The organism is Amycolatopsis sp. NBRC 101858 (assembly GCF_030269325.1).
In the GTDB taxonomy this organism is placed as follows: domain Bacteria; phylum Actinomycetota; class Actinomycetes; order Mycobacteriales; family Pseudonocardiaceae; genus Amycolatopsis; species Amycolatopsis ponsaeliensis.
This window is the reverse complement of record NZ_BSTD01000001.1, coordinates 2,373,401-2,431,071: the sequence shown is the minus strand read 5'-3', so window position 1 is coordinate 2,431,071 and position 57,671 is coordinate 2,373,401. Positions and strand designations below refer to the sequence as shown.

The window sequence follows — 57,671 nt, the reverse complement described above, 5'->3', positions numbered from 1 at the left end:
TCAACGCCGGATAAGTTACAAAAACCTTCACTTTCCTCTTCCTCACCCTTCCCGACCTGGTCGGACGGCTTTCGTGGCACAGTGCGGGGATGAACTCCGACGTCCTCGTTGTGGGATCCGCCAACGCCGACCTCGTCGTCGCGGTGGACCGGCGGCCGGCAGGTGGCGAGACGGTGCTGGGCGGCGACACCGTGCTTTCGCCGGGCGGCAAGGGTGCCAACACCGCGGTCGCGGCCGGCCGGCTCGGGGCGGACGTCGCGCTCCTCAGTGCCGTCGGCGACGATCCCTACGGCCGGTTGCTGCTCGACTCGCTGCGCGCCGCCGGGGTCGACACCGGGTTGGTCCGGACCAGCGACCGGCCGACCGGCATCGCCTACATCACCGTCACCCCGGACGGCGAGAACGCCATCCTCGTCTCCCCCGGCGCCAACTCGAGCCTCGAGCCCGCCGACGTCGACGCCGTGTTCGACGGGGTCGAGATCATGGTCGCCTCGCTCGAGGTGCCGCTGCCGACCATCGAGCACGCCGTCGCGCGGGCCGCCGAAAAGGGCGTCAAGGTGCTGCTGAACCTGTCGCCGGCGGCGAAGCTGTCCGCGGAGACGCTGGCCAAGCTCGACGTCCTGCTCGTCAACGAACACGAAGCCGCGTGGCTGGCCGGGCCCGGCGCGGACTTCCGGAAGCTCCTGGAGCTCGGACCGCGGGCCGCCGTCGTCACGCTCGGCGCGGCGGGTGCGGTCGTCGTGGAGCGGGACGGCGTGACCGAGGTGGGGTCGCCGGCGGTCGAGGCCGTCGACACCACCGGCGCCGGGGACGCCTTCGCGGGCGCGCTCGCGGCCTCGCTCGCCGACGGCGCCGACCTCGTCTCCGCGGCGAAGCACGCGGTGCGCGTCGCGGCCTTCAGCGTGACGCGGCACGGTGCGCAGCCGTCCTACCCGACCGCCGCCGACCTGGGGGAATGATCATCCGAAGGCCCGTGTTGCACCTCACATGGGCGACTCGTTCGGTTCGGCCTGGTGGCGCGGCTACGCAGCTCAGCTGAGGGCGATCGCGGAGGCACGCCGCCCCGACCACCTCGCGATCATGCCGCTCGATGAAACCCTGAAGGCGCTGGGCAAGCAGACCGAGGTCGACGAAGGCGTCTACGACGTCCCGCTGGAGGGCATCGTCGGCACGGTCGCCCGCGCCGGCGACTTCGACCGTGAGTTCCGGCCGCGCAACCGGGCGCTGCGCGATCGCTGGGAACGGCTGACGCGGACGTCGGCCGACCTCCCGCCGGTGCGGCTCGTGCGGCTGTCCGACATGTTCTTCGTCGACGACGGACACCACCGCGTCGCCATCGAACGCGCCCGCGGCGCCCGGACGATCCGCGCGCGGGTCCGCTGGATCAGCACGGTCGCCTGCGCGCTGCGCTGCCTGACGCTCGCGGACCTGCCGTCGAAGACCGCCGAGCGGATGTTCCTCGAGCGCGTCCCGCTGCCGGACGACGTCCGCCTCGGGCTGTGGCTCGACGACCCGGCCGACTGGTTCCGGCTCGCCGACTCGGCCGAAGCCTGGGGTTTCCGCCGTATGCTGGCCGGACGGCCGGTGCGCAGCCGCGGCGAACTGGCCGAAGCCTGGTGGCACGAGGAGGTCCGGCCGGTGCTCGAACAGGTGCGTCAGCGAGGGTTGTGCCCGCCACCACGAGATATCCAGACCTACTTGAGCTATGGTCTAGACCATGTCTGAGCTTCTGTCCGGGGTCGCCGTCAGCCCCGGCCGCGCGAGTGGTCCCGTCGTCCGCGTCGCGGAGCCGCTTGGCGAGCCCGCCGCCACCCCGGCCCCGGCCGATCCCGCCGCCGAAGCCGCGCGCATCGCGCCCGCCGCGGCGATCGTCGCCGGCCGGCTGGAGAAGCAGGCCGAGACCGCCACCGGCGAGGCCGCGACGATCCTCATCACCACCGCCGCGATGGCGGCCGACCCGGCGCTCGCTTCGCAGGCCGAGCAGCTGGTCAAGACGCAGGGGCTGCCCGCCGCGCGAGCCGTCCACCAGGCCGCCGAGGGCTTCGCCGAAGCGCTGGCCGCCGCGGGCGGGTACATGGCCGAACGCGTCCGCGACGTGCGCGACGTGCGCGATCGGCTGGTCGCCGAGCTGCTCGGCATCGCGCCGCCCGGGGTGCCGGAGCTGGCGTCGCCGAGCGTGCTGGTCGCCCGCGACCTCGCCCCGGCCGACACCGCGGGGCTCGACCCGGCGAAGGTGCTCGCCCTGGTCACCGAAGAGGGCGGCCCCACCAGTCACACCGCGATCCTGGCGCGGGCGCTGGGCATCCCGGCCGTCGTGGCCGTGCGCGGCCTGCTGAGCTTGGACGCGCAAGCGCTTGCGGTCGACGGCGACGCGGGCACGGTCGAGGTCGCGGACCCGTCGGCGCCGGTCGTCACGGCGACCAAGGCGCAGCTGGCCGACTGGAACGGCACGGGCGCGACGTCCGACGGCCACCGCGTGAAGGTCTACGGCAACGTCGGCTCCCCGGCCGACGCGCAGGCCGCGGCCGACGCGGGCGCGGAAGGCGTCGGCCTGTTCCGCACCGAGTTCTGCTACCTGGACGCCTCGGACGAGCCGTCGGTGGCCGAGCAGCGCGCGGCGTACACGGCGGTGCTCTCGCCGTTCCGCGGCAAGCCGGTGATCGTGCGGACCCTGGACGCGGGCGCCGACAAGCCGCTGGCGTTCCTCTCCCCGGAGGTCGAGCCGAACCCGGCGCTCGGCGTCCGCGGGCTGCGCGTGGCGTTCGACCGCCCCGAGGTGCTGGACCGCCAGCTCGAGGCGATCGCCGGCGCGGCGGAGGATTCGGGCGCCGAGGTCTCGGTGATGGCCCCGATGGTCGCGACGGTCGAGGAAGCGGCGTGGTTCGCCGCCCGCGTCCGCGCGGCGGGCATCGCCCGGGCGGGCGTGATGATCGAGATCCCGGCGGCGGCGCTGAGCGCCCGCGAAATCCTCGAAGCGGTGGACTTCGTCTCGGTGGGCACGAACGACCTGGCCCAGTACACGTTCGCGGCGGACCGCCAGCTGGGCGCGGTGGCGAAGCTCAACGACCCGTGGCAGCCGGGCCTCCTGCGCCTGCTGAAACTGATCGGCGACGCGGCCAAGGCCACGGGCAAGCCGGCGGGCGTGTGCGGCGAAGCGGCGGCGGACCCGAGGCTGGCACTGGTCTTGGCGGGCTTGGGCTTGACGAGCCTGTCGATGAACGCCCCGGCAGTCCGCACGGTGGGCGCAAGCCTGGCGACGTCGACGCTCGCGGAGTGCGAGACGCTGGCCGAGGCAGCGTTGGCAACGTCGAACCCGGCGGAAGCAAGGGCGGCAGCTCGCCCCTGACGAAACCCGGCCGGCTTCGTGAGGGCCGGTGAGCGCTGGCTCGAAGCAGGCGGCCGCGGCTGGGCTGGGAATCTCGGAGCCAGTGCCCGCAAGGGCGCCTCCCCATCGAGGCGGCCTTCACGGCTTTTCTCGACAAACCTCGACCGAGCTGTCGATTCCGGCCCGGCCCGCTCGACGAAGTGGTGAAAGCACCACCGAGCCGAGAGGAAGCAGCCATGACCATCACCGCCGAAGCGCAGGCCGGGGTTCCGGCCGGGACGGAGACGGCGAGGGCCGGGCGCCGGGAGTGGATCGGCCTTGCCGTGCTGGCGCTGCCCACCCTGCTCGTCTCGCTGGACGTCTTCGTTCTCGTCCTCGCGCTGCCGAAGATCGCGACCAGTCTTCACGCCGATGGCACCGGTCAACTCTGGATCATGGACACCTACGGCTTCATGGTCGCCGGGTTCATGGTCACCATGGGGACCCTCGGCGACCGGATCGGGCGGCGGAAACTGCTGCTCATCGGGGCCGCCGCCTTCGGGATCGCCTCCGTGGGGGCCGCCTTCGCCACGACTCCCGGCATGCTCATCGCCGCGCGGGCCGTGCTCGGGGTTGCCGGGGCGACGCTCGCTCCCTCGACCCTCTCCCTCATCGGGACCCTCTTCAAGAACCCGCAGCAACGCGCCCAGGCCATCGGGATCTGGGCCGGCTGCTTCACCGTCGGCGCCATCATCGGCCCGATGGTCGGTGGTGTCCTGCTCGAGCACTTCTGGTGGGGTGCGGTCTTCCTGCTCGGCGTTCCCGCCATGGTCCTGTTGCTCGTCATCGGCCCGAAGCTGCTGCCCGAATACCGCGACGAGCAGGCCGGCCGTCTCGATCTGCCCAGTGTCGGCCTCTCGCTCGGCGCCATCCTGCCCGCCGTCTACGGGATCAAGGAGCTCGCTCGCGACGGCGTCCACCCCGTTCCGGTGGCCGCCCTCGTGGCCGGCCTGGCCGTCGGGTACGTCTTCTACAAGCGGCAACGCGCCCTGAAGGACCCGCTCGTCGACTTCAGCCTCTTCGCCGCGAAGGCCTTCCGCACCACGCTCGGCGGGATGCTCCTGTTCAGCATGCTCGGGGGCACCACGATGCTGTTCACCGCGCAGTTCCTGCAGGTCGCGCAGCACCTCTCGCCGGTCGGGGCCGCTCTGGGTCTCCTGCCCGGGATGGCCGCCTCCACCGTCAGCTTCCTCGCCGCGCCCGCCCTCGCGCGCCGGGTGAAGCCGAACGTCCTGATCGCCGGTGGGGTTGCCCTCGCCGCGGCCGGCATGGTGATCCTCGCCCTCGTCGACCCCGCCGCCGGGCCGGCGTGGCCCGCGCTCGGGTTCGCCGTGACGTCGCTGGGCGTCGGCCCGATGGTCGCGCTCGGGACCGATCTCGTCGTCGGCTCGGTGCCGCAGCGCAAGGCCGGTGCCGCCGCGTCGCTGGCCCAGACCGTCAACGAGTTCGGCTACGCCCTCGGCATCGCGACCGTCGGGACCCTGGGCAACGCCGTCGTCCGCGCGCACGGCCTGCCCAGCGGGTTGCACGTCGTCGCCGGGCTCGCCGCCGTCGCCTTCGCCGTTCTCATCGGCTTCGTCGCGAAGAACCTCCGGGCCGCCTGAACAGCGCGAAGGCCTCCCCACCCGATGCCTGGGTGGGGAGGCCTTCTTGACGCCGGGGGCAGAGGGACCCCGGCTAGCCGAACAGCCCGCGCCGCGGGTGCCGGATGACCAGCGAACCGCCGTGGACCCGCCCGCTCAGCACGAAGCGCGGGTTCCCCATGTGCCCGTTGCTGCGCGTCTTGTCCTCCAGCGAGCCGAACTTGACGTCGGTGATCGAGTTGACGTCGACCGCCGCGTGCTCCGGGATGATCACCTCGACCGAGCCCCACTTGGCGTCCAGCTCGATGTGCACCACCGGCGACTGCACCTGGGCCTCGGTGAAGTCGAGCTTCGTCGAGCCGTACTTGTTGCGCACGACCATCTCGGGCGGCACCACCCACGGCCCGCTGCGGACCAGTGACGAGTACTTCGCGTTGAGCTCGAACCGCCGTCCGGACGGGTAGCCGCCGCTGTAGCCCACCGGAGCCGCGTACGACGGCGCGGCGGCGGACGCGGCCGCCGGGTGGTACAGCCCGGCGAGGTCGGCCAGCACGGCGTTCAGCTCGCCGCGGGTCCGCGACGCCAGCGCACGGTCGGTGCGCTCGGTGAACTCGTCGAGGTCGATCATCCCGCGGCCGATCGCCTTCTGCAGCACCCCGACGACGTGCTCGCGCTCGTCGTCGGACACCCGGAGATCCCGCTCGCCCAACGGCTTGGTTTCGGTCACCGGTTCCGCCGCCGCGTTCTCTTCCTCGCCCATGCCCATGATGGTAGAACCGGATTCCACCAGGGAGATCGGGGGAAAACCCTGAACGGACCCGTAGTCCGCGCCGCCGCCCTCTGCGCGGCGCTGGTCGTCCTGTCCGGGTGCACGGGCGAAGCACCACCGCCACCGAGCCCGAGCACCACGAGCGCGGCGCCGAGCACCCCGCCCACCCTGCCGGAGAGACTCACCGGCGTGCCGACGACCGGGGGCATCGACATCACCGCCCTCATCCCCACCACCGGCCCGACCCTGTTCGACGCCGACGGCGGGCCCGTCGCCACCCCGCCCGGCTATCCCGGCGGCGACCTGGGGCTGAGCGTCATCCGGGTCGGGAAGTCCGCCGTCCTGACGGCCTACCCGGCGGGCGCCGGCAGCGACGACCCGTTCGAGGTCCTCGTCTACACCGGACCCTCAAGCCCGCCGCGCTCCCTCGGCCGCGCCTGGTCGGTGGCCCCCGCCGCCGACGGCGACAGCGTCTGGGTCATCCGGCAGGACGCGCCCGACACCTGCCGGCTGCAGCGCGTCTCCCTCGCCGGCAGCGAGTCCGGCCACGGCCAGCCCGCCAGCTGCCGCACCCAGGTCCGCACCGGGACCACGCGCGGCTTGCTGATCACCATCAACGGCGGCGCCGCCGAGTCGACGGACGCGCTGATCGACCCGGAGACCGGCCGCACCATCCAGCAGGCGCCGCGCATCTTCGGCGTCGCCGGTGACCGGATGCTCCTCGACGGCCTCACCGAGCTCACCCTCGTCGACCTGCGGGACAACAGCCGCAAGCAGCTCAGCCGGCCGGTGATCGCGCGGACGCCGACCGTCGTCCCCTCGCGCGACGGCAGTGTCTGGGCCGTCGACTTCGCCAACCCCGCCTACCGCGGCACCAGCACGCAGACCCGGGACCTCTGGCTGCTGCACCCGGACACGCTGACCTGGGAACACGTCGCCGCGATGCCGTTCATCACCGAGCACCTCAAGCGCGGCGGCGGCTTCGACTGGTCCGAAGACGGTGACCTCGTGCTCGCCGACGGCGTCCTCGCGGCCTGGCACCCGGGCGAGCCGGCGTGGCGGCTGGGCAAGGCGGCGCTGCCGACCACGGTGTGGTCGGGGTTCGCCGTGCTGCCCTAGGGGGCTACTCCTCGTCGAGGCCGTGTTCGATCGCGTACCGGGCCAGCTCGACGCGGTTGTGCAGCTGCAGCTTCCGCAGCGTCGACTGCACGTGGTTCTCCACCGTGCGGTGCGACAGCACGAGCCGCTCGGCGATCTGCCGTGCGGTCAGCCCCTTCGCGACCAGGCGCAGGACGTCGGTCTCGCGCTCGGTCAGCCGGGGTGGCTCGGCGCCCGCAGTGCCTTCGACGGACGCGTCGGCCATCCGCCGGTACTCGCCGAGCACCAGCCCGGCCAGGCCCGCGGTGAACACGGGGTCGCCGGCCGCGGTCCGGTGCACCGCGTCCACCAGCTCCGCCGCGGACGCCGACTTGACCAGGTAACCGGACGCGCCGGCCTTCACCGCCTCCAGGACGTCCTTGTGCTCGCCGCTCGCGGACAGCACCAGCACTCGGGTCGACGGCAGCGCCGACGTGATCTCGCGGGTGGCGTCCACCCCGGACGTGCCGCCGAGGTTGAGGTCCATCAGCACGACGTCCGGCCGGACGGTGCGCGCGATGCGCAGCGCCGCGTCGGCGTCCGGGGCGGTCGCCCGCACGTCGAAGCCGTGCTCGGTCAGGTCGCGGGCCACGCCGTCGCGCCAGATCGGGTGGTCGTCGACCACCATCACCGAGATCCGCTCCTCGCTCACTTCGCACCCCTCGTGCTCGGCACCTTGACCTCCCACTCGGTGCCCCGGCCGGGCCCGGTGTCGAGGGCCGCGCTCCCGCCGAGGTCGCGCACCCTCCCCCGGATGGATTCCACCACACCGAGGTGCCCGTCGGCGGCCGCTTGCTCGAGAACTCCGTCCGAAATGCCCGGTCCGTCGTCGCGGATGCTCACCACCACCTCGCTGCCGAGGTCCTCCAGCAGCACCCACGCCTGCGCGCCGGGGGCGTGCTTCTCCACGTTCGAGAGCGCTTCGCGGGTGACGGCGACCAGCTCGTCGGTGACGTGGGCGGGCAGCTCGACGTCGTCCGCCGGGGTCGAGACCTGCACCGACGACGTCGCGAGCAGCTGCAGGGCGGCCCGCAGGCTGGACGTGCCGCTGTCGTTCGGCGTCAGCGGTTCGGTCGTCACCAGCGACCGCAGCGCGATCTCCTGTTCGCCGGCCAGCTTCGCCAGCTCGGCCGCTTCGCCGCCGACCTCGTTGCCGCGCTTGCGGACCCGGGCCAGCACCTGCAGCACGCTGTCGTGGATCGACCGGGCCAGCCGTTCCCGCTCGGCCGTCGCCGCTTCCTTCCGCAGCGCCTGCTCGAGCCGCGCCGCGGACCGGCGGCCCATCGTCGCGGCCATGCCGACCAGCAGCCCGGCCGCGGCGAGCAGGACGCCGTCGCGGGCGACGTCGATGTCGAACTTGTCCCGCGCCAGCCCGGTCGCGACGCCGAGGACCAGCCCGGCCAGCACTCCGCCGCTCGCTCCGAAGCGCGCGCCGGCGGCGACCGGGGGCACGGCCGCCCACACCGTCGTGATCAACGGGACGTTCAAGGCGAACTGCTCGTCGCTGAGCACCCAGTGCGAGGTCAGCAGCAGCGCGGTGGTGAGCACGAGGTCGAAGACCACCAGCGCCGGCGGCCGCGTCCGCTCACGCAGGTAGAAGAAGCTGCTGACGACCGACCACAGGGCCATCACGCCGAGGACCGTCCAAGCCAGCCACTCCCGCTGGTAGTGCCCGCTCTGGACGATCACGGTGCCGCCCGCGAACGCCCAGGTGAGCAGGCGGAACGCGAGCACGCCACGCCACATCGGCGTGATCGGGTCCGGGGACCGCCGGGTGGTCACGGCTTGCCGGGGCGCTTCGGCGGCTCGGCCGGTGACGCGTCGGCTTCCTTCTCGGCGACCGTCGCGATTTCGGCTTTCGGCCCGCCGGGTTCGGCGTCGTTCGGCTGCGCGGCCTGGTCCTTCAGGACGTCCACCTCGGCCGGGTCCGGGTTGGTCTCGTGCAGCAGCGACCGGACGCCGGCGTTGAGCACCGCCAGCAGCGGCACGGCCAGCAGCGCGCCGGCGATCCCGCCCGCGACCAGGCCGGCCGTGATGGCCAGGACCACGGCCAGCGGGTGCAGCTTCACCGCCCGCCCGAGCAGCAGCGGCTGCAGGATGTGGCTCTCCAGCTGCATCACGCCGATCACGATGGCCAGCACGATCACCGCGCCGATGAACCCGTTCGTCACCAGCGCGATCAGCACCGCGACGCCGCCGGTGATGACGGCGCCGATGATCGGGATGAACGCGCCGATGAAGACCAGCGTCGCCAGCGGGATCACCAGCGGCACGCCCACGATCCACAGGCCGACACCGATGCCGACGGCGTCGACCACGGCGACCGCGGCCGTCGCCCGGACGTAGCTGACCAGCGAGGCGAACCCGCGGCGCCCGGCGACGTCGACCCGGTTGCGGACCCGGCGCGGCACCCCGCGGCACAGGAACGTCCAGATGCCGTCGCCGCCGCTGAGGAAGAAGATCGTGATGAACAACGTCAGCAGGAAGCCGGTGAGGATCTCGCCGACGGTGCTCGCCGTGGTCAGCGCGGTCGTCGTGATGGACGCCTGGTTGTTCTGGATGAACCCGATCGCCTGGTTGATGAAGTCCTGGATCTGCTCCTGGCGCAGGTGCGGCGGGCCGTTCAGCAGCCAGTTCTTGATCTGGTCGAGGCTCGCGTTCACCTGCTGCTGCAGCTGCGGCAGGCCGGATGAGAACTGCGTGACGACGAACGTCAGCAGCCCGCCCAGCACGGCCAGCCCGGCGATCAGGACGATCGCCGTCGCCAGGCCGCGCGGGAACCGCACCGCCACCAGCTTCTGCACCGCCGGCGCGAGCAGCGCGGACACCAGCAGGGCGATGGACAGCGGGATGATGACGACGGACAGGTAGCCGATCACCCACACCACGGCGTACAGCGCGGCGGCGATCACGATGAACCGCCAGGCGAGCGCCGCACTGATGCGCAGCCCCCGGGGGATCAGCCCGGTGATGTCCTCGTGCTCCGGCAGGAACTGGTCTTCGCGTCGCGCGTGGCTCACTGGCACACCGTACTGGCAAGACCGCCCGATTCGGCCGCTTTCCCGCGGCCACGTCCGGCACCGATCACTGCCAGGCGTGATCACCCGCCGTCAGACCGGGCTACACAGTGTGTCGTTCACACGATGGGGGCATCAAGTCGCGTCAAAGGTGCGCGGCCCGCCGTGGATTTGGTTAGGTCGCTTCCGCAACGCAATGTTGCCGATTGATCACAGACCCAGCACGACTCAGCACGAGGAGACGACGAGTGGCGAAGGACGCGACGAACGAGGGGCAGGGCGCCCAGCGCACCCGCCGTCTCGTGTCGCGTGCGCTGCTCGTCCTCGGGGGCGCCGTGGCCGGCACCGCCGCCGCGTGGCTCGTCTCCGGTGCGACCGCTTCCGCGGACACCGTCGAGGTGGGCACCGCCCCGGTCACCGAGGCCGCGACCGGCAGCCTCGGCGACGTGAACACCGGTGCGGCCACCGCGGCCGGCGACGTCGCCGCCTCGAGCTGCCACCAGGACGCCACCGCGTGGAGCGAGCCGTGCGCCCGCGTCCTCGGGCACGAGGTCTCCGACCGCGTCAGCGACTCGGTCTCGGACCTCGCCGAAGACGCCGTCGTGAGCCCGGCGCACCGCACCCTCGGCGCGGTCGAGCACATCGTCCGCAAGCCGCAGGACACCCGCGAGGTCCTCGAGCAGACCTTCACCCCCGAGCCGGCGCACGACGTGCTGCAGCTGCTCGACCCGGCCGGTCACGGTGACCTGGTTCCGTCGCTCCCGGGGCTCGCCCCGGTCGAGCAGGAGCCGGTCACCACGGGCCTCGGCCAGACCACGGACACGGTCGCCGTCTCGACCGTCCAGCTCCCCGCCGCGCTGCGAGCCGTGCTCGCGTCGCCGCAGGGTTTCCAGCACGAAGACGGCACCGGTGCCGCGGGCGAGTCCCGCGACGGGCACCGTGACCTGCCGTCCCCGCTGGCCCCGGTGCAGCTTCCGGTTGCGCCGTCCGTCCCCACCGCCCCGGGTGGCAGCACTGCCCCCGGTGGTCACCTCGACGGCCTCAACTTCGGTGTCCCGTTCTGGACGACCGAAGCCGTCGATTCCGCCGTCGCGGCCATGAGCCGCGCCGGCCTGCGCACCGCGATGCGCACCCCGGGCGAGCAGCCCGGTGTCACTCCTGACTGAACACCTCCCTTCACGGGTCGCTGACGCGCCCAAGCCCGTCTTCCTCTGACGGCGCCTGCGTCCGCGAGATTCCCGTGACACGGCGGTGCGCTTTTGTGCGCCCGCATGAAGTTCCTTCCCCCTCGGTGCGGCTCGGACTCCGTTTCGACTTCGACGAGCGCACCCCCATAAGCCCGCAAGGGAACCCGAAATAAAGGAGAAAACCCCATGCAGACGTGGGCAAAGCGCGGACTCCAGACCGCACTTGTCACCGGTGGGTTGCTGATGCTGGGTACCGGCATCGCTTCGGCCGACGAGAACGTCAACCCGGACGCCCCGGCGTCCCCGCTCGACCTGAACGTCACGGCTCCCATCCAGGAAGCCAACAACGCGGTCGGCACCCCCTTCGGCCAGCTGGACCTGCCCGCCGGGCAGACGGAGCTGAGCACCAAGCCGGTCACCAACGCCGCGAACGAGGCTGCCAAGCAGCTCGACGAGGCCAGCCCGATCAGCCAGAGCACCCTCGGCGGTGCCACCAAGGCCGACGGCGCGGGCGCCTTCACCCCGGGGCACAACAACCTCAAGGGCAACAAGGTCACCGGCGACGTCGTCGTCCCGATCCAGATCGTGGACAACGCGGTCGGCGTGATCGGCGACGCGAACGTCGAGGGTGGCGACCACACCCAGACCTGGGACCACAACCAGGACATCGCGACGACGGGTGAGAACTCCGGCCTCGCGGGCAACGCGGTCGCCCTCGACTGGGCGCTCCCCGTGCAGATCGCCGGGAACGGCGGCGGCGTCGCCGGCGGCACCGGCCGCGTGACCGGTGGGTCGGCCAGCCAGAGCACCACCGAGACCGGGAACGTCGACACCAACGGCGACGGCTCCTCGCTCTCCGGCAACGTGGTCGCGGGCCAGCTCGCCACCCCGGTGCAGGTGACCGGCAACGCCGCTTCGTACCTGCTCGGCAACGGGCAGAGCCACGGCTACTCCGCCGACACCGTCGCGACCTCGGGCGGCTCGCTGTTCAGCTCCGGCGACCAGGCGAGCGGCTCGGGCAACGTGGTCGGCGCGCCGATCGCCCTGCCGGTCAAGTTCAACTGCAACTCGGGCGCCGTGTGGGGCGCGCTGTCGAACTCCGACGGCTGCAACACCTCCGCCGACGCCACGGCCGGGGACACGCGCGAGGGCAGCCTCGGCATCCCGACCTACCTCGAGACGAGCGGCAACGACTCGTTCCTGTCCGGCAACGGCGGGGCGGTCGCGCTGTCCCCGATCGCGAACGTCGCGGGTGTCGCGGGCTCGTGGATCGGCAACGCCACGGCGGGCATCCCCGAGACCGGCAGCTCCTCCAGCACGGTCGACTCGGGTGGCTTCGTCAAGACCGCCGGTGACAACTCGAGCGGGTCGGGCAACGTCCTGAACCCGTCGGTCGCGCTGCCGGTCGAGGCCTTCGGCATCGGTGGCACCTACATCGGCCAGGCCAACGCCGCGCACGACAACACCACCGACGCCAACGCGGGCGACGGCAGCTACACCAAGGGCAACGGCTCGGTCCTCGGCGGCAACATCGTCAACACCCAGGCCGCGGGCGCGCCCGAGGTCTTCGGTATCGGCGGCAGCCACATCGGCAACGCGTCCGGCACGGCGACCGAGGACAAGACGGTCACCGCCGGGGCGTACGACGGCACGCAGGGCAACGACTCGTCCGGCTCGGGCAACGTCGTCCAGGTGCCGGTCGGTCTCCCGGCCGAGGTCTTCGGCGTGGGCGGCTCCTTCATCGGCCAGGGCTCCGGCTCGGCCGACGAGACCAAGGTCGTCTCCGGCGGCGGCGGTGGCAGCACCCACGACGACAACGGCTTCCTGAGCTCGAACCTGGGCACCGTGCCGGCTTCGCTGCCGGTGCAGGTCGCCAACATCGGTGGCGCGTTCGTCGGCCAGGGCCACGGCAAGGGCTCGACCGACACGACGTCCAACGCGGGCGGCGACGTCACGGCGAACGGCCCCGCGGGCGCCGGCGCCGGCAACATCATCGAGGCCCCGGTCTCGCTCCCGGTGCTGGCCGCCGGCAGCGGTGCCGCCCTCGCGGGCATCGGCACCGGTGAGAACGACAACATCACCGACTCCTCGGCGGGCGGCGACGCCCTCACCGACGGGCAGGACGGTGCGATCGCCGGCAACATCGTGAAGGCCCCGGTCGCGGGTGCCGCGCAGCTGTTCAGCGACGGTGTCGCGGGTGGCGCCCTGGGCCACGGCCTGGGCACCAGCGACACGATGTCGCAGGCGGGCGGCGACGCCACCACCAACGGTGACCGCGGCAGCGTGGCCGGCAACATCGTCGGCGCCGACGCGCTGCCGGTGGTGCAGGTCTTCGGTGACGCCGTCAGCGCGGCGGGTGTCGCGACCGGCACCGGCATCAACACGACGTCCGTGGAGAACGCGGGCGACGACACCACCTCGGGTGTCGAGGGCGCCATCTCCGGCAACATCCTCGACATCCCGGCCACGGCGATCGCGCAGCTGTTCGGCGACGCGGTGACCGTGGGCGGCGTCGCGCACGCCGTCGGCGACAACACGCTGACCACGGAGAACGGTGGCGAGCCGACCACCGAGGGTGACGGGTCCAGCCTGTCGGGGTACAACTTCTACCACGACATCGTGGCGCCGGTGCAGATCTTCGGGGTGCCCCTGGAGCTGCTGGGCGTGGCGACCGCGGACGCGACCGACATGACCAGCATCGACGGGGACGCCACCGAGGCGGCCGACTCGATCGCGAACCCGGTCGAGGGTTCGGAGCTGGGTGCCGGCGAGCTGCCTTCGCTGACCGGGCTCGCCAGCGGCCTGCCGACGGCGGGGCTGCCCACCGCGGGCCTGCCCGCGCTGCCGACGGCCGTCCCGGCGCAGCGCGCCGACGTGCCGGTGAGCCCGATGGCCGGGCTGCCCCACCTGCCCACCGCGGGTGGCCTGCCGGGCCTGAACGGGCTTTCGGGCCTGGGCGGTTCCCTGGCCGGCGGCGGCGAGCGTGCCGACCTGCCGACCGGTGGCCTGCCGGTGCACATCCCGACGCTGAACGGCGGCCTGCTGCCGACGCTCCCGGCGCTGGGTGGCACCGAGCGTGCCGACCTGCCGACCGCGGGCCTGCCCGTCGCGCTGCCGGCGCTGCCCGCGCTGGGTGGCGGCGTCCCGACGCTGCCGATCGCGCTCCCGGTGACCCCGGCCGTGCCGGCCGTCCCGACCGCGCTGCCCGCCGCCCCGGCCCTGCCGGTGAACGCGAAGCTGCCGATCCTGGACAGCGCGGCCCCGGCCGCGCAGGTCCCGGCCATGTCGGGCCTCGACTCGACCGGCTTCCTCGCGAAGCTGCTGGGTCTGGTCAAGCGCAAGTAGTTCGGTGACGCCGGGCGGGTTCAGCCAGAGCCCGCCCGGCCCTCCAACCCGGCAGGCGCTCCACCGCGCCGCGAGGTCTCCTCGCACGGAGTGCCTGACGATCGAAAAAAGCTCTCCTTCCCTGGAGAGGACGAGCCCCAAGAGCCGAATCCGGCTCTTGGGGCTCGTTCGTGTTTCCGGGAGGTCAGGAGAACTGCAGCGAACGCTTGGCCAGGCCGTGCCAGAACCCGTCGATCACCGTGCGGCCGGACTTCTCCTCCGCGGTCGCGCCGAGGGAGACGAACAGCGGCGCGAAGTGCTCGATCCGCGGGTGCGCGAGCGCCGCCGCCGGCGCCTTGTGCCGGAAGTCGAGCAGCGCATCGACGTCGCCGCCGCGCACCACCTCGTCACCCCAGTGGTCGAACTCGGCCGACCACGCGGGCGGGGTCCCGTCGGTGGCGCGGGCCATGCCGCTCAGGTTGTGGGTGAAGAAGCCGCTGCCGATGATGAGCACGCCTTCGTCGCGCAGCGGCGCGAGCTTGCGGCCGAGGTCGAACAGCTCCTGCGGGTCGAGCGAGGGCATCGAAACCTGCAGCACCGGGACGTCGGCGTCCGGGTACATCTCGACGAGCGGCACGTAGGCGCCGTGGTCGAGGCCGCGCTCCGGCGCGTCGTGCACCGGGGTGTCTGTCGAGCGGAGGAGCTTTCGCACCTTCTCCGCCAGCTCCGGCGCGCCCGGAGCCGCGTACTTCACCTGGTAGTAGCGCTCGGGGAAGCCCCAGAAGTCGTACACGAGCGGCACGGTCGTCGTGGCCGCGATGGTCAGCGGCGCCTCCTCCCAGTGCGCCGACACGACCAGGATCGCGCGGGGCTTGGGCAGGTCGGCCGACCAGGCGGCGAGCTGGCGGGTCCACGTGGCGTCGTCGGCGAGCGGCGGCGCTCCGTGGCTGAGGTAGAGGACCGGGGTGCGGGTCATCGACGGCTCCAGTGCTTGAAAGTTCAACTACTAGAGTACCCGACGCCGGAGCTTCCCGGGATATTCCTTCACCGCCGTTCGAGGTTCGCCGCGCACCGCTCCAGGGTGCGGATCGTCGTGCGGTAGTCGTCATCGCTGATTCCGGTGGTCACCGAGGTGCGGAACGCTTCGACGCGCTCCTCGACGCGGGCGTGGGCTTCGCGGCCCGCTTCGGTGAGTTCGCCCGTCTCCGCGACCCAGCCGCGAGCCCGGAGGTCGGCCACCTTGGCGGTCATCGACCCGTCGGTGGCGACGAACGGCGCGAGTGCCGAGTCGACCTCCTCCGGCGTGCGGGCGCCGCGGGCGATCGTGTTGAGTACCTGCCAGTGCCGGCGGGTCAGCGACTCGGCGTCGAGAGCTCGGGCCATGGAGGATTCGAGGAGCTCGTGGACGTGGCGAAGCCACCAGCCGAGGGGTTTCATGAAGACTCCGATGATGTCGAGGAACAACTGCATGTAAAAGTACATGTAGTTCGGAGGGTGGAGCAACCATGACGGACGCGGTGGCCGACGTCGAGCGCGCGATGATCGCGATCCGCCGCAGCCAGCAGCGGCGGGCGCTGAGCCGGATCGGGAAAGCCCGCGGCCAGGGCGCCCACGACCCGGTGCACGAGCTGCTCGACGTCGTCGAAGAGCTGGCCGAACGCGGCGAGCCCAGCACGGTGACGGCCCTGAGCGCGGCGATGGGCGTCGACCAGCCGCGCGCGAGCCGGCTCGTCGCGCGCGCTGTCGAGCAGGGACTGCTTCGCCGCGAAGCCGATCAGCGCGACGGACGGCGTGCGGTCCTCGTGCCGACCGAGGCCGGCCAGGCGCACCTCGACGAACTGCACGTCTTCCGGCGCTCGGTGTTCGCCGAGGTCATGGCGGACTGGCCGGACGAGGACCGCGCGAACTTCGGCCGGCTCCTCACGGCCTTCGTCCGCGGGTACAGCGCCCTCGGTTAGTCGTGGGAGAGGTCCACGAAGCGGCTGTAGTGCAGTTGGTGCGCGACGGTGATCGTCGCCGTCGGGCCGGCACGGTGCTTCGCGATGATCAGGTCCGCCTCGCCCGCGCGCGGGTCGTCGCGCTCCCACGCGTCGGGGCGGTTGACCAGGATGACGAGGTCGGCGTCCTGCTCCAGTGAGCCGGACTCACGCAGGTCGGACAGCATCGGGCGCTTGTCCGTCCGCTGCTCGGGACCACGGTTCAGCTGGCTGATCGCGATCACCGGGACTTCGATCTCCTTGGCCAGCAGCTTCATCTGCCGCGAGAACTCCGAGACTTCCTGCTGCCGCGACTCGACGCGCTTGCCGGACGTCATCAGCTGGAGGTAGTCGAGGACGACGAGCTTCAGGTCGTTGCGCTGCTTCAGCCGGCGCGCCTTCGCCCGGATCTCCATCATCGTCATGTTCGGCGAGTCGTCGACGAACAGCGGCGCTTCGGACACCTCGCTCATCCGGCGGGCCAGGCGCGTCCAGTCGTCGTCGGACATCTTGCCGCCGCGCATGTCGGAGAGGCGGATCTTCGCCTCGGCGGAGAGCATGCGCATGACGATCTCGGTCCGGCTCATTTCCAGCGAGAAGATGACGCTGGTCAGCCCGTGCTTGATGGAGGCCGACCTGACGAAGTCGAGTCCCAGTGTCGACTTACCGACACCCGGGCGGGCGGCGACGATGATCATCTGGCCCGGGTGCAGGCCGTTGGTCAGCTCGTCGAAGTCGCTGAACCCGGTCGGGATGCCCTGGGACTGGCCGCCGCGCGAGGCGATCGCGTCGATCTCGTCCATCGTCGGCTGCAGCAGCTCTTCCAGCGCGACGTAGTCCTCGCTGGTCCGGCGCTCGGTGACGTCGTAGATCGCGGCCTGCGCGCGGTCGACCACCTCGTCGATGTTCGCGCCGTCGGCCGCGGCCGCGCCATAGCCGTACTGCACGATCCGGGTGCCCGCCTCGACCAGCCGGCGCAGCACCGCCTTCTCCGCGACGATCTCCGCGTAGTAGCCCGCGTTCGCCGCCGTCGGCACCGTCGCGATCAGGGTGTGCAGGTAGGGCGCGCCGCCGACGCGGCCCAGCTCGCCCCGCCGTTCCAGCTCTGCCGAGATGGTGATCGGGTCGGCGGGCTCGCCGCGGCCGTAGAGGTCGAGGACGCAGTCGTAGATCGCCTGGTGCGCGGGCTTGTAGAAGTCGTCGGGGCCGAGCGCCTCGATGACGTCGGCGACCGCGTCCTTGGACAGCAGCATGCCGCCGAGCACGGACTGCTCGGCCGCGATGTCCTGCGGTGGCTGGCGGTCGAACCCGCCGCCGGGGCCCGGGTCGCTGGGACCCGGGTCGTTCTCCGCATACATCGGACTGCGGTCGTCGGTCAGCGCCACCGCCCCGGACACCTCCTCATCGTGTCGAACACTAGTTCGAGTATGCCGGATCTTCGCTCTCGAAGCACGCGGCCGGCCTGTGCCTGACTCTTCCGGACGCGCCTCCCGATGATCGGCGAGAACGGCGTCCGGCTCTCGGAGGCACGCCGGGCGCCACCGTGAGTACAGGCCCGAGCGGGCACGCTAGATCCCCCGGAAGGCGGATGGCAATTCCAGATGGGGACCCTTCTGTGGACAACCTGGGGATGAATGGGGGTAACCAGTCACAGGTGCCGCCATAGCTGTGGACAAGTTGGGGACAAGCGTGATCGGGTTCGGTGAATCCGCAGGTCAAAGGCTGTGAACAAGGTGTGGAGAACTTCCCGGAAACTCGTCCGGCGTGTCGCGCGAAGTCCGTTGTTCGGCGTGTCGTGGACCAGCCGGAGACCATTGACCCGCACGGCCTGTGGATGAATATCACGGAGGGTAGAGCCGTAACCCGGTGGGCTGAACGGCCGCCGGTCAGGCCGTGGTGAGCCGGCCCTGTGCGCTGCGTAACCGGTCAGCGAGAACGCGCTGGTCGGCCGGGGTGAAGGCGATCCGGTTCTCCCCACGCCCCGGAACCTCTTCGGTCAGCCACCGGCCTTCCGACGTATCGATGTAGTTCACCGGGCGTTCGATGCGGTGCCAGGCCCCGCCGCGGTTGCGGGCCGCGACGTAGAGGCTGCCGCTCCCCATTCGGCGTAGCGCCAGGATCCGCCGGAGCTCCTCGACCTCCTGCGAGCCCTCGGCCGGGCGGTCGTTGCGGAGCACCGCGTACCCGCCTTCGTCGCCGCGGGCGGTCCCCTCGATCTGGCTCTTCGGCACGGCGAGCGGGGTCCCGCGCCCGGGCGCCAGCTTGGGGATCTGGCCGAGGAAGCCGTCGAGCAGCTCGTGCGGCTGGGTCGACTCCAGGACCACGACGTCCAGCTCCTCGTGCTTGGCCAGCACGAACGCCTCCCCGCCGGCACTGCCGGCGAGCAGCCGGTAGCTGACCGGCTTGCCCTGGTACCCGCCGTCGATCCAGCCGTAGTACTCCAGCTGCGGCCGGGCGATGGCTTCGACCGTCGCGACGAACCCGGGGTGCATGCCGCGCGCGCCGTACAGCCCGGCCTTGGCGAGCTCGGCGTTGACCCGCTCGTCCTCGCCGCGCTGGGCCTCTTCGCTGTACCAGGTGGGCTTCTCGGACAGCACGGTGTGCGGCTCGCCGCCCCGGCGCCGGATCAGGTTGATCAGGGTGCCGGTCGTGATCGTGACCTGCCTGTCCAGCACCGCTCTTCCCCCAGTGAAGATCGAGATCAGCTTTGGTGAACCCGCACGAACCGGGCGCGCCCATCTTGGCACGCGCCCGGCGGTCTCGCGTGCGCTACTCGCCGATGACCGGCGGGGCGGTCAGTTCGTCGGAGCCGAAGATGTCGTTCGGGTCCTCGCCGAGCAGGTACTTCGACGTGCGTTCCTCGTCGCCGCCGCCCTGGCCCTTGGCGCCGTGGCCCATGCCGCCCATCCCACCCATGCCGGTGGTTCCGCCGCGCCCGGCCGCCGCGCCGCCCGCGCCCATCGCGCCGCCGCCCGCACCCATGCCGCCGCGGCCCGCGCCCGTCCCGCCGGCACCACCCGGCAGGGCCGCGCCGGTCGAGCCGCCGGGCCCGAAGCCGGCACCGCCGCCCGGGCCGAAGCCCGCCGTCGGGTCGCCGATGCCGCCCGAACCGCCGCCGGGCCCGAACCCGCCGCCGCCTCCGCCACCGCCGGAGAAGTTCGGGACACCGCCGCCCGGGCCGAAGCCCGGCATGCCCGGCACGTCCGACGGCGAGAAGCCGGACGCGCTGGTGCCGTCGCTGAAGTTCGGCGGGGTGTAGTTGCCCGCGCCCGGCAGCTTGGCGGGGTCGTAGCTGCCGCTCGGCACCTTCGACGGATCGAAGCCGGGCACCTTGGACGGATCGAAGTTCCCGCCCGGGACCTTCGACGGGTCGAAGCTGCCCCCGGGCGTGGCCGGCTGGCCGCCGAAGGACGGGACACCGCCCGGTCCGGGCATGTTCACGCCGCCGGGGCCGCCCCCCGGAGCACCTCCGCGCTCGCCGTCCCCATTGCCGTTCCCGTTGCCTTTGCCGTCGTCGCCGGGCTTCTTCTTGCCGTCGTCGACGCTGACGTTCTCCTGCTGCCCCTTGAGCGCGGAGTACGTCGGCATGTTCTGGCCGTTGTCGTTGCTCGCCTTGTAGTAGGTGTTGAAGGCGTCGACGTTGGCCTGGCCCTTGGTGTTGTAGTCGCGGATCGCCCGGTCGGTGTCGGTCGTCCACGGCGTCACCGCGTTGAGCAGGTTGTTCTTCGGCGGGTCCTTCGGGACCTCCTGGACCTGCGCGTGCACCGTGGTGAACGCGGTGTTCTGCTCGCCGAGGTACTTGTCGGAGTCGGTCAGCTTGGTGCCCGAGTCCTCCATCCACACCCGCAGCGGGTGCGCGCCCGCGTTCTGCGCCGCTTCCGAGCCGCCGCCGGTCCAGGCCGCGTCCATCTCCTTGGACAGCGTGTCGATCGTGGTGAGCCGGTCCGAGTAGGCGCCCTTGAGCCGGCTCGCCGCCGACTGCCCGTTCTGGATCGAGCCGGTGCCCGGGCCGGTGGTGATCTGGTGCCAGATGTCGTAGCAGTCGATCTTGCGGTCGCCCTGCTGCGAGGTGTGGTCGTCCGAGTGCGTGGTCGCCATGTTGTACGCGGCGAACCCGCCGAGCAGCACCAGTTCCAGCATCTCAGCCCTCCTTCAAGGTCTGGATCATCGCCTCGGCCGCCTTCTCCGCGTACGGGCACGGCTGGGTCGCGCCCGGGCCGTTGCCGATCTGCGTGAAGACCTGGACGGCCTGGGTGTCCGTCACGCCCACCAGTAGCTTGCACTGCCCCTGGGTGCGGAAGTCCTTGGTCGCGGCGTACACCGCGGGGTAGCCGGAGACGTCGGCCGGCTCCCAGTACTCGTACTGGTCCTTGCCGCCCTTGGCGTAGAGGTCGTAGATGCCCGCGAGCCCGTCGGTGTTCGGGTCGGCCGCGACGTCGATCCGGCTGCTCCGGGTCTCGTCGCCGGTGTAGATCCAGGCGCAGGACGCGCCCGCCGAGCTGGAGCGGGGCGTGCCGTCCTCGAGGCCGAGCGTCGAGCGCTGCGAGGCCGAAAGGACCGAGCACGGGTCGGACTTCAGCTTGGCCGGGTCGAGCGGGCTCGACACCTTGGGTGCGCCGTCGCCACCGCCGGCGCTGCTGCTCGCGGAGTCCGGCGTGCCGGACGCGGCGGGGTTGGCCGTGCCGCCGGTCGTGGAGCTGCAGCCGGCGAGGGCGAGCGCGGCGAGGGCGAGCCCGGGCAGCACGAGACGGCGGTTCACGCCTGCGTCCCCGCCTTCGAGATGTCGCCGGTGTGGTCCGCGTCCGCGGCCGTGATCTTCTTCTTCGCGTCGAGCAGGGCCTGGATGTAGTTCTTCACGTAGTCCTGCATCTTCTTGTTCTGCTCGAGGAAGGCCTTGCCGGAGGGATTGGCGAGCTTCTCCCAGTCGCCGCTCGCGAACTCCTTGCCCGGCGCCTTGACGTCGGCCATCAGGTTGGCGTCGGCGGCGTCGTTCTGCAGGTCCGTCTGCAGGTCCTGCCACTTCTTGATGACGCCGTCGATCTTGTCGGCGTCGAACGTGAAGCCCCCTCCGCCGGACGGCGCGGACATGTTGACCTCGTTACCCATCCGAGTGCGCTCCCTTCGCGTCCCGCTCCATTGTCCTACGACGACGCCCGTGTGTCCGGGGTTCCCCCGAAACGCGTGAAGGCGGGCCGCCCACCAGGGGCGACCCGCCTTCGACGTCGTACTGACTCGACTTACGCCTGCGAGGCCTTGACCTCGAGCCGCACGTCGACCTTCACGTCCGGGTGCAGCCGGGCGCCGACCGAGTGCTTGCCCACGGTCTTGATGTGGTCGCGCAGCTCGATGACGCGCTTGTCGAGCAGCGGGCCACCGGCCGCCTTGATCGCGTCGACGATCTCGCCGGCGGTGATCGAACCGAAGAGCTTCTTCGAGCCCTCGGCCGCCTTGCCGGTGAGCTGGATGGCGCCGAGGCCCTCCAGCGTCGCCTTGATCTCCTTGGCGTGGTCGAGGTCGCGGATGCGACGGCTCTCCTGCGCGCGCTGGATGGTGCGCACGTTCTTCTCCGCGCCCTTGGAGGCCGCGATCGCGTAGCCCCGCGGGAGCAGGTAGTTGCGCGCGTAGCCGTCCTTGACCTCGACGATGTCGCCGGGGCCGCCGAGGTTGGCCACGTCCGTGGTGAGGATGATCTTCGCCATGTCAGTGCCCTCCCTTAGCGCGCGGTCGAGGTGTAGGGCAGCAGCGCCATCTCGCGGGAGTTCTTGACCGCGATGGCGATGTCACGCTGGTGCTGGCTGCAGTTGCCGGTGACGCGACGGGCACGGATCTTGCCGCGGTCGGAGATGTACTTCCGCAGCAGGTTGGTGTCCTTGTAGTCGATCAGTTCCGGGCGGCCCTTCTTCTCGGCCTTGCAGAACACGCAGACCTTCTTCTTGGGCTTGCGAATGGGTGGCTTGGCCACTGTCTACTCCTGGTAATTCAAATCTGTGTGGATGTGTACGAGATCAGAAGGGGGGCTCGTCCGAGAAGCCGCCGCCACCGCCGCTGCTCGCGGCCGGGGCGGAACCCCACGGGTCGTCGGCCGGCATTCCGCCGCCACCGCCGCCGCGGTTCCCGCCGCCACCGCCGCCACCGCCGCCGCCGAAGTCACCACCGCCGCCGCCACCGCGGCTGACCTTGTTGACCTTGGCCGTGGCGTAGCGCAGCGAGGGGCCGATCTCGTCGACCTCGAGCTCGACGACGGTCCGCTTCTCGCCTTCCTTCGTCTCGAACGACCGCTGCTTCAGGCGGCCCTGCACGACGACGCGAGCGCCGCGGGTCAGGGACTCGGCGACGTTCTCCGCCGCCTGGCGCCAGATGTTGCAGCGCAGGAACAGCGCCTCGCCGTCCTTCCACTCGCCCGACTGCTTGTCGAGCGTGCGGGGCGTGGACGCGACGGTGAAGTTCGCGACCGCCGCACCGGACGGGGTGAAACGCAGTTCCGGGTCGGACGTCAGGTTGCCGATCACCGTGATGACGGTGTCTCCAGCCATCGGGAATACCCTTCGGCTCAGGCCTTGGCGGCGACGGGCTTGGGCGCAGCGGCGCGCTTGACCTCGCGACGCATGACCTTGGTGCGGAGCACGGTCTCCTGCAGCGACAGCTGGCGGTCCAGCTCCTTCACCGCGTCCGAGGACGAGTTCAGGTCCAGCAGGGCGTAGATGCCCTCGGCGTGCTTCTTGATCTCGTACGAGAGCCGACGGCGGCCCCAGACGTCGACCTTCTCCACGGAACCGCCCGAAGTGCGGATCACGTTGAGGAAGTTGTCCAGCGTGGGGGCGACCGTGCGCTCGTCGAGCGTGGGGTCCAGGATGACCATTACCTCGTAATGGCGTGACACAACCACTCACCTCCTATGGGCTCGCGGTCACGGACTGTCCGTGACAGGAGGGTTTGTCCAGGTAAGGCTACCTGGGGGTGCCTTCGGGGCCGGACGGCGGGGGTCAGCTCGCGCGGCGCAGGACCCAGGTGCGGACGAGCCCCGCGGTGACGCCGGCGAGCACGATCACCGCGAGCAGCATCGGCAGCTGCACGTCGTTCGCCGAGCCGGGCGAAGCCAGCGACTGCGCGTTGCCCGCGTCGCGGATGTCGGCGCCCTGGCCGCTCTGGGCACCCGTGTCGCCCTGGGGCGCGGAGGCGTCACCGGGGAGCGAGCCGTCGGCCGGGTAGCGGACACCCGGGGCGACGGCCGTGCCGGCGGTCGCGGTGGGGATGCCGCCGTAGTCGCGCATCGGCGCGGTGCCGGAACCCGCGGCGTTGCCCGGGTTCAGGTTGGAGAGGTTGCCGGAGGAGCCGCCGGGGACGGTCCCGGTGCCGCCGCCCTGCGGGGTGCCGGTGCCACCCGAGCCCGGCTGGCCGGGCGTGCTCGGGGCGACGTAGTTGGCGGCGAGCAGCGTGAGGTTGCAGCCCTTCGCGACCGTGCTCTCGACGCTGTTCAAGGTCTTGTTCCAGTCGAGACCGAGACCCCACGTGCCAGAGGCGGCCAGCGCGGTGCGGACCGCCTTGCCGATCGCGGCTCCGGTCGCCTCGCCCCCCGCGGCGTTCGGCACCTGGCCCACCGGGATCGCGTGGTTCTTGGCGATGGAGTCGCCGGCCCAGCTGCCGATCGCGAGCGTGCCCGCGTTGTTCGCGCCGTTCGTGACGAGGGTCTTGACCGAAGCCCCGTCGATCGCCACCTGGTCGCCCATCTGGCCGGTGACCGTGCCGGTGCAGCTGCCGCTGACGACCTGCTGGCTCGCCGAGGCCGTGCCCGTGGAGAGCAGTGCGCCACCGGTGACGAAGGCGGCAAGGGCGGTCACGGTCAAGAACTTCCGCACGAGCACAGTCCTCCGTGGGGTTATGGAGACGTCGTCCTGAACACCAGGGTCAACGAAGAAGATACGTGAAAGATACTCGGCAGTCGGGTCAATTCGCAGCGGCCATTCGGCGGAGCACCCACGTCCGCACGAGGCCCGCGCTGACTCCGGAGAGTGCCAGCACCGCGATCAGCAGCGGCAGGTTCGACCCGTCCGTGAACCCGTCGGACGCGGACGGCAGCGCTTCGGCCTGACCCGCCGTCTGGATGCCGGAGTTGCCGGCCGCCGCGTTCTGGTCGGGCCCGGTGAGGCCGTACTGCGGCGCGTAACCCGGGATCTGGCTGCCGTACCGGATCGCGGGCGACGGCGTGAACAGCCCGGCCGTCGCGAACGGGATGCCGCTGTAGTCCCGCATCGGTGCGTAACCCGTGCCGGTGGTGAACGGGAAACCGTCGAACACCGGGCTGCTCGAGAAGCCGGGCAGCAGCGGGCTGTTCGCCTCGGGGATCGGAGTGGTGCCCGCCGGGGTCCCACCCTGCGGCGCGCCCCCGGTCCCACCGGACGGCGGCTGCTGCGGGTTGCCGCCCGAGCCGGGCTGCTGGGGCGCGGGCTGACCGCCGCCGCTGAGTGCGCTTCCGACATCGCCGGTTGCCTTGGTGATGCCGTTGGTGGTGCCGGCGACCGCGCCGTTCACGGCGCTCGCCGCGGGCGCGCCGACCACGGGAACCGGGGCGACGACCGTGTCCACGATGTTCACGGTGACCTTGCAGAGTCCGCCGAGCAGGCCGCCGACCAGGCTGGTCAACCCGTCGGTGACCGTCTTCAGGCCGAACGGCGTGGAAATGACGTCGCCGGGCTTCGCGGTGACCGTGTCGCCGCACTTGGCGGTGATCGTGTCGGCGGAGGCTGTGCCGGGCATGCCGAGCACAGCCGAACCCGCGAGCACGAACGCCGTCGCTCCGACCGCCGTTGCCCTCCGTGTCCGACCCTGCATGCTCGCCGCCCTTTGCCTCGTTACCTCTACCCAGGACAACGACGTTAAGGCAGCGCGGTGACGCCCGCTCGTTCAGAAATGTCCGGCATTCGAGTGGAAGGGCGTCACCGTCGGTGAGATCAGGCCGGGTTGCGGCGGATCCACGCGCGGACGAGGGCCGCGGCGACGATCGCCAGCGCCAGCACCGCGAGCAGCATCGGCAGCTTCGCCGGCGGCGTGACGCCCGGGAGCGCCTCGGCCGTGCCGGACTTCTGCTCGTCGACCGTCGGGACCTGCTGGCCGGGGATGATCTGCGCGATCACCGGCGCCTGGATCAGGCTGCCGGGCAGCAGGGCCGAGTTGCTGTAGATGCCCGAAATCGCGTCGCCCGGCAGTCCCGCGCCGCCCGGACCGGTGGTCACCGGGCCGGTGCTGTCGCCGGGCGGGGTCTGCCCCGGCGGGGTCTGCGGGGGCGGCGTCGGGTCCTGGCCGGGCGGGGGCGGCGGCAGTACCGGGGGCAGTTCGCTCACCACGCCCTGCGTCACGCCGCCGACGGTGTTCACGACGCCCTGCGCGGCCGGGCAGACGGCCTTCGCCGCCGCGTCGCCGACCACCGGCACGTCGCCGATGCCGAGCGCCCGCACCGTGTCGCCCACCGGCAGCGTGAGCAGCGGGTTCGAGCCGTTCGTGTTCTTCGCGCTGGAGTCGAGGCCGACGGTCAGCCGGTCCGGGGCGTTCAGCGGGGCGCCGGCGTCCAGCACGAGGCCGGTTTTCGCGTCGCGGGCCTGGCCGTTCTGCAGGGTGGCCGAGCAGTCGCCGCCGAGGGTCGGGCTGGGGTCGGCGCTCGCGATACCCGGCGCGATCAACGCGGCCGAAGCGGCGAAAGTGAAACCCAGTGCGGTGATCCGGGTGAACTGCTTCCCCATCGATGCCCTCCGGCAGTCGGACCAATCTGGATCACGGAACGCGCTCACGGTACTCCACGAGCGTCACCAACCGGTCCCACAGGGGAAAGAAGCACCCGGAGTAGCCTGCTCGGCATGCTGATTGGCGCCCATGTCCGTGACGACGACCCGTTGACCGCGGTCGCCGAGCGCAAAGCCGACGTCGTCCAGTTCTTCCTTTCGGACCCGCAGGGCTGGAAGGCCCCGAAGCCACACCCCCACGGCGAGGCCATCGCGGCCGACCCCGTCGAGGTGTTCATCCACTCTCCCTACCTCATCAACGTGGCTTCGCTGAACAACCGGATCCGGATCCCATCCCGTAAGAACGTCACGCAGCACGCGGACGGTGCGGCAGCGATCGGCGCCAAAGGCCTGATCGTGCACGGCGGGCACGTCGGCGACAACGACGACGTCGAGGTCGGCCTGGACAACTGGCGCAAGCTCTTCGAGCGCGAGCAGGAGAAGGGCGGCTTCAAGGTCCCGATCCTGATCGAGAACACCGCCGGCGGCGAGAACGCGATCACCCGCGACCTCGAGGTCATCGCCCGGCTGTGGGACAAGGTCGGCGAGTTCGGCGCCGGGTTCTGCCTGGACACCTGCCACGCGTTCGCCGCAGGCTGGGACCTCGCGACCGCCGTCGAGAAGGTCAAGGCCATCACCGGCCGGATCGACCTGGTGCACCTCAACAACTCCCGCGACGAGTTCGGCTCGACCCGCGACCGGCACGCGAACGTCGTCAAGGGCGAAGGGACGATCGACCCCGAGGCGCTGGTCGCCGTCGCCCGCGAGGCCGGCGCGCCGGTCATCGTCGAGACCCCCGCCGACGGCCAGGCGGCCGACATCGCCTACCTGCGCGAACAGCTGGGTTAGGCGGCCACGGTCTTGCGGCGGCGCCGGACGGCGTTCGGGACGATCGCGTCCCGGGCGCCGTCGAGGAAGCCGCCGGCCGGGTCGTCGTCGCCGGCGAGCCGGACCAGGTCGGTGCCCGGGCGGTAGATCTCGCGCACCACCAGCACGCACAGCGCGACGACGGCGAGATCGCGGACCACGACCGTGCCGAGGAACCAGCCTTCCGGCAGGCCCTTGTGGTCGACGCCGAGGTAGTAGAACATCCGCGGCACCCAGACCAGCGCGTCGATGAGCATCCAGCCGAGCAGCAGCCGCCAGCGCGGGATCGCCAGCACCGCCAGCGGCACCAGCCACAGCGAGTACTGCGGGCTCCACACCTTGTTCGTCAGCAGGAACGCGGCCACGACGAGGAACGCGAGCTGGCCGACGCGCGGCCGGCGCGGCGCCGCGAGCGCGAGGTAGGCGATGCCCGCGCAGCAGGCCAGGAACAGCACGGCCACCGTGAGGTTCAGGTACGTCGGCGTCTGGTTCTTCTGCAGCACGCCGTCGAGGCCGGTCCAGCCCGTGGCGTAGGAGATGACGTTGTAGAGCGAGTCCGGGTCCATCGGCCGCAGCGTGTTCATCCGGAAGAACTCCCACCAGCCGCGGGTCGCGGTGAGGATGAACGGCGCGTTCACCGCCAGCCACGTCAGGACGGTGGCGGCCGCGGTCTTCCAGAACGGCGTCAGCTTCCCCGCCCGCAGGCACAGCACGAACAGCACGCCGAGCAGGAACAACGGGTAGAGCTTCGCCGTCGCGCCCAGGCCGAGCAGGAGCCCGGCGAGCAGGGGCCGCTTGCGCGCCCAGGCCAGCAGGCCGGTCGCGGTGAACGCGGTCGCGATCGCGTCGAAGTTGGTGAACGCGTGCACCAGCACCAGGGGCGAGGCCGCCACCAGCACCATGTCCCACGGCCGGCGTTTCATCGTCCGCCCGGTCGCCCAGACGGTGACCAGCCAGGCGATCGCCAGGAAGAGCGCGGTGAGGTCGAAGTAGACCGCGACCGGCAGCCCCCCGGGCAGCCAGCCGCTCTCGGCGACGTTCTCCCAGCCCGCCGCGAGCTTCGCGTTCGCCCACTGGAAGAGGCCGGTGAACACCGGGTACTCCATGTAGCGGGTGTCGTTCTCCGCGGTCTGCGAGCTCTCCTTCCACGACGTGTAGTACGGGAAGGTGCCCGGCCGGTCGAGCCGCTCGGAGCTGTAGAGCGGCACGATGTCGGAGTAGCACATCGCGACGAACGGGCGGCCCGCGCGCCAGTCGAGCTGGGTGGCGCCGCTGGAGTCCTGGTACTGCTGGATGCACGAGCCCTTGCCGAACCAGCAGAGCATCAGCGCGAGCGTGGCCAGCAGCAGGCCGACGCGCTGCGGCGACCAGAACCAGTGCCTGCCGACCGCCGCGTGCTCGCCGAGCGGGCCGCCGATGGGTCTGGTGACCGCCGCCGCGAGGGGCTCGTCCCAGCTCGGGACGACACGGTCGGCACGGCTCAGCGTCACGGGGCCGGGGTCCGGCTCGCGCGTGGTCTCCTCTGGCACGAGTGCGGATGTTAGCGGGGTTCGCCCGCCACCGAGGTGAAGGCGGTGATCATGCCGGATTCGCGTAGTACGAGGCCAGGACCTCGGCGGCGGCTCCGCGCGTGACGAGCTCCTCGCCGCCGGCGTCTTCGACGACCTCGATGCGCTGCCAGTGCGGCAGGGGAAGCAGCTCCTCGAGCCGCTCCGAAACGGCGTCACGGTACGTGCCCGGTTCGTCCCGCACAGCGCGTCCGGCCAGCACGATCCGCTCCAGGTCGAGCACCTGCACGAGGTCCGCGAGCCCGATCCCGAGGAAGCCCGCGGCGGTCCGCGTGTCGGGTGCCTGCTTGGCCATGATCTCGACGCAGCCCCGCCGCCCGCACGCGCAGACGGGGCCGTCGTAGGCGATCGTGGTGTGCCCGAACTCACCCGCGTTGGTCCGCGGGCCGCGGTAGAGCCGTCCGTCGATGAGCAGGCCGACACCGATCCCGGTGCCGACGAGCACCACCGCGGTCGCCGTCGGGTCGCCGTGCGGCCAGAGCCGGGCGAAGGCGGCGGAGTTGGTGTTCTTGTCGAGCGTCACCGGCAGGCCGGTGCGCTTCTCGAGCAGGTCGCGCAGGGGGACCTCGTGCCAGCCGGGCATGTTCGTCGCGTCGCGGACCAGGCCGGCGAGGTGGTCCAGCGGGCCGACCGCGCCGAGCCCGAGCCCCAGCACGTCGAAGCCGTCGGCGAGCTCGAGCGCGGTGGCGCCGATGGCCTCGACGGCTTGTTCGGGGGTGAAACCGGCCGGGAGCGGGCCGCCGGCCGTCTCCTCGACCTCGCCGATGAGGTTGGTGCGCAGCACGCGGTACTCGTCGCGGTCGAGGCGGGCGCCGAGCGCGTGGCGCGCGCCCGCGCGGACGGTCAGCTGCGTGCGGGGCTTGCCGACCCCCGTCGACGGCTGGCGCTGCTCGTCCAGCAGGCCGGCGTCGAGGAGTTCGGGCACGATCTTGGAGACGGCCTGCTGGGTGAGCCCGGTGCGTTCGGCGAGCTCCACGCGGCTGAGGCCGCCGGCGCGCAGGATGTGCGTGAGCAGGAGGGCGCGGTTGTGCTCGCGCACGTTGCGCAGGTTCCTCCCGGTGTCCGCCATGGACAGGATCTTCCCACGCCTGGTCAATTACGCAACAGTGTTGTTTAATGGGCCGCATGAGTGACTTGCGCGTGGGCATCCTCGGGTACGGCATCGGCGGTCGCGTGTTCCACGCACCGCTGGTGGCGGCGACGCCCGGGCTGACGCCGGCGGTGATCACGACCTCGGGCAACGCCGTCCAGGCGCGCACCGACCACCCCGGCGCGGAGATCGTGCCGGACGCCGACGCGCTGTTCGAGCGGGCCGGCGACCTCGACCTCGTCGTGGTCAGCACGCCCAACCGCACGCACGTCCCGCTCGCGCTGCGGGCGATCGAGGCCGGCCTCCCGGTGGTCGTCGACAAGCCGTTCGCGCCGACCGCGCTGGAGGCCGAGCAGGTCGTCGCCGCGGCGAAGGCGGCGGGCGTCGGCCTGACGGTCTTCCAGAACCGGCGGCTCGACTCCGACTTCCTCACCGTCCGGAAGGTCCTGGAGTCCGGGAAGCTCGGCGAGGTCTTCCGCTTCGAGTCCCGCTACGACCGCTGGGTGCCCAAGCCCAAGGACAACTGGCGCGAGTTCGGCGACCCGGCCGAGGCCGGCGGCCTGCTCTACGACCTCGGCGCGCACATCGTCGACCAGGCGCTGCAGCTGTTCGGCCCGGTCACTCAGGTCTACGCGGAGACCGACCGCCGCCGCGCCGGCGTCCAGGTCGACGACGACGTCTTCGTCGCGTTGAAGCACGCCAACGGCGTCCGGTCGCACCTGTGGGCGTCGGCGCTGGCGGGCACCCTGAACCCCCGGTTCCGCGTGCTCGGCGACCAGGCGACGTTCACCAAGTACGGCCTCGACGTGCAGGAACCGCAGATCAAGGCGGGCCTGCGCCCGGGCGAGGACAGCTGGGGCGTCGAGCCCGCGTCGGACGCGGGCAAGATCGGCGTCGGCCACGACCTCAAGACGGTGCCCACCGAGACCGGCCGCTACGAGCAGTTCTACGCCCAGGTGCGCGACGCGCTGCGCGGCGAAGGCGACTTCCCGGTCGATCCGGAGTCGTCGGTCGAAGCGCTGCGCGTGATCGAGGCCGCGCACCGGTCCGGAGTGGAAGGAACCGTCATCAAGCTTTGAGGACGGCCTCGACGACGTCGGCGGCGGCCTCCGCGCCCCCGGCCTCCTCGATCTCCCGCCGCATCCTCGCCAGACTGGCCGTGACGCCGGTGTCCCCCAGCGCCGACGTCACGGCCTCCTTAATTTTCGCGGGTGTCACGTCCTCGGGCGCGAGCCGGCGGCCCAGGCCGAGCTCGGCGATCCGGTCGGCGTTCGCGCGCTGCTCCCCCATCTGCGGGACGGCGACCAGCGGGACGCCGAAGCTGAGCGCCTCCATCGTCGACCCCATCCCGGCGTGGGTGACGAACACCTTGGCGTGCCTCAGGACGTCGAGCTGCGGCACCTGATCGTGGAGCTCGACGTTGTCCGGCACCGGACCCAGCGAGGCCGGATCGACCTGCTTCCCGTGCGCGAGCACGACGTGCAGATCGGCACCGGCGAAGGCCTCGACGCAGGTCCGGTAGAAGCCGGCGCGGTCGTTGTAGGCGGTGCCGAAGGAGATGTAGACGACGTCGCGCCCGTCCGCGGGCGGCGTCCACCCGCCCTGGAAGGCGCGTTCGCCGAGGGCGGGGCCGACGAAGTGGTAGCGCTCGTCGAAGGTGTCGCCCGCGAACTGGAACGCGCGGGGCAGGAAGACGAGCTGGGCCGCGGAACCGCCGCCGTCGGTGAGGCTGGTGCCCGGAACGCCGTACCTGGCCGCGAGCCGCAGGGTGCGGGCCATGGCCAGCAGCAGGGTCGGGCTCAGCGGGTTCACCGGGAGGTACTGCGCGAGCTTCCAGTGGTCGTTGCTGACCAGGTGCGGCCAGGTGACGACGGCGGGCACCTGCCACTTCGCGGCGAGCAGCCGTCCCCACCAGCCCATCGGCCCGTCGTGCACGACGAGGTCCGGCGGGCCGGGGAACGTCTGCTCGACCTGCGCGAGGACGGCTTTGGTCTCGCGCAGGTTCATGGCCATCGCCCGGCCGAGGTCCTTGCGGTCGAACTTGGGCGGCTCCTTGACGTTCCCCCAGGTCGACTCGTAGGGGACGAGCTCGGCCCCGGTCTCCCGGATCCGGTCGCCCACGAACTCGGGCGCGGCGTAGGTGACCCGGTGCCCGCGCTTCGTCAGCTCGGCGGCGACGGCGAGGGTCGGGTTGAGGTGCCCGGCTCCGGCGGGCATGCAGAAGGCCAGATGGCTCACGGATTCCCCCTGGTGGCTTGCGTGAACAAGGTGGCGAGCTCACGGCAGTAGGCGGCCAGGTCCAGCTCCGGCCGCGCGACGAACTCGTCGAGCGCCCCGTCGAGCGCGGCGCGGAGGGTCACGGCCATGACCGTGACGTCGAAGTCCCGGAACTCGCCGGACTCCTGGCCCGCTCGAAGGAAGTCAGCGACGGCGGAGTCGTGCGGGGCGGGCTCTTCGGGCTCGGGCAGGTTCGGGCAGATCCGCCGCATCGCGAGCAGCTGCGACCGGTGCCGCGCGAGGTACTCGAGGTTGCTTTCGAGGAAGCTCTCGAGCTTTTCGGCCGCACTCCCGGCGGCCGCCATCCGCGGCCCGATGAAGCCCGCCATGCCGGCGTAGATGTCGAGCAGCACCTGCTCGATCAGCTCGTCCTTGTCCCGGAAGTGGTAGGAGATGACGCCTTTGCTGGTCCCGGCCTTGGCGGCGATCCGGGCGAGCGAAGCCTGCGCGAACCCGTGCTCGGCGATCACCTCGATGGCGCAGTCGACGAACTGCCGCCGTCTGGCCTGCTCGGTGAAGGTCCGGTCGCCCGTACTGCTTTCTGACCGCATGGTCAAAAGATAGCACGGGCGACCTGTCAGCCGCCGGGATCGGGGTCCGGGGTGCCTGCCTGGCCGGAGTCCCCGCCGTTCTGGTTCTGACCGCCGTTGCCGTTCCCGTTGCCGTTCCGGTTCCGCTGCCGGTCCTGCAGCTCCTGGAGCCGTTGCTGGAGCTGGCGGAACTGGTCCAGCTGCTGCCCCTGCCGGTTGCCGGGCTGCTGCTGCCCGCGCGGGTCCTGCTGGTTGCGCGGGTCCGGTCGTTGCGGCTGCTGGACCTGCACCTGGACCCGGTCCTGCGGCGAGCTGATCGCGGCCACGCGGTCGAAGCGCTCGCCCGGCCGTCCCGACAGGTACAGCTGCATGAACCGGTCCCAGATCGGGCCCGCGAGCGTCGAGCCGAACAGCGGTGCGCCGGTCGGGCCGCGCAACGCCTTGTCGCCGTCGCTGCCCACCCAGACCGCCGCCGACACCGAGGGCGTGTAGCCCACCATCCACGTCTGCGAGTTCGCGTTCGCCGCCGACGCCGGCTCGTCGTTCTGCGGGGTGTGCTGCTGCGTGCCGGTCTTGCCGGCGCACTCGTGGCCGGCCGGGCAGCTCAGCTTCGAGAACTGGATGACCGGCGCCAAGGCGGCCGTCACGTTGCCCGCGATCTGGGCGTTCTTCTGCGGGTCGTTGTCCGCGAACGCGTCCGCCGAGCGGTCCTTGGCTTCGTACGCGGTTTCGCCGTTCGCGTTGGTCACCTTCTGCACGAAGTGGCGGTCGTGCTGGACGCCGTTCGCCGCGAACGTCGCGTACCCCGACGCCATGTCCGCCGCCGTCACCTGGGTTCCGCCGCCGCCGATGGAGATGTTGTTGTCGCCGGTGAACAGCTTGCTGCGGCCGCCGTTGTCCGACGTCCGGATCCCCGCCTCCTGCGCCGCTTCCGCGACCCCGGACGGCTTCGTGATGTTCAGGACCATGTCGTAGAACACCGTGTTCGTGGACCGCTGCATCGCCTCCGCCACCGTGCACTGCTGCGAGCAGCTGCTGCTGTCGCCGGCGTTGCGGATCGGCAGGTCGACGCCGGGGAACGTCCGCGGTGACGTGCCGTCGAACCGCGCGTCGAGGCCGCGGCCGAGCTTCAGGAACGCCGCCAGGTCGAACGGTTTCATCGACGAACCCGGGTTGTGCGGTTCGTCGGCCCAGTCGCGCCCGGCCTGGTCCTCGCCGTTGGGGCCCTTCACGATCGCGTCGCCGCCGTAGTAGGCGAGCACGCCGCCGGACTTCGGCTCGACCGCGACGAGCGCGTTGAGGATCCGGTCGTCGGTCTGCCCGTCCATCCCCTCGGCCACGGCCTTCTCGGCCGACTGCTGGGCGACCGGGTCGATGGTCGTGAACACCTGGAAGCCGCCGGAGTAGTACTGCTTCTCGTCGATGCCCTGCGCGGCCAGTTCGGCCTTGACCTTGGCCTTGATGAACGGGTTCAGCGCGCCCGCGTCCCGGCTCTCCCGCAGCGGGATCGGCGTCGGGAACTTCGCCGCCGCGCGCTGGGCCGGCGTCAGGTAGCCGTTCTTCAGCATCCGGTCCAGGGCGGTGTTCCACCGGCCCGTCGCGACGGCGGTGTTCTCCGAGCGGCCCGGCTGCTGGATCAGCCCGGCCAGCAGCGCGGACTGCGAGTAGTCGAGCTGCCCGACGTCCTTGCCGAAGTAGGCCTGCGCGGCGGCCTGGATCCCGTAGGCGCCGCGGCCGAAGTAGATGATGTTGAGGTAGGCGGTGATGATGTCCGCCTTCTCGTAGGTCTGGTTCATCTTGAACGACTTCGCGAGCTCGACCCACTTGCGCGCCAGCGTCGGGTCGTCGTCGCCGGAAGCGTTCTTGATGTACTGCTGCGAAATCGTCGACCCGCCCCCCGAACCGCCGGTGACCTGGTTGTACCCGGCGCGGAGGATGCCGCCGATGTCGAAGCCCGAGTTGGTCTCGAAGGACGCGTCCTCGGTGGCGATCACGGCTTTCTTGACGACGTCCGGGATCTGGTTCGCCGCCAGGATCTGCCGGTTGCCGCCGGTGGGCACGTCCTTGCCCATCTCGGTGCCGTCGCGGTAGAGGTACGTCACGGCCTGGCCCTGTGCCTGCGCGACCGTCTCCGGCGAGGGGACGTCGACGGCGAAGTAGGTGACCAGGAACGCGATCGCGGGGACGGCGAAGAACAGCCCGGCGACGACGTACCCGATCCGCCGGATGCGCCGCCACCGCCGTTTCCGCAGGTCCCCGTCGGTGAGCGGGCGTGGCCGCCGCGGCGGCTGCCCGGGGCGCGGCCGCAGGATCGGCACGGTCGGCGGATCGGCGTCCGGTTCGGTGCCGTTGTGCGCGTGGTGGGTGATCAGCTCCGGCTCGGTACCCAGCAGCCCGGCGCGGGGCACCGGCCGCCGGGCGCGACGACGACGTGGGTCGGGCCGCCGGCCGGGCGACGTGCGGTCGTTGTTCACGGGCCGTCCTCCACGGTGGGCTGCGGACGCAGTCCTCTCGGAAGGCACACGGACCGCGGCCCACCGTGGTTCACCCGGCGGCTAGTTCTCCGGCTCGTCGGTCTTCGTCGGGGTTTCCTTCGACGTCGGCGTCTTCGTGTGCTTCGGCGTGGTCGTCGGCGAAGACGACTGGTTGTGACCGTTGTTGTCGTCGCCGTTGTCGCCTTGGTCGCCCTCGTCGGGGTTCTCGTTCGTCGGGGTCGCGTCCGTCGTCGTGGCCACGTCGGACGACGGCGGCGGCGGGACTTCACCGCCGATGCGGTCGACCTTGTCGAACTTCTCGCCCGGCTTGCCCGTCAGGTACAGCGACAGGAACTTCTGCCACATCGGGCCGGCGATGGTCGAGCCGTAGATCGGCGAGTTGTTCTTGCCGTGCAGCGGCTTGTTGCCGTCGCCGCCGACCCAGGCCGCCACCGAGACCGACGGCGTGTACCCGACCATCCACGTCTGCGAGTTCGCGTTCGCCGCCCACGACGGCTCGCCCGCGACCTTGGTGTGCTGCTGCGTCCCGGTCTTGCCGGCGCACTCGTGGCCGGCCGGGCACTTCAGCTTCGAGAACCCGATGACCGGCTTCAGCGCTTCGGTGACGTTCCCGGCGATCTGCTTGCTCTTGTCCGAGTCGCTGTCGAACGCGGACTTCCCGTCGGTCGACGCCTCGTAGGCGACCTCGTTCTGCCCGTTGGTCACCTTCTGCACGAAGTGGCGGTCGCGCTTCTCGCCGTTGGCCGCGAACGTCGCGTACGCCGAAGCCATGTCCAGCGGCGTGATCTGGGTTTCGCCACCGCCGAGGGAGATGTTGTTGTCCTTGGTCGAAATGATCGACTGGCCGCCGTCGTCGTTCTTGGTCTTCACGCCGGCTTCCCGTGCCGCGTCCTTGACCGGGCCCTGCTTGGTCTGGTTGAGGACCATGTCGTAGAACACCGTGTTCGCCGAACGCTCCATCGCTTCGGCGACGGTGCACTGCGTCGAGCAGCTGGAGCCCGGGCCGGCGTTGCGCACGACGCGGCCGTCGAAGGTGCGGTTGTTGGAGCCGTCGAACGTCGCGTCGAGGCCCTTGCCCATCTTCAGGAACGCCGTGAGGTCGAACGGCTTCATCGACGAGCCCGGGTTCTGCGGCGTGTCCGCCCAGTCGCGCCCGGCCTGGTCCTGCCCGTTGACCTGCACGATCGGCTTGCCGCCGTAGTAGGCGAGCACGCCGCCGGTCTTGGGGTCGACGGCGACGAGCGCGTTGAGCAGGTTGTCGTCCACCTGGCCCTTCATCGCCTCGGTGGCGGCCTGCTGCGCGGCCTGCTGGGCCTTCGGGTCGATCGTCGTCTGCACCTGGAACCCGCCGGAGTAGTAGCGGTCTTCCGGGATGTCGTGCGCCGCGAGCTCGTCCTTCACCTGCTGGACGACGAACGCGGGCGGCGCGCCGGCCTGCTGCTTGCTGTCCTCCAGCGGGATCGGTGTCGGGAACTGCGCCGAAGCGCGGTCGGCCGCGGAGATGTAGTTGTTCTTCACCATCCGGTCGAGCGCGGTGTTCCAGCGGTCCTGCGCGACCTTGGGGTTCTCCGACCGGCCCGGCTGCTGGATCAGGCCGGCCAGCAGCGCGGCTTCCGAGAAGCTCAGGTCCTTGGCTTCCTTGTGGAAGAAAGCCTGCGACGCCGCGCCGACCCCGTACGCCCCGCGCCCGAAGTAGATGATGTTCAGGTACGCGGTGATGATGTCCTTCTTCTCGTACGTCTGGTTCATCTTGAAGGACTTGGCCAGCTCGGTCCACTTGCGCGTCAGCGTGGGCGCGTCGTTGTCGGTGGCCTTCTTGATGTACTGCTGCGAAATCGTCGAACCACCGCCGGTACCGCCGGTGGCCTGGTTGTAGACCGCGCGCAGCAGGCCGCCGACGTCGAAGCCGGAGTTGGTCTCGAAGGAGTCGTCCTCGGTCGCGATCGCCGCGTGCTTCATGACGTCGGGGATCTGCTCCGGCGTCAGCAGCACCCGGTTGCCGCCGCGCGGGACGTCCTTGCCCATCGGCGAGCCGTCGGCGTAGAGGTAGGTCACCGCCTGGCTCTGGTTCTGCGCGACCTCGGTCGGCGACGGCACGTCGACCAGGAAGTACGTGATGACGAACGCGATCGCGGGCAGTACGAAGAACACGCCGACGAACCCGTAGCCGACCCGCCGGATGATCTTCCAGCGTCTCTTCTTGCGCTGCTCCGGCGTGAGGACCGGCTTGCCGTCGGCATCCGGCTGGACGTCGTCGTAGCCGTCGGGCTCTTCGTAGGCGTGGTGCGTCATCAGCTCGGGACCGCCGCTCATCGGCGGCGGCTCGGGCCGGTACCCGCGCGGCGGCGTCTGCGGCGGCTGCTGCTGCGGCCGTCCGGGCGGCGGGGGCACGGGCCGGCGCGGACCCTGGCCGTACGGACCCTGGGGTGCGCGACGGCGCGGATCGGGTCCCTGGCCGGGCCAGGAGCGGGATCGATCGTCGGGCACGGGCAGTCCTCCAGTCACCGCGGGCAGCGACAGCCGCCACCCCCTTTAGGAAGGGACGCGCGTGAGGCGATCGGGTTGCTGAAACGATCTTCCTGAAACGCTTCAGGGCCCTCCGCGCGTTCGCGGAGGGCCCTGAAGGAGGACGTTTCTAGCCGGGCCCGGCGCCCGGTGGCTTGGCGACCCCGCCACCACCACCCGAGGTGTTGCCGAGCGGGAAGGTCGGGGTCTCACCCGGACCCGGGCGGGTCGGGCGGGTCGGCTTCGACGTGTTCGTCTCCGTGTCCGACGGCTCGGTGCTCTCCGATGACTCCGGGGTCGTCGGCGTCGTGGTGATGCTCGGCGTGTCGGACGGCTTCGACTGCGTCGTCGTCACGTCGTTGACGTCCTTGCCGATCGCCTGGACCTTGTCGAACTTCTCCGCCGGTTTGCCCTTGAGGTAGAGGTTCATGAAGTTCTGCCACGTCGGACCGGCGATGGTGGCACCGAAGATCGGCTTGTTCTTCGGGTCGTGCAGCGGCTTGTTGCCGTCGCCGCCGACCCAGACCGCGGCCGACACGGACGGTGTGTAGCCCACCATCCACGTCTGCGCGTTGCGGTCCTTGTACGACGCCGGGTCGTCGGCCTTCGCCGTGTACTGCTGCGTACCGGTCTTGCCCGCGCACTCGTGGCCGCTCGGGCACTTCAGCTTCGAGTGGTCGATGACCGGCACCAGCGCCTCGGTGACGTTGCCCGCGATCTGCTGGCTCTTCGCCGCGTCGTCGTCGAACGCCGGGTTGGTCTTGATGTTGTTCTGGTCGAACTCCACCTCGTCCTGGTTGTTCGTCAGCTTCGAGACGAAGTGCTGCTCGTGGTAGACGCCGCCACTGGCGAACGACGCGTACGCGGCCGCCATGTCCTCCGGCGTCACGGCCGTGCCACCACCGCCGAGCGAGATGTTGTTGTCGTCGGTGTAGAGGATGCTCTTGCCGTTCGGCGAGACCTTGACCCCGGCTTCCTTCGCCGCTTCCGCGACTCGCGACGGCTTCGTCACGTTCAGGACCATGTCGTAGAACACGGTGTTCGCCGAGATCTCCATCGCCTTCGCGACGGTGCAGTCCTTGCCACAGCTCGCGCTGTCACCCGCGTTCCGGACCGTGCGGCCGCCGAGCACCCGGTTGTTCGAGCCGTCGAACGTCTCGCCGAGGCCCTTGCCCATCTTGAGGAACGCCGTGAGGTCGAACGCCTTCACCGACGAACCCGGGTTTCTCGCCTGGTTGGCGCGGTCCTGGGCGATCTGGTCCTTGCCGTTGGCGTCCTTCACGATCTCGGGCCCGCCGTAGTAGGCGAGGACACCGCCGGTTTTCGGATCGACCGCGACGAGCGCGTTCAGCAGGTTCTCGTCGGTCTGGCCCTTCATGCCGTCCGCGGCGGCCTTCTCCGCCGCGTCCTGGGCCGCCGGGTCGATCGTCGTGTAGATCTTGGCGCCGCTGGAGAACAGCTTGTTCTCGTCGTAGCCCTTGGCCGCCAGCTCGTCCTTGATCCGCTGCTGGACCTGGTAGGTGAGCTTGCCCGAGTTCTGCTCCTTGTTGGCGTTCTTCGGGATCGGCGTCGGGTACTGGAAGGTGGCGCGCTCGTCGGCGCGCAGCCACTTGTTGGCGACCATCTGGTCCATCACGTACGCCCAGCGCCGCTGCGCGTAGTCCTGGTTCTCCGAGCGGCCCGGACCCTGGATCAGGCCGGCCAGCAGCGAAGCCTCGGACGCGTTGAGGTCCTTGGCGTCCTTGTTGAAGTACGCCTTCGCGGCCGCCTGGATGCCGCTCGCGCCGCGGCCGAAGTAGACGATGTTCAGGTAGGAAGTGATGATCTCTTCCTTGGACTGCTGGTTGTTCATCTTGAACGACTTGGCCAGCTCGGTCCACTTGCGGGTCAGCGTCGGGGCGTCGTTCTGCGTCGCCTGCTTGATGTACTGCTGGGAGATGGTCGAACCACCGCCCTGGCCGCCGGAAACCTGGTTCCAGACCGCGCGCAGGATGCCGGTGACGTCGAAGCCCGAGTTGGTTTCGAACGTCGCGTCCTCCGCCGAGTACACCGCGTGCTTGACGACCTCGGGCACCTCGCCCGGCTTGAGCAGCTGGCGGTCACCACCCGGCGGCAGCTCCCGGCCCATCACCTGGTTGCTGGCGTCGTAGTAGGTGATCGGCTGGTTCTGCAGCGACTTGATGCTGTCCGGCGTCGGCACGTCGACCAGGAAGTAGGTGATGACGAACGCGATCGCGGGGACCACGAAGAACAGCCCGACGCAGGCGTACGCCACCCGCCGGGCGATCTTCCACCGGCGCTTCTTGCGCTGCGCCGGCGTGAGGACCTTCTTGCCCTTTTCGTCGAGCTCGTCCTGGGGCTCGACGTCGTCGGCGAACTCGTTGAACGCGGCGTCGTCGTAGCCGTCGTCGTACGGGTCGCGCCCGAAGTCGTCGGTGCCGTTGTGCGCGTGGTGGGTGATCAGGTCGGGTTCGCGCCCCGGGGGCGGCACCGGCCGTCCGCCGCGAGGCTGGCGGAAGCCCTCCGGCGGGGACGCGGGCGGGCCCTGCTGCGGGCGCTGGCCGGGCGGTGGCGGGACCGGCCGCCGCGCGGGCATGCCCTGCTGGCGGGCTCGCTGCGGCCGTCGCGCCGGCTCTTCGCCGGGCCACTGGGGGCCGCCTTCGTCGCCGGAGGGCCACTCGGGCGATCCGCCGCCGCGCGGGTTGCCGCGGGGCGGCGTGCCGCGTTGCGCCGAATCACCGCGTGGCCGGCGGGGGGCTTCTTCGCCGGGCCAGGCGGGGCCGGGGTCTTCCGGCCGTGGGCCCGGCTGGGCACGGCGAGGTGCATCTGGCTCCTGGCCCGGCCAGGAGCGGTTGCGATCGTCGTTCACGAATGGGCCTCCCAGACCGGCACCCGGTAGTGCGCCGTTCTGCGCTCTTCAGCGGTTGTGATCCAGCTCACCGGCCTGCGGTCCTTCGCGGACCGTCGGCCGGTTCCCCCGTACCGAGGACGTACGACCGGACCAGGTGGTTCCAGTGGCACGCCCGGCAGACTTCGACGTCGTACACGGTGAACTCGGCGAACAAGCCGGCCATCCTGGCCAGCTCTTCGGGGGACCTCGCCGAGCCCGCGACGTGCTTGAGTTCGTCACCGTAGACCCAGGACACCAGGGTCAGCGGCTCCTGGCGGCAAATGGGGCAGGGCTGGTCACCGGCCCGGCCGTGGAACTTCGCCGCCCGCAGCAGGTACGGGCTCGCGTCGCAGGCTTCGTAGCTGCCGACGCGCCCGGAGCGGACTTCGGCGAGCAGCGCACGGCGCTGCAACGCGTAGTCCACGACCTGCCGCTGGTTAATCACCAGGACAGAGTACGGGCTCTTCCTGTGTCGTCCACGCCCCCTAGCGCGGCCGGTGCCCGGCCCGGTGCGGACACGCCGGACGTTCGATAACTCTCCGGTGAATTTCACCCACTCCAGAGTGAGCAGGCTCGTTAGCTTCGCCACTTCGATGTATCGGCGCGATATAGTGGCTGAGTAGGTTGGATCGAGGCGATCGTTCGGAGCAACGCCCGGCGTCTCGGTTTGTTCCCGGAAGGGGGTGCGGTGTGCTGGAGTTCGCGATCCTCGGGCTTCTGCACGAAGCGCCCATGCACGGGTACGTGCTGCGCAAGCGGCTGCACGAGACGCTCGGCACGTTCCGGACGTTCTCGTACGGCTCGCTGTACCCGACCCTGCGGAAGCTGCTGCGGGCCGGGTACCTGGTCGAAGAGCTGGACGAGGCCGACGACCGGGCGTGGTCGCGGCGCGGGCGGCGGGTCTACAAGCTCACCGCGGAGGGCAAGGAGCGCTTCGGTGAGCTGCTCGGCGACGCCGGGCCGCAGACCTGGGACGACGAAGGATTCGGCGTCCACCTGGCGTTCTTCTCGCGAACCCCGGCCGACGTGCGGCTGCGGATCCTCGAGGGCCGCCGCCGCCGCGTCGAAGAACGCCGTGAGGGCATGCGGGCGGCGCTGGCCAGGGCCGAGGAGAAGATCGATCGCTACACCCGCGAGCTGCACCGGCTGGGGCTGGAGACCAGTGAGCGGGAGGTGCGCTGGCTCAACGAGCTGATCGCGCACGAACAAGCCGAACGGCAGGGTCCGGAGACCTGAGCCGCGCGGCCGGGCCGCAGCGTCGCGGCACCAGACCTACTGAACAGACACGGATTGAAGGAGAAACCCCCATGGGCGAGAACCGCCGCGTTCGGGTGGCCATCGTGGGCGTCGGCAACTGCGCGGCGTCGCTGGTCCAGGGTGTCCAGTACTACCGCGACGCGGACCCCGCCACGCGGGTCCCGGGTCTGATGCACGTCGACTTCGGCGGCTACCACGTCCGCGACATCGAGTTCGTCGCCGCGTTCGACGTGGACGCCAAGAAGGTCAGCCGCGACCTGTCCGAGGCGATCTTCGCCTCGGAGAACAACACGATCAAGATCGCCGACGTGCCGCCGCTCGGCGTCACCGTCCAGCGTGGTCACACGCACGACGGGCTCGGCCGCTTCTACCGCGAGACGATCGAGGAGTCCGACGAGACCCCGGTCGACATCGTCGCCGCGCTGCGCGAAGCGAAGGCCGACGTGCTGGTGTCCTACCTCCCGGTGGGGTCCGAGGTGGCCGACAAGTTCTACGCGCAGGCTTGCATCGACGCCGGGGTGGCGTTCGTCAACGCGCTGCCGGTGTTCATCGCCTCCGACCCGGAGTGGGCGCAGAAGTTCACCGACGCCGGCGTCCCGATCGTCGGTGACGACATCAAGTCCCAGGTCGGCGCGACCATCACGCACCGCGTCCTGGCGAAGCTGTTCGAGGACCGCGGCGTCCAGCTCGACCGGACGATGCAGCTCAACGTGGGCGGGAACATGGACTTCCTGAACATGAAGGAGCTGGAGCGGCTCGAGTCGAAGAAGATCTCGAAGACCCAGTCCGTCACCTCGCAGGTCGACCGCGACCTCGGCAAGGGCAACGTCCACATCGGACCGTCGGACTACGTGCAGTGGCTCGACGACCGCAAGTGGGCCTACGTCCGGCTCGAGGGCCGCGCGTTCGGTGACGTGCCGCTGAACCTGGAGTACAAGCTCGAGGTGTGGGACTCGCCGAACTCGGCGGGCATCATCATCGACGCCGTCCGCGCCGCCAAGATCGCGCTCGACCGCGGCATCGGCGGCCCGATCCTGTCGGCGTCGTCGTACTTCATGAAGTCGCCGCCGGAGCAGTACGACGACTCGACCGCGCGCGACGCCGTCGACAAGTTCATCCGCGGCGAGGTCGAGCGGTAAGGACCGTCCCCCGTCGAAGGCCGTCACCGCTGGTGGCGGCCTTCTTCGCGTGGTGCACTAAACCGGTGGGGCGGGGTGCGCGTTGGCGGGGTGTGAGTGCGAGCGTGGGCGAAAGCGCGCCGGGGGATCTGGGCGCGCCGACGTTCCACGACCTCTTCCGGGAGTACTTCGCCCAGATGACCCGGCTGGCGCACCTGCTCGGCGCGGACGACGCGGAAAACGTCGCGCAGGAGGCTTTCGTCAAGCTCCACCAGCGCTGGGACACGCTGACCGACCACACGCGCGTGGCGGGCTACCTGCGCACGACCGTGGTGAACATGTCCCGGTCGCGCACGCGGCACCTGCGGGTCGTCCGGCGCACGCCGCAGGACAGGCCGCCGGACGAGCTGTCGGCCGAGGTCAGGGCGGTGGCCAACTGGGAGCACGAACAGCTGCGCGCGGTGGTGGGCAAGCTCTCCCGGCGCCAGCGCGAGGTGCTGGTGCTCCGCTACTGGCTGGACCTGAGCACGGCGGCCATCGCGGAGACGCTGGGCATCTCACCGGGCACGGTCAAGGCGACCACGCACCACGCGATGGAGAATCTGCGCAAACACTTGGGGGACGACCTGGGAGGTGAGCGATGACCGACCTCGAACGCAAACTGGCCGAAGCACTGCGCGGACAGGCCGAGGAGGTCACGCCGAACCTCGACGCGGCCTGGGCGGAGCAGATGCGCAGGCAGCGAAAGCCCCGCCGCCGCCGCGCGACGGTGTGGCTCGCCCCGCTGGCGGCGGTCCTGGTTGTGCTGACGAGCGTGCTCCTGGCGACCCAGCTGCAGGGCGGGGCTCCGACTTCGCCAGGGCGCCCAGGTGTACCGCTCGACCTGCCGGAGCCCGACTACGGCGATGCGAATGGCCTCAGTTTGACCGGGCTTCCGATCACCGAGTTCGCCGGGCAGACCGACCGCTGGGAGGCGTACGGGGTCCTGGGAAGTGCCGTGGAACCGGTCCGGTCCTTGTTCTGCCTCTTGGCGACGCCGAGAGGCACTGGGATCAACGCCTCGTCGCCGCAGTACGGGACGAAATCGCCGGCGTGCGTCTCGATCTCGACCGATGTGGTGCGCTCGGGGTACGTGGGCGAGACGGATGGCCCACTACCGGCCGACAAGGCGGTCTACCTGGTCGATCCGGCAGTGCGGGAACTGTGGTTGTTCGATGCCGAGGGCGATCCCAACCAGGCGCGGGCGATCGGGATGCTGGGGCCGAACCGGGTGTTCCTCGCCACGATCAACCCGGACTCGCCGCCGGTGAGCTACCAGCTCAGTTCGCCCTGAACGCCCCCGGCAAGTCGGTGATCTTCTCCACCACCGCCGTCGCCTGCTTCAGCACCTCCGGATCCGGCGGAAAATGCGGGTTCGGCACCGCATACACAGCCATCCCCGCGGCCAACGCCGACCGCAGCCCGTTCGTCGTGTCCTCCACCGCCGCGCACTCGCCCGGCGGCACGCCCAGCAGCTCGGCCGCCCGCAAGTACACGTCCGGTGCCGGCTTCCCGGCTCCGACCTGCTCGGACGACACCGCCGCCCCGACCGGCAACCCCGTCACGTCCAGGAACCCCTTGATCAGGATCACCGGCGACGAGCTCGCGATCGCCACCGGCCACCGCTTCGCCACGGCGCGGACCACCTCCACCGCGCCCGGGATCACCGGTGGCTCCTCGGCGTACCGCGCCGCCATGCGCTTGACCACCAAGGTCGCGATCTCCGGTGGCGTGAGCCGTGCGCCCAGCTCCTCCACCAGGTACCGGGCCCACTCCGGGGTGCTCATCCCCTGCTGTGCCCGCGTCGCCTCTTCGCGCCACGTGCCGCCGTGCTCGGCGACCACCGTGCGGCGCACCTCGTCCCAGATCCGCTCGGAGTCCACCAGCACGCCGTCGAGGTCGAAGATCACCGCGTCCATGCCCCGAGCCTAGCTTGTGAGCCGAGTTACTTAGCCACCCTTACTAATTTTTGTTAGCATAGCTAAGTGACTTCCGCGATCGCCGATCTCGCCCACCGGCTGCGGCCGCTGGTCTTCCGGCTCTACCACCAGGTGCGCCGCCAGACCCCGCAGCTGACGCTGACCCTCACGCAGGGGTCGGTGCTGAGCGAACTCGTCAACGGCGGGCCGCGGCGGATGAGCGCGCTGGCGGAGTTCGAGCGGGTCAAGCTGCCGTCGATGACCGACGTCGTCAGCCGCCTCGAACGCCTCGGCCTGGCCACCCGCACGCCGGACCCCGCCGACCGGCGGGCGGTGCTCGTGGACGTCACCGACGAGGGTCGTCGCTTCTACGCCGAGATGGTCACCGCCCGCGAAGAGTTCCTTCGCGAGCGCCTGATCGCGATGGACGACGCCGACCGCGCTGCGATCGAGGCCGCCCTCCCGGCCCTCGCCAAGCTGCTTGTCGACACCAAGAAGGAGGAACTGATCAGCGATGAGCGCTGAACACCACTCGAGCCTGCTGGACGCCGTCAAGGGCCAGCCCAAGCAGGTGTGGATCACCGCGTTCGCCGCGGTCATCGCCTTCATGGGGATCGGGCTGGTCGACCCGATCCTGCTGTCCATCGCCAAGGGCCTGGACGCGACGCCGTCGCAGGTCACCTTGCTCTTCTCGTCGTACCTCGGCGTCCAGGTCGTCGCGATGCTGGTCACCGGCGCGGCGAGCGCCAAGTTCGGGCCGAAGCGCACGGTGCTGGTCGGGCTGACGCTGATCGTCGCCGCCACCGCGCTGTGCTCGGCCGCCGGCTCGATCGAGCAGCTCGTCGGGCTGCGCGCGGTCTGGGGCCTCGGCAACGCGTTCTTCATCGCGACCGCGCTTTCGGTGATCGTCGGCGCCGCGACCGGCGGCCAGTCCGGCGCGATCCTGCTCTACGAAGCCGCCCTCGGCGTCGGCCTGTCGGTCGGCCCGCTGCTGGGCGCCCTGCTCGGCAGCATCTCGTGGCGCGGCCCGTTCCTCGGCACGGCGGTCCTGATGGCCGGCGCGCTCGTACTGTGCGCGGTGTTCTTGAAGAGCGACAAGCACGAGAAGCGTGACCCGATCAAGCTGCTCGACCCGCTGCGCGCGCTGAAGCACACCGGCCTGCTGCGCACCTCGGTCGCGTCCGCGCTGTACACCGCCGCGTTCTTCGCGGTGCTGGCCTGGTCGCCGTTCGTGCTGGGCTGGAACGCCATCGCCGTCGGGCTGATCTTCTGCGGCTGGGGCCTGTGCGTCGCGGTGGCGGGCGTGGCGTTGGCGCCGCGGCTGGCCGCGAAGCTGGGTGAGCGGCACGCCGCCGCGGCCGCCGTCTTCGGCTACGCCGTGCTGATGCTGGTGCTGGCCGTGCCGAGCAAGCCGGTCCTCGTCGCCGGCATCATCGTCTCGGGACTGGTCTCCGGGCTGCTGAACACGCTGTTCACCGGCACCGCGATGTCCATCAGCGACGCGCCGCGCCCGGTCGCCAGCGCGGGCTACAACTTCTGCCGCTGGCTCGGTGGCGCCGTCGCCGCGACGCTCGTCGGGCACGTCGCCGAGTGGTTCGGTTCGCCGCAGGCGCCGTTCGTCGCCTCGGCCGTGCTGTGCGTCATCGCGGGCGGCCTGCTCTCACTGCGGGAGAAGAAGGCGGATGCCCACTCCGTCCCGCAGGAGGCGGCGCTCGTCGGCGAAGAGTTCTGAGTCACGGCCATTCGGGTGAGCGGTACATCTGCCGTTCACCTGAATGTCTGGAATGGCTGGTTTCGGAGGCTTACGGTCGGTTCGTTCCCGAACTCCCACCATGGAGGCCTCGTGCCCGACCGTCTGCTTCCGCTGCTGCCCGTCCACCCGGGCGGCCGCTCCCCGATCACCTGCGAGTACCGCTGCGGCAACGCCTGTGCCCACCCCGAGCCGAACGAGTCCGGGAACGAGTACTTCGGCGACGTCGTGAAGGACATCTCCCGCCGCGGAGCCTTCAAGGCCGGTGCCGTGATGGCCGCCGCGGCGGGCGGGTTCGCCGCGCTGTCGGGGACCGCGGCCGCCTCACCTGCGCAGAAGCCGCAGCCGCGGCCGGTGCCCGGCACCGACTTCGACCCGGTCCCGCCGAACAAGCTCGACGCGGTCACCGTCCCCGACGGCTACGCGCAGAACGTCGTCATCCGCTGGGGTGATCCGGTGGTGCCGGGTGCGCCGAAGTTCGACTTCACGAAGCAGACCGCGGCCGCGCAGGCCAAGCAGTTCGGCTACAACAACGACTTCGTCGGCCTGATCCCGCGGGACCCGCTGGGACTGACGAACCTGCTCGTCGTGAACCACGAGTACACGACCGAGGTGCACCTCTTCCCGGCCGACCAGTACGACCCGGCGAACCCGACCGAGGAGCAGGTGAAGATCGCGTGGGCCGCCCACGGCCTGTCGGTGCTGCTGACCCGCCGCGACCCGATCCGCGGCGGCCTCGAGGTCGTGCCCAGCCGGTACGGCCGCCGGATCACGCTCGACACGGTCTTCGAGGTGCGCGGCCCGGCCGCCGGCTCGAAGTACCTGAAGACGTCGGCCGACCCCAGCGGGCGCAAGGTCCGCGGCACGCAGAACAACTGCTCCGGCGGCGTGACGCCGTGGGGCACCGTGCTTTCCGGCGAAGAGAACATCCACCAGTACTTCGCCAACTCCGACAAGGTGACCGACCCGGTCGAGGCCGCGCGGCTGAAGCGGTACACCATCGGCACCGGCGCCAGCACCCGCAAGTGGGAGCGCTTCGACAAGCGCTGGGACGTCGCGCAGGAGCCGAACGAGCCGAACCGGTTCGGCTGGGTCGTCGAGATCGACCCGAACGACCCGACGTCGACGCCGATCAAGCACACCGCCCTGGGCCGCCTCAAGCACGAGGGCTCGAACATCAAGATCACCGCCGACGGCCGCGTCGCCGCCTACACCGGCGACGACGAGCGGTTCGAGTACATCTACAAGTTCGTCTCCAAGGGCAAGTACAAGCCGGGCAAGAGCGCGCACGCGCGCCGCCACAACTCGGCGCTGCTCGACGAGGGCACGCTGTACGTCGCCCGCTTCACCGGCGACAGCCCCGGCGAGATCGACGGCACCGGCAAGCTCCCCGCCGACGGCGAGTTCGACGGCGCCGGCGAGTGGATCCCGCTGGCCAGCGGCAACAAGTCCTTTGTGGACGGATTCACCGCGGAGGAGGTTTACGTCTTCACGCGCCAAGCCGCCGACAAGGTCGCCGCGACGAAGATGGACCGGCCGGAGGACATCGAACCGAACCCGGTCAACGGCCGGATCTACGCGGCGCTGACCAACAACTCCGACCGCGGCGCGGCGGGCAAGGCCGGCGTCGACGAGGTGAACCCGCGCGTGGCCAACAAGAACGGGCAGATCCTGGAGTGGGAGGAGCACCGCGGCGACGCGGCGTCGACGAAGTTCTCCTGGCGGCTGCTGCTCGTCTGCGGTGACCCGGCCGCGGCCGACACCTACTACGGCGGCTTCGACAAGAGCAAAGTCAGCCCGATCTCCTGCCCGGACAACGTCACCTTCGACCGGCACGGCAACCTGTGGATCTCCACCGACGGCAACGCGCTCGGCTCGAACGACGGCCTCTTCTCGGTGCCGGTGACCGGGCCGGAACGCGGGCACGTCAAGCAGTTCCTCTCGGTGCCGGTCGGCGCCGAGACGTGCGGCCCGAACGTCACCGACCACGTCGTGCTGGTCGCGGTGCAGCACCCGGGTGAGAACGCGGCGAGCTCGGCGAACCCGACGTCGCACTGGCCCGACGGCGGCACCGCGCAGCCGCGGCCGTCGCTCGTCTCGGTGTGGAAGAAGGGTCGCTTCGGACTGCCGGGCCGCATCGGCGAACGCTGACGCACCGGGCTCGCACTGGCTGAGGTTCACTCTTAAGTGGACGGTTCTCGGCCGGTGCGGGCCCGGGCGCCGCGTCATAGTCGAGGCATGATCCGTTCGGCGCGCGTGGTGGCAGTGGCGGTCGTGGCGCTCTCGGGCGCGGTGGTGCCCTCGGCGACCGCGGACCCGGCGCCCGCGTGCGGCGGGATCGCGGCCAACCCGAGCGTCGAGGAGACGGCGCGCAACGGCGCCCCGGACAGCTACGTCTTCACCCCGGCCGCGCCGGTCCCGCCCGGCACCCCGGCCGCGAAGGCGCCTAAGCTGCTGACCGAGCAGGCCTTCGCCGTCGACGGGCAGCGGTCGGCCGTGATCCAGACGCCGGACGGCAAGGCCAGCACCGCCTACTCCACCGAGAAGTTCGTCCCCGGCGGCGTGTACACGCTCAGCGTGTCGACCGGCTCGTACGTCCCGGCCGCGGGGCCGGCGACGGGCCTGCGCTTCTTCGACGTGACCGGCGCCCAGGTCCAGGAGACCAAGCTGGTCGCCGACCACGACGCCGCCGACGGCCGCCTGGCGAAGCAGGACTTCCCGGCGGCGACCGCCCCGGCGAAGGCGGTGTCGGTGAAGTTCTTCGCCACGACGAGCGCCGAACGGCTGCGCTGGGACTGCGTCGGCCTGCAGCTCGCGGCGTACTCGGTGAAGAAGGAAGTGCAGAACCCGGCGACCGGCGCGTGGGGCCCGTTCGCGACGGTCACCGCGGGCGAGACCGCGCACTACCGCGTCACCGTGACGAACGAAGGCACGCAGGACCTCACCGGGATCACGGTGCAGGACCCGTGGTGCAGCGGGAAGTTCGAGCCGTTCGCGCTGGCCGGCGGCGCGAATAAGCAGCTGACCTGCGACCACCCGGACCTGACGGTCGCCGACACCGGGCACGTCAACACGGCGAAGGTGACCGGCGTGCGGTACCCGGGCGGCACGCTGGGCGACAAGACGGCGTCGGCGACGATCACCGTCCTGCCGCCGCCGGCGATCGCCAAGATCGGCGACTTCGTGTGGAACGACCGCAACCGCGACGGGGTCCAGGACCCGGACGAGCCGGGCGTCGCGGGCGTGAAGGTGACGCTGAAGGACGGCGCGGGCGGCACGGTCGGCACTGCGACGACTGACGACAAGGGCAAGTACGGCTTCGAGAAGCTGAAGGACGGCACCTACCAGGTGTGTTTCGCGGTCCCGGCGGACTTCACGGTGACCCGCAAGGACGCGGCCGCCGACGACCGCGACTCCGACGCGGACCCGGACGGCTGCACGACACCGCGCACCCTGGGTGGACCGGACCGCGAGGACTTCACGGTGGACCTCGGGCTGGCCCCGCCGACGAACCGCATCGGTGACTTCGCCTGGTCGGACACCAACGGCAACGGCCTGCAGGACGCCGGCGAGCCGGGGTTGGCCGGGGTGAAGGCGACGCTGAACACCGGCGCGAGCGTCGTGACCGGCCCGGACGGCGCGTACGCGTTCACCGGCCTGGAGGACGGCAGCTACCAAGTTTGCTTCACGGCCGAGGGCAAGCACCCGACCGCCAAGGACACCGGCGACGACGCGAAGGACTCGGACGCGGACCCGGCGACGGGCTGCGCGGACCCACGGCAGCTCGGCCCGGGCAAACGCGAGGACACCACGGTCGACGTCGGCTTCGCGTAGTTACGGTGGAGGCATGACGGATCTTCCCCTCGCCCTCGTCACCGGTGCCTCGCGCGGGATCGGCGCGGCGGTTGCGCACCAGCTGGCCCCGACCCACCGCCTCCTCCTCGGCGGCCGTGACGCGACTGCCCTGGCCGCGCTGGCGAAGGAGCTTCCCGGCGCGACCCCGTGGCCGGTCGAGCTGACCAACCCCGCGTCGCTCGCCGAAGCCGCCGCGGACATCGCGGAGCTGGACGTCCTCGTCCACTCCGCCGGCGTCGCGCGGCTGGGCCGGATCGAAGACGCGTCCGCCGAAGCGTGGCGCGACAACTTCGAGGTCAACACCCTGGCCGTGGTCGAGCTGACCCGCCTGCTGCTCCCCGCCCTGCGCGCGGCTCGCGGGCACGTCGTCGTGATCAACTCCGGCGCCGGCCTGAACGCGCGGCCGGGCTGGTCGCCGTACGCGGCGAGCAAGTTCGCCGTCCGCGCCTTCGCCGACGCGCTGCGCGAGGAGGAGAAGGACATCCGCGTGACGTCGGTCTACCCCGGCCGCACCGACACCGAGATGCAGCAGGAGATCTTCAAGGGCGAAGGCCGCGACTACGACACTTCGCACCTGCTGAAGGCGGACTCGGTGGCGACCGCGGTGGTGACAGCCGTGTCAGCCACCCCGGACGCCCACCTCACCGAGCTGATCCTGCGGCCGAACTAACGCAGCCGCGCGGCGGTCTCGGCCACCCCGGCCTGGACCTTCGCCCGGTCCACCTTCAGCGACTCGCCGTCGGCCACGACCTGCTCGCCCGCGACCCACACGTCGCGGACCCGCCGCGATCCGGCTGCCCAGACGAGGTTCGACAGCAGCTGCACGTCCGGGACGTCCACGCCGCACGCGAAGGCCGGGTCGTCCAGGTCGATGTGGACCAGGTCGGCCCACCGGCCCGGCTCCAGCGCGCCGATGTCATCCCGGCCCAGCGCCGCCGCGCCGCCGCGGGTGGCCAGCAGGAAGACGTCGGCCGCGGTCAGCACCGTCGAGTCGCCGGTCGCCAGACGCGCGAACATCGCCGAGAGCTGCAGCTCTTCCCAGAGGTCGATGTCGTCGTTGGACGCCGGGCCGTCGGTGCCGAGGCCGACCGCGACACCTGCCGCACGCAGCTCCGCAACACGCGCGATCCCCGACGCCAGCTTCGCGTTCGAACCCGGGCAGTGCGCCATGCCGACGCCGTACCGGGCGAACAGCGCGATGTCCGAGTCCGACAGGTGGATCGCGTGCGCCGCCAGCACCCGGCCGTCGAGCACGCCGAGCTTCTGCAGCAAAGCGGGCACCGAGCCGTGCGCCTCGCGGACAGCGGTGTCCTCGGCAGCCGCCTCGGCGACGTGGATCTGGATCAGCGCACCGCGCGAAGCGGCCGACTCCGCCGTCGCGCGCAGGCCCTCTTCGGAGAGCATGTACGCCGAGTGCGGGCCGTAGCCCAGCTCGATGCGGTCGCCCGGGCCGAAGCGGAGGCCGTCGGTGTCGATCCAGCGCTCGATCGCGGTCAGCTGGGCGCGCCAGTCGAGGCCCGGCAGCTCCATCACCGGCGGCGCGACCAGCACGCGCCCGCCCGTCGTGAGGACCGCGTCGACCAGCTGCTCGCCTTCGAAGTACATCTCGGCGCTGGTCGTGACGCCGTGGCGCAGCATCTCGACCGAGCCCAGCAGCATGCCGGTGCGGACGTCGTCGGGCCGCAGCTTGGCTTCGGCGGGCCAGATGATCTCGTTGAGCCAGGGCAACAGCGGCAGGTCGCCGCCCATGCCGCGCAGTAGCGTCATTGGGCTGTGCGCGTGCGTGTTGACCAGGCCGGGGAGCAGGATGCCGGTCAGGGTGGTGACCGGTGCGGCGGACTCGGGGGCGGTGGCCGCCGGTCCGCAGTAGGAGATGCGCCCATCGGCGTCCACATCGACGACCGCGTCACGCAGGAGCGAACAAGACGTGTCGGCGGGGAGAACGACAGGGGCGTGGAAACGGCGTTGCATCTCTGGATACTACGCACCCTCGATTACGACACGACTCCACTCCGCCACGCCCAGGCGGCGATCTCCACGCGGTTGCGCGCGCCGATCTTGCCCTGCACCGATGCCAGGTGCGTCTTCACCGTGGACAGCGACAGGAACAGCTCCGCGCCGATCTCGGTGTTCGTCAGCCCGCGCGCCGCCGCCTGGACGACGTCCATCTCCCGGGCGGTCAGCGGCTCCGACGGCGGCGCCGCCTGCGACCGGGCCGAGCCGCCGTCGAAGTGCTTGAGCAGCCGGATGGTGATCTGCGGCGAGACCAGGGCATCCCCGCGGTCGGCCGCGCGGACCGCCTCGATCAGCAGGGCCGGGCCCGCGTCCTTCAGCAGGAAGCCGTGGGCGCCGTTGCGCAACGCCGTGTGCACGTATTCGTCGAGGTCGAACGTGGTGACCACGACGACTTTCAGCGGGTCGGTGACGTCCGGGCCGGCCAGCTGGCGCGTGACCTCCAGCCCGTCGAGGCCGGGCATGCGGATGTCGAGCAGGCAGACGTCCGGGCGCAGCTCGCGGGCCTTCGACACCGCCGAGACGCCGTCCGCGACATCGGCGACGACCTCGATGTCCTCCTGCGCGTCCAGGATCATGCGGAAGCCCATCCGCACCATCTCCTGGTCGTCGGCGATCAGTACCCGGATCACTCGTCCCCTTCCGTGTCTTCCCCGGCGGCCAGCGGCAGCCACGCTTCGACCCGCCAGCCGCCGTCCGGGCCGCGCCCGGCCGACAGCCGTCCCTTGAGCAGTGCGACGCGTTCGCGCATGCCGACCAGACCGTAGCCGCCCGACCCGCCCGCGGGCCGTCGCGCCGTCACGTGCCCGTTGTCCGTCACCCGCAGGTGCAGCTCCGCACCGTTCACCTCGGCCAGCACGAACGCGTCCGTCGCGTCCGAGGCGTGCTTGCCGACGTTCGTCAGCGACTCCTGGACCAGCCGCAGCGCCGAGCGGCCGACCTCGTGCGGCAGGTCCGGCGGCAGGTCGAGGTGCATCGACGTCGGCACGCCGTGGTTGGCGCTTTCGACCAGCTTCCGCAGGTCGGCGCCGAGATCCGTGGTGGCCTGCTCGCTGAACTCGCTCGACCCGGCCGGTGCGTCACCGCGCATCGAGCGGACCAGCCGCCGCATCGCCGCGAGCGCCTCGACGCCGGCGTTCTCGATCCGGCCCATCGCCTCGACCGCGATCTGCGGGTTCTGCTCGGCCATCATCCGCGCGGCCTGGGCCTGCACGACGATGCCGGTGACGTGGTGGGCGACGACGTCGTGCAGCTCGCGGGCCAGCGCCATCCGCTCGGCGGTCTGCGCGTCGGCCACCGCCGACTGGACGACCGTGGTGCGCTCGGAGTCCCGCGACCGCAGCATCAGGCCGACGGCGATGGAGATGCCGAGCAGCAACGCCGCGGCGAAGGCCAGGACGGACAGCGTCTGGGGGTCGGTCTGCAGGCCTTCGGGCCGGTCCGAGTTGAGGATCGCGCCGAGGGCGACGACGGCCGACAGGAGGCCGATCCGCGGCCACGACTGGCTCAGCCCGCGGGCGCGGGTCACGTTCACGATCACGCCCATCGCGGCGATGACCTGCACGAACGGCACGCCGCCCGGCATCGGGTAGTCGTAGCGCAGGTGCAGGAACGGCGTGACGACCGCGGAGATGAGCAGGATCCCGCCGATGCCGAGGAGCGCGTCCGCCGGCCGCCGCGGGGACAGCACCGCGATGACGGCCGCGACGAGCGAGCAGAACAGGATCGGGAACCCGCGGGCGTTGCTCGAATACGTGTAGCCGAACTCGAACAGCAGCGCGAACCCGAGCAGGCCGATCAGCGGCCACTGCCCCATGGCGAGCTCGTTCACCCGCTGCAGCTTCCGCGTCCGCGGATCGGCCTTCGGGCTGCGGTCCCGGAGCGTGATGGCCGGCACCACCGCCCCGGCGAGCAGCAGCAGGCCGAACACCAGTGCCTGGGTGGCCGTGCCGCCGTCGATGTCGCCGACGCCGCTGTACCGGCCGAAGACGGCGACGAGGCACCCGACGACCAGGACGCTGACCACGCAGAACGCCACGCCCGCCCGGGCCCGGCGGGCCACGAAGTAGACCATCAGCACCCCGGCCACGACCTCGGTGATGGTCACCTTCGGCAGCACGCTGGAGTAGGGCGGGACGCGGAACGCGTGGATGAAGAGGGTCGAGAACACCAGCACGGCGGCGCCGGTCACGCCGGCGACGGCCGCGCGCTTCTGGGCCCACACGCCGCACGCCGTCATCGCGAACATGCCGGGGAGGAGCCCGAAGTCGACGAACTTCGGGCCGTTGTCGTCGAGGGCCGCCTGCGTCGTGAAGACGACGTCGAAGAGCAGGGCGGCGAACAGGACCGCCGAGGGCACGCCGATGCGCCGCACGAGGGCGGCGGTGCGTGCGTAGAGCTTGTCTGGCGGGGGCGCGGCGGTCACAACGTGACGTTAGAGGATCCGCCCGCGTTCGCACCTTGGCCGAGTGGTCCGCACTCCCTCGGCCGATCGGCCGATACGCCACGGCTCGTGACTGGCCGTCTGCCCGAAGTGGACACCCCCCGATCTCCGCGAAGCTCATCGGCATCAAGATCCGAACCGACAGGGAGAACCTCGTGGACCCGAACACTCCACAGTGGACGAATGGGCCGGTGCTCTCCGGCCGCGGGCTGGTGAAGCGCTACGGCGCGCAGTACGCCCTGGCCGGCATCGACATCGACATCCAGCCGGGCGACGCCGTCGCCATCGTCGGGCCCTCCGGCTCCGGCAAGACGTCGCTGCTGCACGTCCTGGCCGGGATCCTCCGGGCCGACGACGGGCAGATCCTCCTGGCCGGGCAGCGGATCGACCACCTCGGCGAGAAGAAGCGCAGCGAGCTGCGCCGCACCGAGTTCGGCTTCGTCTTCCAGTCGGGGATGCTGGTCGCCGAGCTGTCGGCCGAAGAGAACGTCGCGCTGCCTTCGCTGCTGGCCGGGCTCGGCCGCAAGGAAGCCATCGACGCCGGCCGCCAGTGGCTCGCGCGCCTCGGCCTGGCCGGCAAGGAGCGCCGCCGCCCGGGCGAGCTGTCCGGCGGCGAGGCCCAGCGCGTCGCGATCGCGCGGGCGCTGACCCACCGGCCGAAGGTGATCTTCGCCGACGAGCCCACCGGCGCGCTCGACACGCGCACCGGCCGCGACACGATGGACGCCCTGCTCGGCGCCGCCCACGAGACGGGCGCCGCGGTGCTCGTGGTGACCCACGACCGCGAGCTGGCCGAGTCGATGCCGAAGACCGTCGCGATCCGCGACGGCCTGATCGCGACGAGGCAGGCGGCGTGAACTCGCTCCAGATCGCCCTGCGGGTGCTGAAGGTCGACCGGCGGACCCGGACGTCGGCGATCCTCACCGCGATCGGGGTGGCCGTCGCGACCGGGCTGGTGCTGCTGCTGGCGACGCTGCCGTTCGCCACGCAGCATCGCGAGCAGCGTGCCCTCTGGCAGGGCGAGCACTACTACAGCCGCGGCTCCGACGCCCCGGCCAAGATCCTCTTCACCTCGTCGAAGGACTACTTCGACGGCCGGCAGATCGTGCGCGTCGACGTCGCCCTGACCGGCGGTACGACACCCGGGGCCATCTCGCTGCCCGCGGGGGTGCCGCAGCTGCCGGGGCCCGGTGAGACCGTCGTGTCGCCCGCGCTCGGCCGGCTGCTGCAGGCCCACTCGGCCGACCAGCTCGGCGACCGGTTCGGCAAGCCCGTCGGCGCGCTCGGGGACGACGGTCTCCGCTACCCGGAGCAGCTCGTCGCGCTCGTCGGGCACACGCCCGACGCGATGCCGGAGAACGCCTACCCGATCGCGGGCTTCCCCGCCGGGAAGGCGAGCGCGGACGGCCTGCTGATGCTGCTGTCCTGGGTCGGGATCATCGTGCTGCTGGTGCCGAGCCTCGTGCTGGTCGCGTCGTCGGCGCGGCTGACCGCGGCCCGGCGGGAGCGTCGGCTGGCCGCGATCCGGCTGGCCGGGGCGACGCCGGGACAGGTCACGAACATGGTGGGCGCCGAGACGATCTTGTCCGCCGGCGTCGGCGCCCTGCTCGGCCTGCTGCTGAGCCCGGCGCTGCACGGCCTCGCGTCCTTCGTGCCGTGGGCCGGCGGGACCTGGCAGGCGTCCGACTTCGCGTTGCCGGTCGGCCTGACGGTGTTCATCGCCGTGGCCATCCCGGTGCTCGTGGTCCTGGCCGGCATCCTCGGCCTGCGCCGCGTGCTCAAGAACCCGCTGTTCGCGACCGGGGGCCACACGAAGAAACCCCTGCACTGGTGGCGGCTGCTGGCGCTGCCCGCGGCCGGGCTGTTCTTCCTCGTCGCGGTGACGACGGCGAAGGACTCCGGCGGCATCACGATGGTCATGGCGGGCCTGTTCCTGCTGGTCGGCTCGGCCGCGATCGTCGGGCCGTGGGTGACGTCGGCGGTGGGCGGCACGTTCGTCCGGATCTGGCGCCGGCCGTCTTCGCTGCTGGCCGGGCGCCGCCTGCGTGACGACCCGAAGAGCGCCTACCGGGCGTCCGCCGGGATCGTGCTCGCGGTGTTCGCCGGGTCGATGGCGCTGACGCTGCTGCCGACGTTCGAGTCGATGGCCGGCGGCGGGCGGTCCTTCCAGGACTCGGTGCTCTACGTCGACACCGACGCCCAGCACGCGGACAAGATCGTCGGCCAGGCCAACGCGTCCCTGCAGAAGTACGGCCAGTCCGAGAAGGCGGTCGCCGTCGGCGAGATCTACCTCGCCAAGGGCGAGGGCCGCGACCGCTCGCTCCAGCGCGGCCTGGTCATGAGCTGTGCGGACGCGGTCAAGCTGACGCGGTTCGGGATCACGCCGGAGATGTGCACCGGCGGGCCGGCGATCTACGGCGACTCCGCGCTCGACCTGGCGCAGTACAAGCTCACCGGCGACTACGACGCGCCGGGTGCCACGCCGAAGTCGGGCACGCGGATGGAAGCCGTGCACTTCGCCGACTCGGACCTCTCGGGCTCGCTCGTCATCGACCCGGCCGCGCTGCCCGACGGCATCACGCCGAAGTACGTCACCGTGGTCGCGCCGACCACCGACGCGAACCGCGAGATCGTCCGCACGGCGCTGGCCGGGCCGGCCGCCGGCGCGGAGATCGGCAGCCGCGACCAATACCTGGTCAACCAGCAGACCGAGCTCGGTGACCTGCGCCGCGTCACGGTGATCGGCCTGGTCGCGGCGGGGATCCTGGCCGGCTGCAGTGCCGCCGTCGCGACCGCGGGGTCGGTGATGGACCGCCGCCGGACGTTCGGGGCGCTGATGGCCGCGGGCACGCCGGTGCGGGTGCTGGCGAGGGCGTTGCGGATGGAGGCCGCGCTGCCCGCGTTGGTCGCCACCATCGGCGCGGG

Annotated in this window: 51 protein-coding genes (1 of these 51 cut by a window edge); 21 read left to right on the top strand and 30 right to left on the bottom strand. The window is 71.2% G+C overall.

Features of this window, described 5'->3' with window-relative positions:
- Positions 1–89 precede the first annotated feature (89 nt).
- The 4 genes from QSK39_RS11840 (at position 90) to QSK39_RS11825 (ending at position 4,968) form a co-directional block, all read left to right on the top strand.
- Positions 90–959 (top strand): ribokinase, encoded by an 870-nt coding sequence (locus tag QSK39_RS11840; protein WP_285477650.1) that lies wholly within the window; start codon positions 90–92, stop codon positions 957–959.
- Positions 960–987: 28 nt separating this feature from the next.
- The gene (locus QSK39_RS11835) at positions 988–1,725 is read left to right on the top strand and encodes a hypothetical protein (protein ID WP_284743473.1); all 738 of its coding nucleotides are present in this window, start codon (positions 988–990) and stop codon (positions 1,723–1,725) included.
- A complete protein-coding gene (gene ptsP, locus QSK39_RS11830) occupies positions 1,718–3,346 on the top strand; it encodes a phosphoenolpyruvate--protein phosphotransferase (protein WP_285477649.1) in 1,629 nt (542 codons plus the stop codon). The genes QSK39_RS11835 and ptsP overlap by 8 nt, the downstream gene beginning before the upstream one ends.
- Before the next feature lie 215 nt (positions 3,347–3,561).
- On the top strand, positions 3,562–4,968 hold the full coding sequence (locus tag QSK39_RS11825; RefSeq protein ID WP_285477648.1) for an MFS transporter: 1,407 nt from the start codon (positions 3,562–3,564) through the stop codon (positions 4,966–4,968).
- A gap of 73 nt (positions 4,969–5,041) precedes the next feature.
- On the opposite strand, the gene QSK39_RS11820 is transcribed toward QSK39_RS11825, so the two are convergent.
- Positions 5,042–5,707: a DUF1707 SHOCT-like domain-containing protein gene (locus tag QSK39_RS11820; protein WP_285477647.1), complete on the bottom strand. Its 666-nt coding sequence runs from the start codon at positions 5,705–5,707 to the stop codon at positions 5,042–5,044.
- A 198-nt stretch (positions 5,708–5,905) separates the two neighbouring features.
- Here QSK39_RS11820 and QSK39_RS11815 point away from each other — a divergent pair, with 198 nt between their 5' ends.
- On the top strand, positions 5,906–6,835 hold the full coding sequence (locus QSK39_RS11815) for a hypothetical protein (RefSeq protein WP_285477646.1): 930 nt from the start codon (positions 5,906–5,908) through the stop codon (positions 6,833–6,835).
- Positions 6,836–6,839: 4 nt separating this feature from the next.
- Here QSK39_RS11815 and QSK39_RS11810 read toward each other — a convergent pair whose 3' ends face one another.
- The 3 genes from QSK39_RS11810 to QSK39_RS11800 are packed head-to-tail and all read right to left on the bottom strand — an operon-like array spanning position 6,840 to position 9,873.
- Positions 6,840–7,481: a response regulator gene (locus QSK39_RS11810; RefSeq protein WP_285478003.1), complete on the bottom strand. Its 642-nt coding sequence runs from the start codon at positions 7,479–7,481 to the stop codon at positions 6,840–6,842.
- A 20-nt stretch (positions 7,482–7,501) separates the two neighbouring features.
- A complete protein-coding gene (gene macS / locus QSK39_RS11805) occupies positions 7,502–8,635 on the bottom strand; it encodes a MacS family sensor histidine kinase (protein ID WP_502873260.1) in 1,134 nt (377 codons plus the stop codon).
- Entirely contained in the window at positions 8,632–9,873 is a 1,242-nt protein-coding gene (locus QSK39_RS11800; RefSeq protein WP_285477645.1) for an AI-2E family transporter, read from the bottom strand. The genes macS and QSK39_RS11800 overlap by 4 nt, the downstream gene beginning before the upstream one ends.
- 245 nt (positions 9,874–10,118) lie before the next feature.
- Between QSK39_RS11800 and QSK39_RS11795 the strand changes: the two genes are divergently transcribed.
- Positions 10,119–11,036, top strand: coding sequence for a hypothetical protein (locus QSK39_RS11795; RefSeq protein WP_285477644.1), 918 nt, complete (start codon positions 10,119–10,121; stop codon positions 11,034–11,036).
- Positions 11,037–11,243: 207 nt separating this feature from the next.
- Entirely contained in the window at positions 11,244–14,402 is a 3,159-nt protein-coding gene (locus QSK39_RS11790) for a beta strand repeat-containing protein (protein WP_285477643.1), read from the top strand.
- 184 nt (positions 14,403–14,586) lie between these two features.
- Here the strand turns inward: QSK39_RS11790 and QSK39_RS11785 are convergent, their stop codons facing one another.
- Positions 14,587–15,357: a dioxygenase family protein gene (locus QSK39_RS11785; protein ID WP_285477642.1), complete on the bottom strand. Its 771-nt coding sequence runs from the start codon at positions 15,355–15,357 to the stop codon at positions 14,587–14,589.
- 68 nt (positions 15,358–15,425) lie between these two features.
- Positions 15,426–15,818, bottom strand: a complete 393-nt coding sequence (locus QSK39_RS11780) for a MarR family winged helix-turn-helix transcriptional regulator (RefSeq protein ID WP_285478001.1) — start codon at positions 15,816–15,818, stop codon at positions 15,426–15,428.
- Between the two features lie 68 nt (positions 15,819–15,886).
- On the opposite strand from QSK39_RS11780, the gene QSK39_RS11775 reads away from it, so the two are divergent.
- Positions 15,887–16,339: a MarR family winged helix-turn-helix transcriptional regulator gene (locus QSK39_RS11775; protein ID WP_285477641.1), complete on the top strand. Its 453-nt coding sequence runs from the start codon at positions 15,887–15,889 to the stop codon at positions 16,337–16,339.
- On the opposite strand, the gene dnaB is transcribed toward QSK39_RS11775, so the two are convergent.
- From dnaB to QSK39_RS11715, 12 genes are all read right to left on the bottom strand, one after another.
- Positions 16,336–17,742 carry a replicative DNA helicase gene (gene dnaB / locus QSK39_RS11770; RefSeq protein ID WP_285478000.1) on the bottom strand — a complete coding sequence of 469 codons (1,407 nt, stop codon included), beginning with the start codon at positions 17,740–17,742 and terminating at the stop codon, positions 16,336–16,338. The genes QSK39_RS11775 and dnaB overlap by 4 nt on opposite strands.
- Positions 17,743–18,243: 501 nt before the next feature.
- Positions 18,244–19,032, bottom strand: a complete 789-nt coding sequence (locus QSK39_RS11765) for an ESX secretion-associated protein EspG (protein WP_285477640.1) — start codon at positions 19,030–19,032, stop codon at positions 18,244–18,246.
- 94 nt (positions 19,033–19,126) lie between these two features.
- Positions 19,127–20,497 carry a hypothetical protein gene (locus tag QSK39_RS11760; protein ID WP_285477639.1) on the bottom strand — a complete coding sequence of 457 codons (1,371 nt, stop codon included), beginning with the start codon at positions 20,495–20,497 and terminating at the stop codon, positions 19,127–19,129.
- A 1-nt stretch (position 20,498) separates the two neighbouring features.
- Positions 20,499–21,116: a DUF3558 domain-containing protein gene (locus QSK39_RS11755; RefSeq protein WP_285477638.1), complete on the bottom strand. Its 618-nt coding sequence runs from the start codon at positions 21,114–21,116 to the stop codon at positions 20,499–20,501.
- Complete coding sequence (locus QSK39_RS11750) at positions 21,113–21,463, bottom strand: hypothetical protein (RefSeq protein WP_285477637.1); 351 nt, start codon at positions 21,461–21,463, stop codon at positions 21,113–21,115. The genes QSK39_RS11755 and QSK39_RS11750 overlap by 4 nt, the downstream gene beginning before the upstream one ends.
- A gap of 131 nt (positions 21,464–21,594) precedes the next feature.
- Positions 21,595–22,056 carry a 50S ribosomal protein L9 gene (gene rplI / locus QSK39_RS11745; RefSeq protein WP_285477636.1) on the bottom strand — a complete coding sequence of 154 codons (462 nt, stop codon included), beginning with the start codon at positions 22,054–22,056 and terminating at the stop codon, positions 21,595–21,597.
- 14 nt (positions 22,057–22,070) lie between these two features.
- Positions 22,071–22,319 (bottom strand): 30S ribosomal protein S18, encoded by a 249-nt coding sequence (gene rpsR / locus QSK39_RS11740; protein ID WP_003098744.1) that lies wholly within the window; start codon positions 22,317–22,319, stop codon positions 22,071–22,073.
- 43 nt (positions 22,320–22,362) lie between these two features.
- Positions 22,363–22,890, bottom strand: coding sequence for a single-stranded DNA-binding protein (locus QSK39_RS11735; protein WP_285477635.1), 528 nt, complete (start codon positions 22,888–22,890; stop codon positions 22,363–22,365).
- Positions 22,891–22,907: 17 nt separating this feature from the next.
- On the bottom strand, positions 22,908–23,237 hold the full coding sequence (gene rpsF, locus QSK39_RS11730) for a 30S ribosomal protein S6 (protein WP_285477634.1): 330 nt from the start codon (positions 23,235–23,237) through the stop codon (positions 22,908–22,910).
- 103 nt (positions 23,238–23,340) lie between these two features.
- Positions 23,341–24,219, bottom strand: coding sequence for a hypothetical protein (locus QSK39_RS11725; protein WP_285477633.1), 879 nt, complete (start codon positions 24,217–24,219; stop codon positions 23,341–23,343).
- Positions 24,220–24,301: 82 nt separating this feature from the next.
- Positions 24,302–25,186 carry a hypothetical protein gene (locus QSK39_RS11720; RefSeq protein ID WP_285477632.1) on the bottom strand — a complete coding sequence of 295 codons (885 nt, stop codon included), beginning with the start codon at positions 25,184–25,186 and terminating at the stop codon, positions 24,302–24,304.
- A gap of 119 nt (positions 25,187–25,305) precedes the next feature.
- Positions 25,306–26,091, bottom strand: a complete 786-nt coding sequence (locus QSK39_RS11715; RefSeq protein ID WP_285477631.1) for a hypothetical protein — start codon at positions 26,089–26,091, stop codon at positions 25,306–25,308.
- 114 nt (positions 26,092–26,205) lie between these two features.
- Between QSK39_RS11715 and QSK39_RS11710 the strand changes: the two genes are divergently transcribed.
- Positions 26,206–26,979, top strand: coding sequence for a deoxyribonuclease IV (locus tag QSK39_RS11710; RefSeq protein ID WP_285477630.1), 774 nt, complete (start codon positions 26,206–26,208; stop codon positions 26,977–26,979).
- Here the strand turns inward: QSK39_RS11710 and QSK39_RS11705 are convergent.
- Both QSK39_RS11705 and QSK39_RS11700 read right to left on the bottom strand, forming a co-directional pair.
- Positions 26,976–28,526 (bottom strand): glycosyltransferase family 87 protein, encoded by a 1,551-nt coding sequence (locus QSK39_RS11705; RefSeq protein WP_285477629.1) that lies wholly within the window; start codon positions 28,524–28,526, stop codon positions 26,976–26,978. The two genes, QSK39_RS11710 and QSK39_RS11705, sit on opposite strands and share 4 nt — an antisense overlap.
- A 49-nt stretch (positions 28,527–28,575) precedes the next feature.
- Entirely contained in the window at positions 28,576–29,634 is a 1,059-nt protein-coding gene (locus tag QSK39_RS11700; protein WP_285477999.1) for an ROK family transcriptional regulator, read from the bottom strand.
- A 56-nt stretch (positions 29,635–29,690) separates the two neighbouring features.
- On the opposite strand from QSK39_RS11700, the gene QSK39_RS11695 reads away from it, so the two are divergent.
- Positions 29,691–30,734 (top strand): Gfo/Idh/MocA family oxidoreductase, encoded by a 1,044-nt coding sequence (locus QSK39_RS11695; protein ID WP_285477628.1) that lies wholly within the window; start codon positions 29,691–29,693, stop codon positions 30,732–30,734.
- On the opposite strand, the gene QSK39_RS11690 is transcribed toward QSK39_RS11695, so the two are convergent.
- The 6 genes from QSK39_RS11690 to QSK39_RS11665 form a co-directional block, all read right to left on the bottom strand.
- Positions 30,724–31,893: a macrolide family glycosyltransferase gene (locus QSK39_RS11690; protein WP_285477627.1), complete on the bottom strand. Its 1,170-nt coding sequence runs from the start codon at positions 31,891–31,893 to the stop codon at positions 30,724–30,726. The two genes, QSK39_RS11695 and QSK39_RS11690, sit on opposite strands and share 11 nt — an antisense overlap.
- Positions 31,890–32,483: a TetR/AcrR family transcriptional regulator gene (locus tag QSK39_RS11685; protein WP_285477626.1), complete on the bottom strand. Its 594-nt coding sequence runs from the start codon at positions 32,481–32,483 to the stop codon at positions 31,890–31,892. The genes QSK39_RS11690 and QSK39_RS11685 overlap by 4 nt, the downstream gene beginning before the upstream one ends.
- A 26-nt stretch (positions 32,484–32,509) precedes the next feature.
- Entirely contained in the window at positions 32,510–34,936 is a 2,427-nt protein-coding gene (locus tag QSK39_RS11680) for a transglycosylase domain-containing protein (RefSeq protein WP_285477625.1), read from the bottom strand.
- Positions 34,937–35,017: 81 nt separating this feature from the next.
- Positions 35,018–37,444 (bottom strand): transglycosylase domain-containing protein, encoded by a 2,427-nt coding sequence (locus QSK39_RS11675; RefSeq protein WP_502873259.1) that lies wholly within the window; start codon positions 37,442–37,444, stop codon positions 35,018–35,020.
- Between the two features lie 148 nt (positions 37,445–37,592).
- A complete protein-coding gene (locus tag QSK39_RS11670) occupies positions 37,593–40,058 on the bottom strand; it encodes a transglycosylase domain-containing protein (protein ID WP_502873258.1) in 2,466 nt (821 codons plus the stop codon).
- 340 nt (positions 40,059–40,398) lie between these two features.
- Positions 40,399–40,797, bottom strand: coding sequence for a DUF5318 domain-containing protein (locus tag QSK39_RS11665; RefSeq protein ID WP_285477623.1), 399 nt, complete (start codon positions 40,795–40,797; stop codon positions 40,399–40,401).
- Between the two features lie 245 nt (positions 40,798–41,042).
- On the opposite strand from QSK39_RS11665, the gene QSK39_RS11660 reads away from it, so the two are divergent.
- From QSK39_RS11660 to QSK39_RS11645, 4 genes are all read left to right on the top strand, one after another.
- Entirely contained in the window at positions 41,043–41,588 is a 546-nt protein-coding gene (locus QSK39_RS11660) for a PadR family transcriptional regulator (protein WP_013230991.1), read from the top strand.
- A gap of 71 nt (positions 41,589–41,659) precedes the next feature.
- Complete coding sequence (locus tag QSK39_RS11655) at positions 41,660–42,748, top strand: inositol-3-phosphate synthase (RefSeq protein ID WP_284743505.1); 1,089 nt, start codon at positions 41,660–41,662, stop codon at positions 42,746–42,748.
- A 104-nt stretch (positions 42,749–42,852) separates the two neighbouring features.
- Positions 42,853–43,371: an RNA polymerase sigma factor gene (locus QSK39_RS11650; RefSeq protein WP_285477622.1), complete on the top strand. Its 519-nt coding sequence runs from the start codon at positions 42,853–42,855 to the stop codon at positions 43,369–43,371.
- Positions 43,368–44,060, top strand: a complete 693-nt coding sequence (locus tag QSK39_RS11645; RefSeq protein WP_285477621.1) for a hypothetical protein — start codon at positions 43,368–43,370, stop codon at positions 44,058–44,060. Before QSK39_RS11650 ends, QSK39_RS11645 begins: the two co-directional genes overlap by 4 nt.
- Here the strand turns inward: QSK39_RS11645 and QSK39_RS11640 are convergent.
- Positions 44,047–44,685: an HAD family hydrolase gene (locus QSK39_RS11640; protein ID WP_285477620.1), complete on the bottom strand. Its 639-nt coding sequence runs from the start codon at positions 44,683–44,685 to the stop codon at positions 44,047–44,049. The genes QSK39_RS11645 and QSK39_RS11640 overlap by 14 nt on opposite strands.
- Positions 44,686–44,751: 66 nt before the next feature.
- Between QSK39_RS11640 and QSK39_RS11635 the strand changes: the two genes are divergently transcribed.
- The 5 genes from QSK39_RS11635 (at position 44,752) to QSK39_RS11615 (ending at position 50,960) form a co-directional block, all read left to right on the top strand.
- Positions 44,752–45,210: a MarR family winged helix-turn-helix transcriptional regulator gene (locus QSK39_RS11635; RefSeq protein ID WP_285477619.1), complete on the top strand. Its 459-nt coding sequence runs from the start codon at positions 44,752–44,754 to the stop codon at positions 45,208–45,210.
- Positions 45,200–46,417, top strand: coding sequence for an MFS transporter (locus QSK39_RS11630; protein WP_285477618.1), 1,218 nt, complete (start codon positions 45,200–45,202; stop codon positions 46,415–46,417). The genes QSK39_RS11635 and QSK39_RS11630 overlap by 11 nt, the downstream gene beginning before the upstream one ends.
- A 111-nt stretch (positions 46,418–46,528) precedes the next feature.
- On the top strand, positions 46,529–48,586 hold the full coding sequence (locus tag QSK39_RS11625; RefSeq protein ID WP_285477617.1) for a PhoX family protein: 2,058 nt from the start codon (positions 46,529–46,531) through the stop codon (positions 48,584–48,586).
- An 87-nt stretch (positions 48,587–48,673) separates the two neighbouring features.
- On the top strand, positions 48,674–50,269 hold the full coding sequence (locus tag QSK39_RS11620) for a DUF7850 domain-containing protein (protein WP_285477616.1): 1,596 nt from the start codon (positions 48,674–48,676) through the stop codon (positions 50,267–50,269).
- A 13-nt stretch (positions 50,270–50,282) separates the two neighbouring features.
- A complete protein-coding gene (locus QSK39_RS11615; protein ID WP_285477615.1) occupies positions 50,283–50,960 on the top strand; it encodes an SDR family oxidoreductase in 678 nt (225 codons plus the stop codon).
- Here QSK39_RS11615 and QSK39_RS11610 read toward each other — a convergent pair.
- From QSK39_RS11610 to QSK39_RS11600, 3 genes are read right to left on the bottom strand one after another with little or no spacing between them, the layout of a single operon-like run.
- Positions 50,957–52,261, bottom strand: a complete 1,305-nt coding sequence (locus QSK39_RS11610) for an amidohydrolase family protein (RefSeq protein WP_285477614.1) — start codon at positions 52,259–52,261, stop codon at positions 50,957–50,959. The two genes, QSK39_RS11615 and QSK39_RS11610, sit on opposite strands and share 4 nt — an antisense overlap.
- Before the next feature lie 23 nt (positions 52,262–52,284).
- Positions 52,285–52,935 carry a response regulator transcription factor gene (locus QSK39_RS11605; RefSeq protein ID WP_285477613.1) on the bottom strand — a complete coding sequence of 217 codons (651 nt, stop codon included), beginning with the start codon at positions 52,933–52,935 and terminating at the stop codon, positions 52,285–52,287.
- The gene (locus QSK39_RS11600) at positions 52,932–54,728 is read right to left on the bottom strand and encodes a sensor histidine kinase (RefSeq protein WP_285477612.1); all 1,797 of its coding nucleotides are present in this window, start codon (positions 54,726–54,728) and stop codon (positions 52,932–52,934) included. Before QSK39_RS11600 ends, QSK39_RS11605 begins: the two co-directional genes overlap by 4 nt.
- A gap of 173 nt (positions 54,729–54,901) precedes the next feature.
- Between QSK39_RS11600 and QSK39_RS11595 the strand changes: the two genes are divergently transcribed.
- A complete protein-coding gene (locus tag QSK39_RS11595; RefSeq protein WP_284743517.1) occupies positions 54,902–55,603 on the top strand; it encodes an ABC transporter ATP-binding protein in 702 nt (233 codons plus the stop codon).
- Positions 55,600–57,671, top strand: partial view of an FtsX-like permease family protein gene (locus QSK39_RS11590; protein WP_285477611.1) — the 5' portion only. The gene runs 178 nt beyond the window's last position; 2,072 of the gene's 2,250 nt are visible here — the first part of the coding sequence; the start codon lies at positions 55,600–55,602; its stop codon lies beyond the right edge, outside the window. Before QSK39_RS11595 ends, QSK39_RS11590 begins: the two co-directional genes overlap by 4 nt.

Bases quoted from the DNA above. Each gene is read 5' to 3' on its own strand.
- QSK39_RS11840 (WP_285477650.1), top strand. From the start codon at position 90: ATGAACTCCGACGTCCTCGTTGTGGGATCCGCCAACGCCGACCTCGTC.
- QSK39_RS11835 (WP_284743473.1), top strand. From the start codon at position 988: ATGGGCGACTCGTTCGGTTCGGCCTGGTGGCGCGGCTACGCAGCTCAG.
- ptsP (WP_285477649.1), top strand. From the start codon at position 1,718: ATGTCTGAGCTTCTGTCCGGGGTCGCCGTCAGCCCCGGCCGCGCGAGT.
- QSK39_RS11825 (WP_285477648.1), top strand. From the start codon at position 3,562: ATGACCATCACCGCCGAAGCGCAGGCCGGGGTTCCGGCCGGGACGGAG.
- QSK39_RS11820 (WP_285477647.1), bottom strand. From the start codon at position 5,707: ATGGGCGAGGAAGAGAACGCGGCGGCGGAACCGGTGACCGAAACCAAG.
- QSK39_RS11810 (WP_285478003.1), bottom strand. From the start codon at position 7,481: ATGGTGGTCGACGACCACCCGATCTGGCGCGACGGCGTGGCCCGCGAC.
- QSK39_RS11790 (WP_285477643.1), top strand. From the start codon at position 11,244: ATGCAGACGTGGGCAAAGCGCGGACTCCAGACCGCACTTGTCACCGGT.
- QSK39_RS11785 (WP_285477642.1), bottom strand. From the start codon at position 15,357: ATGACCCGCACCCCGGTCCTCTACCTCAGCCACGGAGCGCCGCCGCTC.
- QSK39_RS11780 (WP_285478001.1), bottom strand. From the start codon at position 15,818: ATGAAACCCCTCGGCTGGTGGCTTCGCCACGTCCACGAGCTCCTCGAA.
- QSK39_RS11775 (WP_285477641.1), top strand. From the start codon at position 15,887: ATGACGGACGCGGTGGCCGACGTCGAGCGCGCGATGATCGCGATCCGC.
- QSK39_RS11760 (WP_285477639.1), bottom strand. From the start codon at position 20,497: ATGCTGGAACTGGTGCTGCTCGGCGGGTTCGCCGCGTACAACATGGCG.
- QSK39_RS11750 (WP_285477637.1), bottom strand. From the start codon at position 21,463: ATGGGTAACGAGGTCAACATGTCCGCGCCGTCCGGCGGAGGGGGCTTC.
- rplI (WP_285477636.1), bottom strand. From the start codon at position 22,056: ATGGCGAAGATCATCCTCACCACGGACGTGGCCAACCTCGGCGGCCCC.
- QSK39_RS11735 (WP_285477635.1), bottom strand. From the start codon at position 22,890: ATGGCTGGAGACACCGTCATCACGGTGATCGGCAACCTGACGTCCGAC.
- QSK39_RS11720 (WP_285477632.1), bottom strand. From the start codon at position 25,186: ATGCAGGGTCGGACACGGAGGGCAACGGCGGTCGGAGCGACGGCGTTC.
- QSK39_RS11715 (WP_285477631.1), bottom strand. From the start codon at position 26,091: ATGGGGAAGCAGTTCACCCGGATCACCGCACTGGGTTTCACTTTCGCC.
- QSK39_RS11710 (WP_285477630.1), top strand. From the start codon at position 26,206: ATGCTGATTGGCGCCCATGTCCGTGACGACGACCCGTTGACCGCGGTC.
- QSK39_RS11700 (WP_285477999.1), bottom strand. From the start codon at position 29,634: ATGGCGGACACCGGGAGGAACCTGCGCAACGTGCGCGAGCACAACCGC.
- QSK39_RS11695 (WP_285477628.1), top strand. From the start codon at position 29,691: ATGAGTGACTTGCGCGTGGGCATCCTCGGGTACGGCATCGGCGGTCGC.
- QSK39_RS11685 (WP_285477626.1), bottom strand. From the start codon at position 32,483: ATGCGGTCAGAAAGCAGTACGGGCGACCGGACCTTCACCGAGCAGGCC.
- QSK39_RS11670 (WP_502873258.1), bottom strand. From the start codon at position 40,058: ATGCCCGCGCGGCGGCCGGTCCCGCCACCGCCCGGCCAGCGCCCGCAG.
- QSK39_RS11655 (WP_284743505.1), top strand. From the start codon at position 41,660: ATGGGCGAGAACCGCCGCGTTCGGGTGGCCATCGTGGGCGTCGGCAAC.
- QSK39_RS11645 (WP_285477621.1), top strand. From the start codon at position 43,368: ATGACCGACCTCGAACGCAAACTGGCCGAAGCACTGCGCGGACAGGCC.
- QSK39_RS11640 (WP_285477620.1), bottom strand. From the start codon at position 44,685: ATGGACGCGGTGATCTTCGACCTCGACGGCGTGCTGGTGGACTCCGAG.
- QSK39_RS11630 (WP_285477618.1), top strand. From the start codon at position 45,200: ATGAGCGCTGAACACCACTCGAGCCTGCTGGACGCCGTCAAGGGCCAG.
- QSK39_RS11620 (WP_285477616.1), top strand. From the start codon at position 48,674: ATGATCCGTTCGGCGCGCGTGGTGGCAGTGGCGGTCGTGGCGCTCTCG.
- QSK39_RS11615 (WP_285477615.1), top strand. From the start codon at position 50,283: ATGACGGATCTTCCCCTCGCCCTCGTCACCGGTGCCTCGCGCGGGATC.
- QSK39_RS11610 (WP_285477614.1), bottom strand. From the start codon at position 52,261: ATGCAACGCCGTTTCCACGCCCCTGTCGTTCTCCCCGCCGACACGTCT.